We start from the raw sequence: 44,267 nt of genomic DNA, 5'->3' as shown, positions 1-44,267 counted from the left end.
GCCCGGTTACATTTCGAACCCGGAAGCTAAGCCTTACAGCGCCGATGGTACTGCAGGGGGGACCCTGTGGGAGAGTAGGACGCCGCCGAACAATCTTTGGAAAGGACCCCTGGTCCCCAGCGTTCAGCTGGGGACCAGGGGTCCTTTCGTTTTTCCAGGGCGCGCCGGGTACCCGGCTGCGCGAGAATGACTTGCGGTACCGAAGACAGGAGTCACCCATGTCCACCAACTCTCCCGACGACCGACCGGAGCGCGACCAGCGCCGACGGGACAGTGGTGACCGCGGTGACCGCAGGGATCAGCGCGGGGACCGTGGCGGGTTCCGTCGAGACGACCGCCGGGGCGACGACCGTGGCGGACAGCGTGGTGGCTTCCGCCGCGACGACCGAGACCGCGGGCCGCGTCGGGACGATCGCGATCGTGGTGGCGACCGGGGTTTCCGTCGGGATGACCGGGGTGGTGACCGTCCGCCCTTCCGCCGCGACGACCGCGGAGAGCGTGGTGACCGTCCCGCCTTCCGTCGAGATGATCGCCGTGACGACCGCCGTGACGGCCGCCGCGACGATCGGCGCGACGACCGCGGTGGGCAGCGCGGTGGCTTCCGTCGGGACGACCGGCGGGACGACCGCCGTGATGACCGCCGCGACGGTCGTCGCGAGGACAACCGTGGTGGCGGGTACGGCCGTCGGGACGACCGGGACCGTGGTGGCGACCGGGGTTTCCGTCGGGATGACCGGGGTGGTGACCGTCCGTCCTTCCGCCGCGACGACCGCGGTGAGCGTGGGGACCGGGGCGACCGTCCCTCGTACCGTCGCGACGACCGCGGAGAGCGTGGTGACCGCGGTGACCGTCCCTCGTACCGCAGGGATGACCGGCGTGACGACCGCCGTGATGATCGTCCTGCCTTCCGGCGTGACGACCGGCGTGACGACCGTCCTGCCTTCCGGCGTGGCGACCGGCGTGACGACCGTCGGGACGACCGTGGCGGCTTCCGTCGGGACGACAACCGTGGTGAGCGCGGCGGATTCGGCCGGCGTGACGACCGGCGCGACGACGGCCGGGGTGGTGACCGCGGTGGGTTCCGCGGGCGCGACGACCGCGGAGGCCGTGGGCCCCGTCGTGACGACCGTGGAGGGCGGCCCGGCGGCTACCGGGGCCGTGACGACCGGCAGGGCGGCGGTGGCCGTTTCCGCGAGGAGCGCGACCGTGACCGGGACCGGGAGCCGATCAAGCGGCTGCCGATCCCCGAGGAGGTCACGGGCGACGAGATCGACAAGGACGTGCGGCAGGAGCTGCAGAGCCTGCCCAAGACGCTTGCGGAGGACGTCGCCAGGAACCTGGTGATGGTCGCGCGGCTGCTCGACGAGGACCCGGAGGCCGCGTACGGCTACTCCAGGGTCGCCCTGCGCCTGGCGTCCCGCGTCGCCGCCGTACGGGAGGCGGCAGGGTTCGCCGCGTACGCCAACCAGAAGTACGCCGAGGCGCTGGCGGAGTTCCGGGCCGCTCGGCGGATGACCGGCTCCGTCGAGCTGTGGCCGGTGATGGCCGACTGCGAGCGCGGGCTCGGCCGGCCGGAGAAGGCGCTGGACATGGCCGGCGCCCCCGAGGTGCACAAGCTGGACAAGGCCGGTCAGGTCGAGATGCGCCTGGTGGCGGCCGGTGCCCGGCGTGACATGGGGCAGCTGGACGCGGCCATCGTGACGCTGCAGAGCCCCGAGCTCGCCTCCAACTCCGTCCAGCCGTGGACCGCGCGGCTGCGGTACGCCTACGCCGACGCGCTGCTGGCCGCCGGCCGGGAGCAGGAGGCGCGGGAGTGGTTCGCGAAGGCCGTGGAGTCGGACCGGGACGGCAGCACGGACGCCTCCGACCGGCTTGCCGAGCTGGACGGCGTGGAGTTCATGGACGCCCTGGACGAGGGTGAGTCCGAGAGCGACGAGCAGAGCCCTTCCGCCGGGGACGGCGACAAGGATTGACGGCCTGATGGTCTGATGGTCTGACGCCTGAGGGCGAGTCGAGGGGGGGCGGGACCGGTTCACGGGCCCGCCCCCCCTCGGCGTGTCGCCAGGCCGTCTCAGGCGTCGAGTGGGCGCAGAACCAGGCCCGAGGCCGGTTTCGGGCCGAAGGACGTCGACTTGCGGGGCATCGTGACGCCCTGCCGGGCCAGTTCGCGGACGACCTCCTCGCGGACCGGGTGCATCAGCACTGCCGTACCGCCGTCGCGCTCGGCCTTCTCGACGGTGGCCGCCGTGTCGTGGATGTAGGAGATGTGGGACGCCGAGTCGTCCGGAACGTGCCAGATATGGGCGAGGAGCGTGGCGTGCAGGACGGTGGCGTCCAGCGTGCGCCAGGCCTCGGGCCGGTCGGTGGGGACCGTGCGGGCCAGCAGCCCGGGCTCGGGCAGGTCGACGAGGTGGAAGGCGCCGTCGCCGGCGAGGAGGAAGGCGTTGCCCGTGTCGGCCGCCTTCGCCAGGGTTTCCAGTGACTCGTCCAGGGACGCGCCGAGTCGGCGGACGCGGAAGTGTCCGGCGAGGGCCGCCACGGCTGCGTGCACCGGGACGCCGTGCAGCAGCCGGTGGATGGCGCGGACGCGGAGCGGGTAGCGGGCCGTGTCGACCAGGAGGACCAGGCCGTGGTCCCACGGGCTGGGCGAAGGGTGCTCCGCGCGGAGGGTGCGGTAGGTGGCCCAGCGGTGGTGGCCGTCGGCGATGAGGGCCTGGTGCCGGGACAGCTCGGCCCGGACGCGGGCCACGGTGTCCGGGTCGGTGACCGACCACAGACGGTGGCAGAAGCCGTCCTCCGTGGTCGTGGAGAGAAGCGGCGGCTGCTCGGCCGTGCGTTCCACGAGGGCGGTGGTGACCGGCGTCCCGTCGTCGCCCCGGTAGGTCAGCAGCAGGGGCTCGAGATTCGCCCGGGTGGCCCGCATGAGTGCCGCGCGGTCGGCGACGACGTGCGGCATGACGTCCTCGTGCGGCAGGACCACCCGCTCGGCGGGGTCCGACACGCGCAGGGCGCCGATGATGCCGCGCTGCAGCATCCCTTCGCGGTCGCGTTGTTCGTAGACGTACAGACCCGGTTCGGGGTCGGTGGTCAGGACGCCCTCCGCCGTCCAGCGCCGCAGTGTGCGGGCGGCCTGCTCGTTGCGCGCCTCGGGTGTGGCGGCCTGGGGCAGGATCAGCCGGACGATGTTGTGCGGGTCGGCGGACTCGAGGTGGAGCAGGCCGTCGGGGCGGACCACGACGTCGTACGGAGGGGAGGTCACGGCGGCCAGGCTGCCGACCCGGTCGGGGTCGTAGCGGAGGCCTCGGAACGGGGTGAGTTCCAGGCCCCGGCGCGCCGTTGCTTCCGGGTGACCTGCAGAGTTCATCCCGGCATCGTACGTGTGTCAGTGCCATGGGGGATGATCGGGGGAAAGGCGACGAACGAGGAGCGATGCGCAATGAGCCGGAGCGTCAGGACGAGGCCCGCGGGCAGTGGCCCGGACCTGAGTGAGGCGTACGACACGGCGCTGCTCGACCTGGACGGCGTGGTGTACGCCGGGGGGAACGCGATCGCTCACGCCGTCGAGTCCCTCGCCGCGGCCCGCGACGGCGGGATGCGCCTGGCCTACGTCACCAACAACGCGCTCCGGACCCCCGGCGCGGTGGCCGCGCACCTGACCGAGCTGGGCATACCGACGGGGGCCGAGGACGTCATCACGTCGGCGCAGGCGGTGGCCCGGCTGATCGCCGAGCAGTTGGCGCCGGGGGCGCGGGTGCTGGTGATCGGCGGTGAAGGGCTGCGCGTGGCGCTGCGGGAGCGGGGTCTCGAGCCCGTGGAGTCGGCCGAGGACGATCCGGCGGCCGTGGTGCAGGGGTTCGGCGGGCCGGAGCTGCCGTGGGGGCGGTTCGCCGAGGCCTGCTACGCGATCGCGCGGGGCGTGCCGTGGTACGCCTCCAACACCGACCTGACCATCCCGGGCGCTCGCGGGATCGCCCCGGGCAACGGCGCGGCGGTGGAGGTCGTGCGGATCGCGACCGGCGCCGAGCCGCAGGTCGCGGGCAAGCCCTTGCCCCCCATGCACCGGGAGACGATCCTGCGGACCGGCGCCCGGCGCCCGTTGGTGGTGGGCGACCGGCTGGACACCGACATCGAGGGGGCGTTCAACGGGGAGGTCGACTCGCTGCTCGTCCTGACCGGTGTGACCGACGGGGCGCAGTTGCTGGCAGCGCCGCCGCAGCACCGGCCGACGTACGTCGACGCCGATCTGCGCGGGCTGCTCACCGGACAGCCGGAGGTCACCGGTGACGCGGAGGGAGGCTTCCGCTGCGGAGGCTGGACGGCGACGGCCGGCGGGGAGCGGCTGGAGCTGGACGGCGACGGCGCGGCGCCGGACGGGCTGCGCGTCCTGTGCGCGGCGGCCTGGACGGCGGGCGGAGAGCAGGGGTGCGGGCTGGACTCGGGGAAGGCGCTGGCACGATTGGGGTTGTGAGACGGCGTACGGGGAAGGCGCCTGTCGGCCCCCGTTCATGCCGTTCACCGGCCCGGGCGTCCCGGGGCGGGCCGGGCCCGCGGCCCCGGGGCGGCTCGGGGATCGTGATCGATTGGCAGGGTAGGCTAACCTAACTGCGTGTTGGTCGACAGTCCCCCCGAACAGCGCGCGGAGACCGCTCCCGCGCCGCCCTCCAAGCGCCGTGTCCTGCGTGCCGCGGGGCTGCCCGTCGCCGTGGCGGTCCTGGTGTCCATCGTGTTGGCGAGTATCGCGATCGGTGCGAAGGACCTGTCCCTGGCGGAGGTCTGGCACGGCCTCTTCCACGACTCGGGCACCTACGGCGACGTCGTGGTCGGCGAGCGGCTGTCGCGCACCGTCCTCGGTCTGCTGGCCGGCGCCGCCCTCGGCCTCGCGGGAGCCGTGCTGCAGGCGTTGACCCGCAATCCGCTGGCCGATCCCGGACTGCTCGGCATCAACGCGGGCGCCTCGGCGGCCGTGGTCACGGGCATCACCTTCTTCGGCGTCACCTCGCTGACCGGGTACGTCTGGTTCGCCTTCGCCGGTGCGGCGGGGGTCGGCGCGCTGGTCTGGTTCCTGGGCGGCAGCCGGGGGGCCACGCCGGTGCGGCTCGTACTGGCCGGCACCGCGATCAGCGCCGCCCTCTTCGGCTACCTCCAGGCCGTGATGATCATGGACGACGCGGCGCTGGGCAGGATGCGCTTCTGGACGGTCGGTTCGCTCGCCTCGGCGACGACCGGGACCATCAAGGAAGTGCTGCCCTTCTTCGTGGTGGGCACGGTCCTCGCCCTCGCGCTCGCCCGGCCGCTCAACGCCATGGAGATGGGCGACGACACCGCCAAGGCCCTCGGCGCCAACCTGAACCGCACCCGGGCGCTGTCCATGCTCGCCGCGACCGTGCTGTGCGGGGCCGCGACCGCCGCCTGCGGGCCGATCGTCTTCGTCGGGCTGATGATCCCGCACATCGTCCGCTCCTTCACCGGACCCGACATGCGCTGGATCCTGCCGTACGCGGCGATCCTGTCCCCGGTGCTGCTGCTCGGCGCGGACGTCCTCGGCCGGATCGTCGCACGGCCCTCGGAACTCCAGGTCGGCATCGTCACCGCCGTCCTCGGCGGGCCGGTCTTCATCTTTCTCGTACGACGGCGGAGGACGGCCCAGCTGTGAAGACCGCGAAGAACGAGAAGACGGCGAAGAACGAGAAGACGGCGAAGACCGTGAAGAGCAACCGTGCCGTCCGCACCCCGGGCGGGCTGTCCCTCCGCCTCGACGTGCGGGCCGTGGTCGTCGTCGCGCTGCTGCTGCTCCTCGCGCTCGCCGCGAGCGTGCTGCTGATCGGCACCGGCGACTTCGACATACCGGCCGCCGACGTGCTGAAGACCCTGGTCGGCCAGGGCAACGCCGGGCAGGAGTTCATCGTCAACGAGCTGCGGCTGCCGCGGGTCCTGGTCGGACTGCTGGTCGGCGCGGCGCTCGGCGTCGGCGGCGCGCTCTTCCAGGCCATCTCCCGCAACCCGCTCGGCAGTCCGGACGTCCTGGGCCTCGGGCAGGGGGCGACGGCCGGTGCGCTCATCATGATCGTCCTGTTCTCCGGCAGTTCGGCCCAGGTCACCGTCGGTGCGCTCGTCGGCGGCCTGGTGACCGGTCTCGCCATCTATCTGCTCGCCTGGAAGCGGGGTGTGCACGGATACCGGCTGGTCCTGGTCGGTATCGGCGTGTCCGCGATCGTCACGGCGGTCAACGGCTACCTGATGACCCGGGCCGACATCGTCGACGCCTCGCGCGCCGTCGTCTGGATGACCGGTTCCCTCAACGGCCGCGACTGGGACCAGGTCTGGCCCCTGCTGGCGCTGTGCGCCGTGCTCGTGCCGCTCGTGCTCACCAACGGACGGGCGCTGCGGATGATGGAGATGGGCGACGACGTCTCGTACGCCCTCGGGGTACGCGTCGAGCGGGTGCGGGCGCTGCTGATGGTGGCCGCCGTACTGCTCACCGCCGCGGCCGCCGCCGCCGCGGGACCCGTCGGCTTCGTGGCGCTCACCGCGCCGCAGCTCGCCCGGCGCCTGACCCGCTCGCCCGGCCCCAACCTGCTTCCGTCCCTGTGCATGGGCGCCGCCCTGCTGGTCGGCGCCGACTGGATCTCGCAGCGGGTCTTCGGCGCCGAGCAACTGCCCGTGGGCGTCGTCACCGGCGTGCTCGGCGGCGTCTACCTGCTGTGGCTGCTGGTCACCGAGCGCAAGGCGGGCCGGATATGAGCACCGGCACCGGTCACCGCAGCGGGCCGAACAACCGAAGGAGCAACAGCAACGTGAACCGTCTGACCGCCGAGAACGTCACCCTCGCCTACGACCAGCGGGTCATCGCGGAGAAGCTGTCGGTGGAGATACCCGACAACTCCTTCACCGTGATCGTCGGCCCGAACGCGTGCGGCAAGTCCACCCTGCTGCGCGCCCTGTCACGGATGCTCAAGCCGAGCCAGGGCCGGGTGCTGCTCGACGGGTCGGTCATCCAGTCGATGCCCGCCAAGCAGGTCGCCCGGACCCTCGGCCTGCTGCCGCAGTCGTCCATCGCGCCCGACGGCATCACCGTCGGCGACCTCGTCGGCCGCGGCCGCTACCCCCACCAGGGGATCCTGCGCCAGTGGTCGACCGAGGACGAGCGGGTCGTCCAGGAGTCGATGGCCCAGACCGGCATCTCGGAGCTGGCCGACCGCTACGTCGACGAACTCTCCGGCGGACAGCGCCAGCGTGTGTGGATCGCCATGGCGCTCGCCCAGCAGACCCCGTTGCTGCTCCTCGACGAGCCGACGACGTACCTGGACATCCAGCACCAGATCGACGTCCTCGACCTGTGCGCGGAACTCCACGAGGAGCAGGGCCGCACCCTCGTCGCCGTGCTGCACGACCTCAACCACGCCGCCCGCTACGCCACCCACCTCATCGCCCTGCGCGACGGGCAGATCATCGCCGAGGGCGCGCCGAAGGACATCGTCACCGCCGACCTGGTCGAGCGGGTCTTCGGGCTGCGCTGCCAGGTCATCGACGATCCCGAGACGGGTACGCCGCTGGTGGTGCCGGCCGCTCGCAAGGGGCGCACCAAGCTGGAGAAGGCAGTCGCTACAGGAGCTTCCTGAGCCGGAACAGGTCGCGCAGGCCCGCCTCCAGCTTCACCCGGCCCGATCCCCAGGCCCTGGCGAAGTTCAGTTCGCCCGCCACCAGGGCCACCAGGTCGTCGCCGGTCATCGCCAGCCTGATCTCGGCCCGCTCGCGCGGCGGTCCCTCCAGGGTCTCGCGCACGTCGATGTGGCCGTCCGCCATGCGTCCGGCGAAGGTGACGTCCAGGTCGGTGATGTGGCAGCTCACCGAGCGGTCCAGCTCCGTGGCCGACCGCACGTCCCCTTCGGCGCCCCGCATGCTGTCCGAGAGCTTGTCGAGTGCGGCACGGCACTCCTCAGTCGTCGCCATCGGGACCGACCGTACCCCAGCGCCACGCGGTAGCGTCGGGGCATGAGCGACGCAGTACCGGAGCCGGAGTCGGAGCCCGGGGCGGACACCGGCCCCGGGGACGAGCCGGCCGCCCCCGCACCGCTGGACGTCCCGCGCGACCCCACGGGGAACGCCGAGGTCGACGCCCGGCTGGCGCGGCTGGCCGACGCCGACCACCTCGCCACCGACGGCCACGTCGAGGTGTACGAGGATGTACACCGGGGGCTGCGCGACGCGCTCACCGCGCTCGACGCCCGCCCGGGACCCCAGGGACCACCGGTGCCCCCGTCGCCGCCATCACCGTACGACCGCAGGAGCTGAACCGAACGTGGCAGGAGTCGCACGCCGCCGTCTCGACGCGGAGCTGGTGCGCCGCAAGCTGGCGCGCTCGCGCGAGCACGCCAGCCAGCTGATCGCCGCCGGGCGGGTCACCGTCGGCAAGACCGTCGCGACCAAACCCGCCACGCAGGTCGAGACCGCCGCCGCGATCGTCGTGACCGACGACGACAACGACCCCGACTACGTCTCGCGCGGCGGCCACAAGCTGGCCGGGGCCCTCGCCGCCTTCGTGCCGCAGGGCCTCGTCGTCGAGGGGCGGCGGGCCCTGGACGCGGGCGCCTCCACCGGCGGCTTCACCGACGTACTGCTGCGGGCGGGCGCCGCGCACGTCGTCGCCGTGGACGTCGGGTACGGACAACTCGCGTGGAGTCTCCGGCAGGATGAACGCGTCACCGTCAAGGACCGTACGAACGTACGCGAGTTGACGCCGGAGGCGATCGATGGGGAGCCCGTGGACCTTGTCGTGGGGGATCTGTCCTTCATCCCGCTCGGACTGGTGCTGCCGGCCCTGGTGCGGTGCACCCGGCCGGGCGCCGACCTGGTGATGATGGTGAAGCCGCAGTTCGAGGTGGGGAAGGAGCGGCTGGGCAGCGGGGGAGTGGTACGCAGCGCGCAGTTGCGGGCCGAGGCCGTGCGGGGAGTCGCGCGGAAGGCCTGGGAGCTGGGGCTCGGGGTGAAGGGGGTCACCGCCAGTCCGCTGCCGGGTCCCTCCGGGAACGTCGAGTACTTTCTGTGGCTGCGGGCCGGGGCCGGTGAACTGGACCCGGCCGACGTTGACCGTGCAGTGGCGGAGGGGCCGCGTTGACACAGAACCGAGCGCGTACTGTTTTCCTGCTCGCCCACACCGGGCGCCCCGCTGCCGTCCGCAGCGCGGAGCTGGTGGTCAAGGGGCTGCTGCGGGCCGGGATCGGCGTACGGGTCCTGGAGGCCGAGGCGCGCGACCTGCCGCTGCCGGGTGAGGTGGAGCTGGTCGGCGAGGCCACCCCGCAGTGCCTGGACGGGTGCGAGCTGCTGATCGTGCTGGGCGGCGACGGCACGCTGCTGCGCGGCGCCGAGTTCGCCCGCGCCTCGGGCGTGCCGATGCTCGGCGTCAACCTCGGCCGGGTCGGCTTCCTCGCGGAGGCCGAGCGGGACGACCTCGACAAGGTCGTCGACCGGGTGGTGAACCGGGCCTACGAGGTCGAGGAGCGGATGACCGTCGACGTCGTCGTGCACCGCAACGGCGACATCGTGCACACCGACTGGGCGCTGAACGAGGCCGCCGTGCAGAAGGCGGGCGCCGAGAAGCTGCTGGAAGTCGTGCTGGAGATCGACGGCCGGCCGGTGACCGGGTTCGGCTGCGACGGCATCGTGCTGTCCACGCCGACCGGGTCGACGGCGTACGCCTTCTCGGCCGGGGGGCCTGTGGTGTGGCCCGAGGTGGAGGCGCTGCTGATGGTGCCGATCAGCGCCCACGCGCTGTTCGCGAAGCCGCTGGTGACCTCGCCGGACTCGGTGCTCGCGGTGGAGGTGCTGCCGCATGTCCCGCCGGGGGTGTTGTGGTGCGACGGGCGGCGGACGGTGGAGCTGCCGCCGGGGGCGCGGGTGGAGGTGCGGCGGGGGGCGGTGCCGGTGCGGTTGGCTCGGTTGCACCATGCGTCGTTCACGGACCGGTTGGTCGCGAAGTTCGCGTTGCCGGTGTCCGGATGGCGCGGGGCGCCGCACTAGCGGACTCGATGGGGTGGTCGGGTGCGTCGCGGGCTGCGGGTGGGTTGTGGCTGGTCGCGCCCCGCGGCGCAGCCGCTATTGACACAGTCCCGCGCCCCTGGCGGCATGCGCTTGCCCGGCGTGACAAGGGCGGCCTGTGTGCGCTCCCTGCCCTCGACCTCGTATGGTCGTGTCCGTGCTTGAGGAGATGCGGATACGGTCGCTCGGAGTCATCGATGACGCCGTGGTCGAGCTGTCGCCCGGGTTCACCGCTGTCACCGGTGAGACGGGTGCCGGCAAGACCATGGTGGTCACCAGCCTGGGGCTGCTCCTGGGCGGGCGCGCCGACGCGGCGCTCGTGCGGATCGGGGCGAAGAACGCGGTCGTCGAGGGGCGCATCGCCGTGCCCGGCGACGCCGCGGCCGCCGTCCGGGCCGAGGAGGCCGGGGCCGAGCTGGACGACGGGGCGCTGCTGATCAGCCGTACCGTGTCCGCCGAGGGAAGATCGCGCGCGCACCTGGGCGGGCGGTCGGTGCCGGTGGGGATGCTCGCCGAGCTGGCCGACGAGCTGGTCGCCGTGCACGGGCAGACCGACCAGCAGGGGCTGCTGAAGCTGAACCGGCAGCGCCAGGCCCTGGACCGGTACGCGGGCGACGCGGTCGCCGGGCCGCTCGCCAAGTACGCGGAGGCCTACCGCCGGCTGCGGGCCGTCGCCCGTGAGCTGGAGGAGATCACCACGCGCGCGCGTGAGCGCGCCCAGGAGGCCGATCTGCTGCGCTACGGCCTCGACGAGATCGCCGCGGTCGAGCCGCGCGCCGGTGAGGACGTGGAGCTGGCGGAGGAGGCGGAGCGGCTGGGACACGCCGAGGCGCTCGCGTCGGCCGCCACGGTCGCCCACGCCGCCCTGGCGGGCAACCCGGAGGATCCCGAGGGCGTGGACGGCGCCACGCTCGTCGCGGGCGCGCAGCGGGCCCTGGACGCCGTACGGTCCCACGACCCGGCGCTGGCCGCGCTCGCCGAGCGGATCGGCGAGGTCGGCATCCTGCTGCGCGACGTGGCCGGGGAACTCGCCGGGTACGCCGACGACCTGGACGCCGACCCGCTGCGGCTGGCGGCGGTCGAGGAGCGCCGGGCCGCGCTGACCGCGCTGACGCGGAAGTACGGCGAGGACATCGCGGCCGTGCTGAGCTGGGCCGAGCAGAGCGCCGCGCGGCTGACCGAGCTGGACGGCGACGACGAGCGGATCGGCGAGCTGACCGCCGAGCGGGACGCGCTGCGGGCGGAACTGGGCGGACTCGCCCAGGCGCTGACCGACGCGCGGAGCGAGGCCGCCGAGCGGTTCGCCGCCGCGGTGACCGCCGAGCTGGCGTCGCTCGCCATGCCCCACGCGCGCGTGTCCTTCGCGATCCGGCAGACCGAGGACCCGGAGGGCGTCGAGATCGGCGGGCGTACGGTCGCGTACGGGCCGTCGGGCGCGGACGAGGTGGAGCTGCTGCTGGCCCCGCACCCCGGCGCGCCGCCGCGGCCGATCGCCAAGGGCGCGTCCGGCGGTGAGCTGTCGCGCGTGATGCTGGCCGTGGAGGTCGTCTTCGCGGGCACCGATCCCGTGCCGACCTACCTGTTCGACGAGGTCGACGCCGGGGTCGGCGGCAAGGCGGCGGTGGAGATCGGGCGGCGGCTGGCGCGGCTGGCCAGGAGCGCGCAGGTCGTGGTCGTCACGCACCTGCCGCAGGTGGCCGCGTTCGCCGACCGGCAGCTGCTGGTGGAGAAGACGAACGACGGCTCGGTGACCCGCTCCGGCGTGAAGGTCCTGGAGGGCGAGGAACGCGTCCGGGAACTCTCCCGGATGCTCGCCGGCCAGGAGGACTCGGAGACGGCCCGCGCCCACGCGGAGGAACTGCTGGAGACGGCCCGGGCCGACCGGTAGGCACTCCGGGCACTCCGGGCACTCCGGGCGGCCCTGGCCGCCCTGGCCGCCCGGGTCGGGACTCCGGGGGCCGGGCGGGCGTACTTCGGCGGTCTCCCGGACGTACGCCCCGGGTGGCCGGTGCGACGGCGTGACGTTCACTCGTACGGGTGAGATGGTTCTGTGTCGTTGTCCCGCCGGTCGTCCGGTCGTGGCGGTCGTCGTTCCCGGAACACCCGTGCGGCCTGGCATCCTTGACGGAGCGGCGCACGGGAAACCGCCCGGCGCACCCCGTCCGCACCATCCTTCTGTACGTTCTTCGTGACCGTCCCCACGTCTTTCGTGACCGTCTCCCGCCGAACCAGGAGCCCCGGCCAGGTGACCCCCGTGAGCAGCCACTCACCGCACGGCCAGTCGCCGCTGCGCACCGTGCAGGTGCTGGGCGGCGGCAACGCCGGCAGCAGCGCGCACGTGCGCTCACTGGCCGCGGGGCTCGTCGCACGGGGCGTGAAGGTGACGGTGTGCGCCCCCTCGGATGCGGAGTGCACCTACGACTTCACCGGCGCCGGGGCCGACCACGTGCACGTGCCGCGCAGCAGCGATCCCGTCTCGGTGGCCGCGCTGCGGACGGTGTGCGCCGAAGCCGACCTGGTGCACGCGCACGGGCTGCACGCCTCCTTCCGGGCCGCCCTGGCCCTCGGCGGACGGCGCGTGCGCACTCCGCTCGTCGTCACCTGGCACGACCGGGCGCACGCCGAGGGAGCCCGCGGCCAGCTGCTGCGCGTGCTGGAGCGGCGGGTCATGAAGGCCGCCACCGTCGTGCTCGGCGCCACCTCGGAACTGGTCGACGGTGCGCGCCGGACGGGCGCCCGGGACGCCCGCCTCGGCCCCGTCGCCCTCCCCGCCCGGTCGGGCCCGCCGGCCGGACCCGACGACCCCGACCTGCTGCGCCCCAAGGTCCGGGCCGAACTCGGCGCCATCGACCGGCCGTTGCTGGTGGCGGTCGGATCGCTGGAGCGGCACCGCGGGTACGACGTGCTGCTCGACGCCGCCCGCGTGTGGCGCCGCCTCGACCCGGCGCCGCTGGTCGTGGTCGCCGGGGAGGGGCCGCTGCGCGGCGAGTTGCAGGGCCGGATCGAGGGCGAGGGGCTGCCGGTGGTGCTCGTCGGCAGCCGCGCCGACGTGCCCGACCTGCTGGCGGCGGCCGACCTCGCGCTGCTGCCGAGCCGCCGGGAGCCGGGGCGTTCGGTCCTCGCCCAGGAAGCGCTCCACGCGCGCGTGCCACTCGTCGCCGGTGCCGTCGGCGGCATCCCCGAGCTGGTCGGCGACGCCGCCGAACTCGTCCCGCCCAGGGACGCGGAGGCCCTCGCCGACGCCGTGGTCGGCCTGCTCGCCGACCCCGCGCGGCAGGACGAACTCCGCGAGCGGGGCGCGCGGCAGGCGGCCACGTGGCCGACCGAGGACGAGACCGTCGCCCAGGTGCTGAGCATCTACGACGAGTTGACGCAGCCCACGCCGTTGCTCTAGGCACCCGCCCCGGCCCTGGCTCCGTCGCCTACGGCACGTGCCGGCGGGCGCGCAGGGCCAGGCTCAACGCCAGTACGGTCTGCGGATCGTCGAGGTCCGTGCCCAGCAACTCCCCGATCCTGGCGAGCCGGTTGTAGAGGGTCTGCCGGTTGAGGTGGAGTTCGCGGGCCGTCTCCGCCTTGCGGCCGGCATGGGCCAAGTACGTCTGGAGGGTGGGCAGCAGGGGCGGCCTGGAGCGGTCGTCGTGGTCCCGCAGCGGGCCGATCGCGCGGTCCACGAACGCCGCGAGGTCCGGATGGTCGCGCAGCCGCCACAGCAGCAGGTCGATGTCCAGGCGCCGCGCGTCGTACCAGGGCCGGTCGGTCAGGCCCTGCGCCGCGGTCGCCGTCTCCGCCGCGTGCCTCAGGCCCGCCGAGGCCGCCGCCCAGCCGCCGGACACCCCGACGACCACGACGGGGGGCTGCGCCCCGGGACGCTGTATCCCGGCCCGCTCCACACCCGCCCGCAGCGCCGCCGCGACCCGGTCGGCGACCGCGGCCCGCTCCGACTCCGAGCGCAGCCCCAGCAGCAGCGGGACCCGGCCCTCCACCGGCCGTACGCCCAGCAGGACCGGCACCCCCACCGCCGCCAGCTCCTCGGCGACCGCGCGGGCCAGCACCGCCCAGCCGCCGCCCGCCGGGGACAGGGCGTCGCCGAGGCGCATCACCACCGGGAGCAGCGGACCGGCGCCCGGCTTGAAGCCGAGGACGCGGGCCTGCGCGGGGGCGTCCTCGGCGGCGATCCGCCCCTCGGCGAGGTCGGTGAGGAAGCCGCCCCGCCCGCGCGCCGCCAGCTCCTCCTCCTGCCGCGCCTGCATCAGCACCACGGCGAGGATGCCCGCCGCCCGCTCCGCCGCCATCCGGTGCACCGGCGCGGGCGAGGACCGTACCGGCAGCAGGACGAGCCGGGCGCGCACCGACCCGGCGCCGGGTCCGCCGCCGGGCACGTCCACGAGGACCGAGCCCGCCGGGGGCGGCGCGTCCTTGTGCGGGTCCCGCAGCCCCTCCCAGACCTGGAGGGGGTCGGCCCCCTCGGGCCCGGCGCCGGCGGCGTACAGCAGGCGGCCGTCGGTGGTCTCCAGGAAGACGGGGTTGCCGGCGAAGTCGGCCAGGATGGCGAGGACCTGGGGCACTCCGCCGCCGCCCAGCAGCGCCTCGGTGCAGCGGCGGTGCACCTCCTCGGCCCGCTGGAGCAGCGCGTAGTGGCCGTTGACGATCTCGGTGTGGATCTCCTCGGTGACCGCCACGAACGGCACCTCGCGGTGCAGCTGCACCAGCGGCAGCCCGGCCGCGCGGGCGGTGTCGACCAGCGCCGCGGGCAGCCGGGTGAAGCGCGGGCCCAGCTCCACGACGAGCGCCGCGATGCCGCGCTCGGCCAGCGTGCGCACGAACGCCCGCTGCTCGGCGGGACGGGTGCCGAGGCCGTACCCCGTGGTCAGCAGCAGTTCGCCGCCCTTGAGCAGCGAGGCGATGTTGGGCACCTCACCCGCGTGCACCCAGCGCACCGTGCGCTGCATGCGGTCGGCGCCCGCGAGGATCTCCGGCAGACCGCTGCGCAGCCCGGGCAGCTCCAGGGCCCGGCGCACGGTGATCCCGGCGCCCTGCGTGTCGAATCCGCTGTTCGTGCCGCTGTCCATGGGCCGGACGCTACCCGGCGCGACCCGCCCGGGGGAGATCCGCCCGGCCTTCGGCGGATCGGCGGGCGCCCGGTGGGTAGGGCACCCGGCATGGACATCACCGTCGTGGCCGCCGCACGTGAGGACACCAGCCCCCTCGACGAGCCCTTGCGGGTGGCGCAGCAGGCAGACCGGCTGGGATACCGCGAGGTGTGGCTGGGGGAGGGGCCGACCTGGGACGCGTTCGTGCTCGCCGTGGCCGTCGGAGCGGGCACGCGGCGGATCGCGCTCACCGCCGGGCCGGTCGCCGTGTCGGTGCGCGACCCGCACGGCATCGCGCGGGGCGCCGCCTCGGTGGCCGCGGTCACCGGCCGCCCGGTCGGCGTGGCGCTGGGCACGTCGAGCAAGCGGGTGGTCGAGGGCGTGCACGGCCGGGCCCGGGAACGTCCGGCGGCCGCACTGGAGGCGACCGCCGCGGCACTGCGGGAGCTGCTCCACGGTGCGCCGGGCGAGCCCGTCGTGCCCGGCAGCGCCTTCCCGCGCCGCCACCGGCCGCCGGGCGGTCCGCTCACCGTGGCGGCCTTCGGCGACCGCGCGATCTCCGTCGCAGCCCGGTACGCCGACCGCATGCTCCTCGACGTGGTCTCGCCCGAGCAGGTCCGCGCCCTGCGCGCCAAGCTGCTCGCCGCGGCCGACGCGGCCGGGCGGACCCCGCCGGCGCTGGCCGCCTGGGTGCCCGCCGCCGTCGACCCCGACCCCGCCTCCCTCACCCAGGTCATGCGCAGCGTCGTGGGCTATCTCACGGTGCCGGGCTACCGCGAGATGTTCGAGGAGGCCGGCTTCGGCGAGGCGGTCGCGCTGGCCCGCACGGGAGCCGACGCGGACACCCTGCTGCGGGCGCTGCCGGAAGAGGCGGCGGCCACCGTGGGCCTGATCGGCGGCCCGGACACCGTACGGGCCCGGATGGACGCCTACGCCGAGGCGGGCCTGGACGAGATGGCCCTGGTACCGGCGACGGCGGGCGACCCGGGCGGCGAACGGACCCTGACGGCACTGGCCCCCTGAACGGACCGCGGCCACCTGCCACCGGCAGCACCGGGAACCCGGCAGCACCGGGCCCCCGGCACCGGGCCCCCGGCACCGGGCCCCCGGCACCGGACCCCCGGCAGCGCGGGGCCGGTGCCCGGTCAGCCGCCGTAGGCGCCGCTCGCCGTCAGCCGGAGGGCCGTGTCGATCAGCGGCACGTGGCTGAAGGCCTGCGGGAAGTTGCCGACCTGGCGCTGCAGGCGGGGGTCCCACTCCTCGGCGAGGAGGCCGAGGTCGTTGCGCAGGGAGAGCAGCTTCTCGAAGAGCTTGCGCGCCTCGTCCACCCGGCCGATCATCGCGAGGTCGTCGGCCATCCAGAACGAGCAGGCCAGGAAGGCGCCCTCGTCGCCCGGCAGACCGTCGACGCCCTCCTCCTCGCCGTCCGTCGGATAGCGCAGGATGAAGCCGTCCGAGGTGGACAGCTCACGCTGGATGGCCTCGATGGTGCCGATGACCCGCTTGTCGTCCGGCGGCAGGAAGCCCATCTGCGGGATCAGCAGCAGGGAGGCGTCCAGCGCCTGGGAGCCGTAGGACTGCGTGAAGGTGTTGCGTTCCTTGTCGTAGCCCTTCTCGCACACGTCCCGGTGGATGTCGTCGCGCAGCTGCTTCCAGCGCTCCAGCGGGCCGTCCGCGTCGCCGGACTCGATCAGCTTGATGGTGCGGTCCACGGCGACCCAGGCCATCACCTTGGAGTGCACGAAGTGGCGGCGCGGGCCGCGCACCTCCCAGATGCCCTCATCCGGCTCGTTCCAGTGGTCCTCCAGGTAGCGGATCAGCTTGAGCTGGAGCACCGAGGCGTAGTCGTTGCGGGCCAGGCCCGTCATGTGGCCCAGGTGCAGGGCCTCGGTCACCTCGCCGTAGACGTCCAGCTGGAGCTGGTGGGCCGCGCCGTTGCCGACCCGGACCGGGGTCGAGTTCTCGTAGCCCGGCAGCCAGTCCAGCTCCGCCTCGCCCAGCTCCCGCTCGCCGGCGATGCCGTACATGATCTGCAGGTTCTCCGGGTCGCCGGCGACCGCGCGCAGCAGCCACTCGCGCCAGGCGCGGGCCTCCTCGCGGTAGCCGGTGCGCAGCAGCGAGGACAGGGTGATCGCCGCGTCGCGCAGCCAGGTGTAGCGGTAGTCCCAGTTGCGGACGCCGCCGATGTCCTCCGGCAGGGAGGTGGTGGGCGCGGCGACGATGCCGCCGGTGGGGGCGTACGTCAGGGCCTTCAGCGTGATCAGGGAGCGGACCACCGCCTCCCGGTAGGGGCCGTGGTACGTGCAGTGCTCGACCCAGTCCCGCCAGAAGTCCTCCGTGGCCACCAGCGACTGCTCGGGCTCCGGCAGCGCCGGCGGCTCCTTGTGCGAGGGCTCCCACGAGATGGTGAACGCGATCCGGTCGCCCGGCGCCACCGTGAAGTCCGCGTACGTGGTCAGCGCCTTGCCGTAGGTCTCCGCCTCCGTGTCGAACCACACGGAGTCCGGGCCCGCGACGGCCACCGTGCGGCCCTCGTGCTTGTGCACCCAGGGGACCACCCGGCCGTAGCTGAACCGCATCCGCAGCTCCGAGCGCATCGGCACCCGGCCGGAGACGCCCTCCACGATCCGGATCAGCTGCGGCGCGCCGTCGCGCGGCGGCATGAAATCGGTCACTCTGACGGTGCCGCGCGGGGTGTCCCACTCGGATTCCAGGATCAGTGAGTCGCCGCGGTAGGTCCGCCGGGCCGAGGTGGGCGGTTCGGCGCCGGGGGCGTACGCGGGTCCCATCCGCCAGAAGCCGTGCTCTCCGGTGCCGAGCAGGCCGGCGAAGATGGCATGCGAGTCGAAGCGGGGCAGGCACAGCCAGTCGACTGTGCCGTCCCGGCAGACCAGCGCAGCGGTCTGCATGTCTCCGATGAGTGCGTAGTCTTCGATGCGCCCGGCCACGTGCAACTCCAGTCGAACGGCCACGTCACCCCGCAGTGGGGGCGGTCGCTAGTGCGGTCAGCGGTCAAGGGTGGGGTCAGGGGTGTGGGTCAGGAATGTGTGTCGGGGACGGGTGTCCCGCGTGCCATGCCTCGTTGAGTCATGAAGCAAAGCAGCCGTCCGGCCGTGCGGCCAAACGTGGTGCCCCGAACGACAATTGTTGCTCAACGAACTGACGAGCTCTCGTTGTTCCGGTGCTGACGGGCGAGGGGTGGTGCCGTGTCGCCGGGCGGGCTCGGCAGCGAACGTCCGAGCAGGATACGACGCACGTAGATGATCTGTGTGCCGCTCCGGGCAACCCGGGTCCGCCGAACGAGTGACCGGCGTGTGAGGAAACGGTGACCTTCCCACCTGCGTGTCCGGACGTGCGCGGAGGGTGGCCGGACGACGTCGCCCCGAGGCGCTGATACGCTGGTAGCCCGTGGACCGGTGGGAGAAAAACCCCGGAACCGCAGCGACGGCGCCGCCGACGACACCCGGGACGACCGGGGCGGAGGACGAACGCACCGCACCCCAGACCGCGACCACGGGAGCCCCCTCTTGGCCATGCCGCCCGCCGCATTTCGATCCGGCACAGCTTCGACGACCAAGCACATCTTCGTCACCGGGGGTGTCGCCTCCTCGCTGGGCAAGGGGCTCACCGCCTCCAGCCTCGGCATGCTGCTCAAGGCCCGGGGCCTGCGCGTCGTGATGCAGAAGCTCGACCCGTACCTGAACGTCGACCCCGGCACGATGAACCCCTTCCAGCACGGTGAGGTGTTCGTCACCAACGACGGAGCCGAGACCGACCTGGACATCGGCCACTACGAGCGCTTCCTCGACCGCGACCTCGACGGCTCGGCCAACGTCACCACCGGCCAGGTGTACTCCACGGTGATCGCCAAGGAGCGGCGCGGCGAGTACCTGGGCGACACCGTGCAGGTCATCCCGCACATCACCAACGAGATCAAGCACCGCATCCGCCGCATGGCGACGGACGAGGTCGACGTCGTGATCACCGAGGTCGGCGGCACCGTCGGCGACATCGAGTCGCTGCCGTTCCTGGAGACCGTCCGCCAGGTCCGGCACGAGGTCGGCCGCGACAACGTGTTCGTCGTGCACATCTCGCTCCTGCCCTACATCGGCCCGTCGGGCGAGCTGAAGACCAAGCCCACCCAGCACAGCGTCGCCGCCCTGCGCAACATCGGCATCCAGCCGGACGCGATCGTCCTGCGCTGCGACCGCGAGGTCCCGACCGCGATCAAGCGCAAGATCTCCCTGATGTGCGACGTCGACGAGGCGGCCGTGGTGGCCTGCCCCGACGCCCGCTCCATCTACGACATTCCGAAGGTCATCCACACCGAGGGCCTGGACGCCTACGTCGTCCGCAAGCTGGACCTGCCGTTCCGCGACGTGGACTGGACGACCTGGGACGACCTGCTCGACCGGGTCCACAAGCCCGACCACGAGATCGTCATGGCCCTGGTCGGCAAGTACATCGACCTGCCCGACGCCTACCTCTCGGTCACCGAGGCGCTGCGCGCGGGCGGCTTCGCCAACCGGGCGCGGGTGAAGATCAAGTGGGTCACGTCCGACGACTGCAAGACCCCGGCGGGTGCCGGGGCGCAGCTCGGCGACGTCGACGCGATCTGCATCCCGGGCGGCTTCGGCGAGCGCGGTGTGACCGGCAAGGTGGGCGCGATCCAGTACGCCCGTGAGAACGGGATCCCGCTGCTCGGCCTCTGCCTCGGCCTGCAGTGCATCGTCGTCGAGGCCGCGCGCAACCTGGCCGGCGTCGCGGACGCCAACTCCACCGAGTTCGACCCCGCCACCGCCCACCCGGTCGTCTCCACCATGGCCGAGCAGCTGGACATCGTGGCCGGCGAGGGCGACATGGGCGGCACCATGCGGCTCGGCATGTACCCGGCGAAGCTGGCCGAGGGCTCCATCGTGCGCGAGGTCTACGACGGCAAGGAGTACGTCGAGGAGCGGCACCGCCACCGCTACGAGGTGAACAACGCCTACCGCGCGGAGCTGGAGAAGAAGGCCGGCATCGTCTTCTCGGGCACCTCCCCGGACGGCAAGCTCGTCGAGTACGTCGAGTACCCGCGCGACGTCCACCCCTACCTGGTCGCCACGCAGGCGCACCCGGAGCTGCGCTCGCGCCCGACCCGGCCGCACCCGCTCTTCGCCGGGCTGGTCAAGGCCGCGGTCGAGCGGAAGACGTCGAAGTAACACACCAGTTGTACGGTGGCCGGGGCGCGCGCACTCAGGTGGCGCGGGCCCCGGCTTTCGCGTACCTCTGGAAGGACAGGTCACCGATGACGGGCAGCACGATCAAGGACACCCCGGAGGAGTGGGAGATCCGGGGCAGCCAGACCCCCTTCCGGGGCAAGAAGACCTCGGTCCGCACGGACGACGTGGTCATGCCCGACGGCTCCGTGGCCTCCCGCGACTATCAGGTCCACCCCGGCTCGGTGGCCGTCCTCGCCCTGGACGGGGAGGGGCGGGTGCTGGTCATCCGGCAGTACCGGCACCCGGTGCGCGAGAAGCTGTGGGAGATCCCGGCCGGCCTGCTCGACGTCCCCGGCGAGAACCCGCTGCACGCCGCCCAGCGCGAGCTGTACGAGGAGGCGCACGTCAAGGCTGAGGACTGGCGGGTGCTGACCGACGTCTACACCACCCCCGGCGGCTGCGACGAGGCGGTACGGATCTTCCTCGCCCGGGACCTGTCCGAGGCCGCCGGGGAGCGCTTCGAGGTCGAGGACGAAGAGGCCGACATGGAGCTGGCGCGGGTGCCCGTCGCCGACCTGGTCCGGGGGGTGCTCGCGGGGGAGCTGCACAACAACTGCCTGGTCGTGGGTGTGCTCGCGCTGGTCGCGGCGGAGCGGGGCGACGGGCTCGACGCGCTCCGGCCGGCCCTGGCGCCGTGGCCGGCCCGCCCCTTCGAGGCCTGAGGACGGCCTTGGAGCCCCCACTGGTGTGACCATCGGCTGATCCGATCGGGGGATGTGCCCGCCGCGCTCCACCGGGAACGTCGCAGAGCGTGAACTAGGCTCTCAAACGCCCGAACCGGGCTTCCGGCGGGCACCGGCGTGCGGTGGGATCGGGAGTGTGGCCCGTGACGGATCAGGCGGTGGACACGGACGGCGTACGACTGTCCCAGGACCCTGCTGCGGAGAGCGGATTCCTGGGCCGCACCCGGGAGCTGAAGGAGCTGCGCGCCGACATCGAGCGCGCCGGCCTCGACACCCTCTCCGGCCGCAAGGCCCCTCGCGCGCGCGTGCTGCTCATCGCGGGCCGTCCCGGCTCGGGCCGCACCGCGCTCGCCGAGGAGCTGGCCGCGCGGGTCGCGCACGACTACCCCGACGGCGTGCTGCGGGCCCGGCTGAGCGAGCCGGACGGCACCCGCGTCCCCGTCGAACGCCTCGCCCGGGAGCTGCTCACCGCACTGGAGCGCACCGCGCCGCCCGGGGCCGACGAGGACGACCTCACCGAGGCCCTGCGCACCGCGCTCGGCGACCGCAGGGTGCTGCTGCTCCTCGACGCCGTCGCCGACGCCGAGCAGGTCGACGCGCTGCTGCCGGACACCCCGGACTGCCTGGCCGTCGCCGTGGCCGAGGGCCCGCTGACCGGCATCGCGGACGTCCGCCCGTGCACGCTGGGCGGCCTGGACACCAAGTCGGCCGTGGAACTGCTCTCCCGCCACACCGGCTCGGTCCGCATCACCGTCGACCCCCGGGCCGCCGAACAGCTGGTCGAGCTGTGCCAGGCCCAGCCCGCCGCGCTGACCCTGGCCGGCGGCTGGCTCGCGGCCCGGCCCCAGGCGGCCGTCGCGGACCTCGCCAAGCACGTGCACGCGGAGAGCGACGAGTCGGGCGCGCTCGGCCGTGTCTTCGGCCTCGTCTACGCCTCCCTGCCCAGTACCGCCGCCCGCATGCTGAGGCTGCTCTCCCTCGCCCCGGCGGGCCTGGTCGACCCGCACACCGCCTCCGCGCTCGCCGGCTGCTCGGTGAGCGGCGCCCGCACCACCCTGGACGACTTCGTCGCCCACGGCCTGCTGCGCGCCGTCGACTCGGCGCTGCCCGAGTACGAGGTCCCCGGGTGCCTGCACGGCCGGCTCGGCGCCCTGGCCCGCAGGCACGACCGGCCCGCCGAGCTGCAGCTGGCCCGCGCCCGCATGCTGGAGCGGACGGTGCGGCTGCTCCAGTCCTGCCGGGCGGTCACCGAGACCGACAGCCCGCAGGCCCGCGAAAAGCTCCTCGCCACGCCGCGCGACCTGCGCTTTCCGCACCCGAGGGCCGCCGCCGACTGGCTGCGCGCCCGGCGCCCCGCCCTGCTGGCGGCGGCCCGTCTCGCGGTCGCCGACGGCGAGCTGGACACCCTCGCCCGCAGACTCATGTCCCAGTTGGTGCGGGCCATGGTCGCCCACTTCGGCACCCGGGCCGCGGCCCCCGACCTGTACGGGATCCACCGGCTCGTCCTCGACGTGGCCGAGCGCCGCGAACTGCCCCGGGAGAAGGCGGCGGCCCTGCTCAACCTGGCCGACCTGGACGCCCGCACCGGCCGTACCGCCGAGGCGCTGGTGCGCTACCGGGCCGCGCTGGACGCCGGGCGGGAGGCGAACGACCCGTACGCGACCGGCCGTGCGATGGAATCCGTGGGCGGTGCCCACCTGGAGCTGGGGGACTACGACCGGGCCGCCGACTGGTTCGGCCGGGCCCTGGCCGAGCGCCTCGCCCGGGACGAGCGCGCCGACGCCGCCCGGGTCTACGGCCGGCTCGCCACCGCCCACACCTACGCCGGACGCTACGGCGAGGCGGTGCGGGCCTGGCGCGCGGCGGTGGCCGGACACCGCAAGGCCGGCGACGTGGCCGCGCACGCGCGGGCGCTGTCCGAGCTGGCCCGGGTCCAGGAGTACGCCGGGCGGCCCGAGGAGTCGCTGCGCACCTGCCAGGAGGCCGTCGACTGGGCCCGCCGGGCCGAGGACGTACGGCTCCAGGCCGCGCTGCACCTGCGGCTCGCCGACACGCTCGACCGGCTCGGCGACCCCACCGCGGCGGGCCTGGAGCGGAGCGCGGCCGAACGGATGTTGAGGGAAGATCCCCCGGACGCCTGCGAAATCCGCAGCGCAGTGTCTGAAGATTAGTGCTTTGAAAGGCTAGACAGACGGAACACCTTCATTAGACTGGCTCTGCCGCACATTCTCCCGCGGTCTCTCCCGGTGTGCCCGCGCTTGAGCGGGTATGCCTTGTAATAGCCCATCCTCTGAGCCAAGGACCGTGATCCACGTGAAGGTCGGCATCCCCCGCGAGGTCAAGAACAACGAGTTCCGGGTGGCCATCACCCCCGCCGGCGTGCACGAGCTGGTGCGCCACGGTCACCAGGTCGTCGTCGAGCGCAACGCCGGCGTCGGCTCCTCGATCCCCGACGAGGAGTACGTCACGGCCGGTGCGCGGATCCTCGACACCGCCGACGAGGTCTGGGCCACCGCGGACCTGCTCCTGAAGGTCAAGGAGCCGATCGCGGAGGAGTACCACCGCCTGCGCAAGGACCAGACGCTCTTCACCTACCTGCACCTGGCCGCCTCCAAGGAGTGCACGGACGCGCTCATCGAGTCCGGCACCACCGCCATCGCCTACGAGACGGTCGAGCTGCCCAGCCGCGCGCTGCCGCTGCTCGCCCCGATGTCCGAGGTCGCGGGCCGCCTCGCCCCCCAGGTCGGCGCCTACCACCTGATGGCCGCCAACGGCGGCCGCGGTGTGCTGCCGGGCGGTGTCCCCGGGGTGCTCGCGGGCCGCGCCGTCGTCATCGGCGGCGGCGTCTCCGGCTGGAACGCGGCGCAGATCGCCATCGGCCTGGGCTTCCACGTCACCCTGCTCGACAAGGACATCACCAAGCTCAGGGAAGCCGACAAGATCTTCGGCACGAAGATCCAGACCGTCGTCTCCAACGCCTTCGAGCTGGAGAAGGCCTGCCTGGAGGCCGACCTCGTGATCGGCGCCGTGCTGATCCCGGGCGCCAAGGCCCCGAAGCTGGTCACCAACGAGCTGGTGTCCCGGATGAAGCCCGGAAGTGTCCTTGTCGACATCGCGATCGACCAGGGCGGCTGCTTCCAGGACTCCCACCCGACCACCCACGCCGAGCCGACCTTCCCGGTCCACAACTCGGTCTTCTACTGCGTCGCCAACATGCCCGGCGCGGTGCCCAACACCTCCACCTACGCGCTCACCAACGCCACGCTGCCGTACATCGTGGAGCTGGCCGACCGCGGCTGGGCCGAGGCGCTGCGCCGCGACCCCGCGCTGGCCAAGGGTCTCAACACCCATGACGGCAAGGTCGTTTACCGGGAGGTCGCCGAGGCGCACGGGCTGGAGCACGTGGAGCTGGCCTCGCTGCTCGCCTAAGTCGTCAAGCGGTAAAGGCGATACGTCAACAGACGCCGTCAACGCCACACACCCGGCCGGACCTTGCCCGACAAGGTCCGGCCGGGTGTGTGTATGGTCACTTTGCGATTCTCGGTCAACTCGCCTCGAACGTAACGCTTCAACCGATTCGCGCACCGGTGAAACCTGCTGTGCGACGGCCGTACGCCCTTGACAGAGGGATGTTTCATTGCCGACACATCGGGCCGGGTCCGGCGGATTGTGTTGCTGCGGACGGCCGACACGCCATAGAGTCGCCGAACGTCGGCATGGTGCCACGCTGACCTGTCTAGAAGTTCCCTGGTCACCAAGGAGGTAAGACGACTTGTGAATGAGTCGACATTTACTCCCGGGGGTGGTCAACCAGGAACGCCGACACGGACCCATGGTCCCGGGCGTCTCGAGGCTGTCGGCTCCGTAGCTGTACGCACCTCCGCAGCCGACCACCACAGTCCGCAGGCAACTCGGACAGCACACATGAGTATGGATGGCCAACACGTGAACGCCATGGCCGGCGACGGAAGTGGCGCGCCCCGCAACCACTTCGCCGACTACGACGAACTGCCCGAGGGGCACTTCTACGACCCGGACGCGGAGTACGAGCCGGATCCCGAGTACGCCGCCACGCTCGCGCCCGACGCGGCCCGACAGCGCCGTGAGCGCATCGGTCCGACCGGACGCCCGCTGCCGTACTTCCCGATCCCGGGCCCGCTGACCGACCACGGCCCCGCCAAGATCATCGCGATGTGCAACCAGAAGGGCGGCGTGGGCAAGACCACGTCGACCATCAACCTGGGTGCCGCGCTCGCCGAGTACGGGCGCCGGGTGCTGCTCGTCGACTTCGACCCGCAGGGCGCGCTGTCGGTCGGACTCGGCGTCAACCCGATGGAGCTCGACCTCACCGTCTACAACCTGCTCATGGAGCGGGGCATGGCGGCCGACGAGGTGCTGCTGAAGACCGCGGTCCCCAACATGGACCTGCTGCCCAGCAACATCGACCTGTCGGCGGCCGAGGTGCAGCTGGTGAGCGAGGTAGCGCGCGAGTCCACCCTGCAGCGGGCGCTGAAGCCGCTGATGGACGACTACGACTACATCGTGATCGACTGCCAGCCCTCGCTCGGCCTGCTCACGGTCAACGCGCTGACCGCCGCGCACAAGGTGATCGTGCCGCTGGAGTGCGAGTTCTTCGCGCTGCGCGGTGTGGCGCTGCTGACCGAGACGATCGAGAAGGTCCAGGAGCGGCTCAACCCCGACCTGGAGCTCGACGGCATCCTCGCCACGATGTACGACTCGCGCACCGTGCACAGCCGTGAGGTGCTCGCGCGGGTCGTCGAGGCGTTCGACGACCACGTCTACCACACGGTCATCGGGCGCACGGTCCGCTTCCCGGAGACCACGGTCGCCGGAGAGCCGATCACCACGTACGCGTCCAACTCCGTCGGTGCCGCCGCCTACCGCCAGCTCGCCAGGGAGGTGCTCGCCCGGTGTCACGCCGAGTGAGTCTGCCGGGGGCCGACGAACTCTTCCGTACGACAGGGGGAACGGCGCTCCAGGCGTCCACCCCGCGGCGACCGGCGGGCGGCGAGGCCCGGGTGCCGGCCCCGGCGGGGGAGAGCGACCAGACCGCCGCCGAGGACGCACCTCAGTCGGTGCCCGCGCAGGGCGGTGACGGCGAGGGCGCGGAGCACGCCGCGGCGGACGCGGAACCGGGCTCGGCGGGCGAGTCGCGCACCCGGGGCACGGAGCGCTCCGCACGCGGTCCCGGGCCGGGTACGGGCGCGCAGGAAGGTTCTGCCGCCGACCGGCCGCGCAAGCGGGGACGATCGCCCTCGCGCCGTCCCAGCGGGCGTGAGCGCCACGACGAGAAGATCACCGTGTACGTCTCCGCAGAGGAGCTGATGGACCTGGAGCACGCCCGCCTGGTGCTTCGGGGCGAGCACGGCCTGGCCGTCGACCGCGGCCGCATCGTCCGCGAGGCGGTCGCCGTGGTCCTGGCCGACCTGGAGACCCGCGGGGACGCCAGCATCCTCGTACGACGGCTGCGCGGGCGGTAGCGGTAGCCTGCGGGGGCCATGACCTCGAACGACGCCCCCCGCCCCGACCGCGGCCCGCGCCCCGGCCGCCGGCGTGCGTTGGGCAGGGGCCCGGGGGAGTCGGCGACTCCGCCGCTTCCGGAGCAGACGCCCCCCGGCGCCACCCCGTCCGGGTCCACCGGAGCGGGCACCGCCGAGCAGGAACTCCGGGCGGCGGCGGTGCCGGACTCGGACGAGCGGGCCGGCGGGGCTTCGGACATCGGGAGGCGCGGGGCACCTGAAGCGGAACCGGATGCTTCGGGGCCCGGGGCGCGCTCGGTGGCGGAGCCGGCGGACGCGGACGCGGGGACACCGGCAGCGATCGCGCGGGTCTCGGCCGAAGGCGGCCGGGAGCCTACCGCGGAGCCCGGAGACCCGGCCCGGGTCCGGGCGGCGGCGGTGCCGGGCACGGACGAGCGGGCCGGCGGGGCTTCGGGCACCGGGAGGCGCGGGGCATCTGAAGCGGAACCGGATGCTTCGGGGCCCGGGGTGCGCTCGGTGGCGGAGCCGGCGGACGTGGGGGCACCGGCAGCGATCGCGCGGGTCTCGGCCGCAGGCGGCCGACAGGCCGCCGTACGGGCGGGCGGCCCGCCTGACACCGCCTCCGCCATGGAGCCGCCCCCCGGCCCGGCGGATCCACCGCGAGCCGGCGGCGAGGCGGCGTCCGGGGAGCACGTTGGAGGGGACTCCGGCCGGCACGGCGCCACGTCGTCCCGGGAGCCTTCGGACGGCACCTCCGACGACACCGGCGACGGTGTCTTCAAGGTGCGGCTCGCCAACTTCGAGGGGCCGTTCGACCTGCTCCTCCAGTTGATCTCCAAGCACAAGATGGACGTCACCGAGGTCGCGCTGTCGAAGGTGACCGACGAGTTCATGGCGCACATCCGGGCGATGGGGCCGGACTGGGACCTCGACCAGACCACCGAGTTCCTGGTGGTCGCGGCCACGCTGCTCGACCTCAAGGCGGCCCGGCTGCTGCCCGCCGCCGAGGTCGAGGACGAGGCCGACCTGGCCCTGCTGGAGGCCCGCGACCTGCTCTTCGCCCGCCTGCTCCAGTACCGCGCGTACAAGCAGATCGCGGAGATCTTCAACGACCGACTCGCGGCCGAGGCCCGCCGCTACCCCCGTACCGTCGGCCTGGAGCCCCACCACGCCGAGCTGCTGCCCGAGGTCGTCATCAGCATCGGCCCCGAGGGCTTCGCCAAGCTCGCCGTGAAGGCCATGCAGCCGAAGCCCAAGCCGCAGGTGTACGTCGAGCACATCCACGCGCCCCTGGTCAGCGTGCAGGAACAGGCCGGGATCGTCGTCGCCCGCCTGAGGGAGCTGGGCGAGGCCGGCTTCCACGTGCTGGTCCAGGACACGCAGGACACGCTGACCGTCGTCGCCCGCTTCCTGGCCCTGCTGGAGCTGTACCGGGAGAAGGCCGTCGAGCTGGACCAGGAGACCGCGCTCGGCGACCTCCTGGTCCGCTGGACGGGCGGGGACGGGGAGACGCAGCCGTCGGTGACCGACGAGTTCGACCGGCCGCCCGAGGTGCCGAAGGAGGAGCGGAAGGCGTGAGTGAGCAGACCACGGAGGCCGAGGAGGCCGAGGGCGGGCCGGACGGGGTCGCGGCCCTCGACCTCAAGCCCGCCCTGGAGGCCGTCCTCATGGTCGTCGACGAGCCCGCGACCGAGGAGCAGCTGGCGAAGATACTGCAACGGCCCCGGCGGCGGATCGCGGACGCCCTGCGCGAGCTGGCCGACGAATACGCCGTCCAGGGCCGCGGCTTCGAGCTGCGTCTGATCGCGGGCGGCTGGCGCTTCTACAGCCGCCCCGAGTACGCCGCGGCCGTCGAGGGCTTCGTCCTGGACGGCCAGCACGCCCGGCTCACCCAGGCCGCCCTGGAGACCCTGGCCGTGGTCGCCTACCGCCAGCCGGTCAGCCGCGGCCGCGTCTCCGCGGTGCGCGGCGTGAACTGCGACGGCGTGATGCGCACCCTCCTGCAGCGGGGTCTGGTCGAGGAGGCGGGCACGGAACCCGAAACAGGTGCGATCCTGTACGTGACGACGAACTACTTCCTGGAGCGGATGGGCCTGCGCGGCCTGGACGAGCTCCCCGAGCTCGCGCCCTTCCTCCCGGAGGCGGAGGCGATCGAGGCCGACACGCTGGAAGGGGTCCCGTCGTTCGATCCGGACGCCCCGGATACCGGGGACGCAGACGACAAGACGGAATTTTGATGCGAAGCAGCAGCGGCAGGAACAGCAGCGGAAACAACGGCGGGAGCCGTGGTGGCAACAGCGGCGGCCGCGGCGGGAGTGGCGGTGGCCGAGGCAACCACCGCGGCGCCGGCAACAACCGCGACGACAAGCAGGGCGGCCGTCCCAAGAAGCCGCGCCCGGAGGAGCGGCGCTACGACGTGGGCCCCGGCGCCACCCAGGACGGCCCCAAGTCGGGCCGCGGCCCCTCGGCCCGCGGCGGCGCCAAGGGCGGCCCGAAGCGGCCCCAGCAGCGCGGCCGCAGCGCGCCCGCCACGTCCCGCGAGTACGAGACGCGGGCCGAGGAGCGCAACCGGGAGCGTTACGCGGGCAAGAAGGACGTCAAGCTGCCCAAGACCTTTCCGGGCGCCGAGCAGGAGGGCGAGCGGCTGCAGAAGGTCCTCGCGCGCGCGGGCTACGGCTCCCGGCGCGCCTGCGAGGAGCTGATCGAGCAGGCCAGGGTCGAGATCAACGGCGAGATCGTGCTGGAGCAGGGCCGCCGCGTCGACCCGGAGAAGGACGAGGTCAAGGTCGACGGCCTGACCGTCGCCACGCAGTCGTACCAGTTCTTCTCGCTCAACAAGCCCGCCGGTGTCGTCTCCACCATGGAGGACCCGGAGGGCCGCCAGTGCCTCGGCGACTACGTCACCAACCGTGAGACCCGCCTCTTCCACGTGGGCCGGCTCGACACCGAGACCGAGGGTGTCATCCTGCTCACCAACCACGGCGAGCTGGCCCACCGCCTGACCCACCCCCGGTACGGCGTGAAGAAGACCTACCTCGCGCACATCGTGGGCCCGATCCCGCGCGACCTCGGCAAGCGCCTCAAGGACGGCATCCAGCTGGAGGACGGGTACGCGCGCGCGGACCACTTCCGGGTCGTCGAGCAGACCGGCAAGAACTACCTGGTCGAGGTCACCCTGCACGAGGGCCGCAAGCACATCGTCCGCCGGATGCTGGCGGAGGCGGGCTTCCCCGTCGACAAGCTGGTGCGCACCGCCTTCGGCCCGATCACCCTGGGCGACCAGAAGTCGGGCTGGCTGCGTCGTCTGTCCAACACGGAGGTCGGGATGCTGATGCAGGAGGTCGAGCTCTAAAGAGCGCTCCTGAAGGGCTCCAAGGGTTGTTCCGAGCACCTACCCGCTTTATAGTCGTAGTGACTATTAAGGGGGTGGGTGCTCGTGCACGATTACGACAAGCACGCCTACGAGCCGTTCGCCGTCACCGTCGACCTCGCCGTCCTCACGCTCCGCGCGGGCGCGCTGCACGCGCTGCTCGTCGAGCGGGGACAGGAGCCGTACGCGGGCCGCTGGGCGCTGCCCGGGGGCTTCCTGCTGCCCGAGGAGTCGGCGGAGGAGGCGGCACGGCGCGAGCTGGCCGAGGAGACCGGACTGGCGGACGTGACCGGGCTGCACCTGGAGCAGCTGCGGACCTACAGCGAACCCGGCCGCGACCCCCGCATGCGGGTCGTGTCCGTGGCCTTCGCCGCGCTGCTCCCGGACCCTCCCGAGCCGCACGGCGGCGGTGACGCGGCCGAGGCCCGCTGGGTGCCGTACGACGAGGCCCAGGGCCTCGCCTTCGACCACGACCGGATCCTGGCCGACGCCCGGGACCGGGTCGGCGCCAAGCTGGAGTACACCTGCCTGGCCACCGCCTTCTGCCCGGCCGAGTTCACCCTCGGCGAGCTGCGGCAGGTCTACGAGACGGTGTGGGGCACGGCCCTGGACCGGCCCAACTTCCGCCGCAAGGCTCTCGCCACCCCCGGCTTCGTCGAGCCCGTCCCGGGCGCCGCCCGCCTGACCGGGGGCCGCGGCAAACCCGCCGCCGTGTACCGCGCGGGCCCGGCCACCACCCTGCACCCGCCGCTGCTCCGCACCCCTCGGGAAGGACGCCCCGCATGACCACCACCGGCACCAAGCGCGCCGCCACCGGAGCGCTCACCGGCCTCGCCCTCGGCGACGCGCTGGGCTTCCCCACCGAGTTCAACGACGTCCCCGCGATCCTCGCCAAATGCGGGCCCTGGCGGGAGATGGCACTGCCCAGGCCCGCGATCGTCACCGACGACACCCAGATGACACTGGCGCTGGGCAAGGGGCTGCGGACGGCCATGGACCGGGGGCTGCTCGGACCCAAGCGCATGGAACGGCCGGTGCGCGAGGAGTTCGTCGACTGGTACCAGTCGCCGGAGAACAACCGCGCGCCGGGCAACACCTGCCTCAAGGCCTGCAACCTCCTCAAGGCCCCGGACCGCCCCTGGCAGGACGCCAGCCAGATCCACTCCAAGGGCTGCGGCGCCAACATGCGCGTCGCGCCGGTGGGGCTCGTCCCCGGCCTGAGCGACGAACAGCGCGCGGGCGCCGCCCAGTTGCAGTCCGCGCTCACCCACGGCCACCCCACCGCGCTCGCCGCCTCCGACCTCACCGCGCACGCCGTACGGCTGCTCGCCGAGGGCGCCGAGCCGACCGGTCTGGTCGGGCTGCTGCGCTCGTACGCCTACGACAACCGCACCCGCTACCACGAGCGCTGGCTCGGCGACCTGTGGAGCCGCGCCCAGGACCCGACGCCCGAGCACTTCATCGCGCGCGGCTGGGACGAGTGCCTGGCGATACTCGACCGGCTCCAGGAGGCGGTGCGCACCGTCTCGCCGGAGACCGACCCGTGCCTGGCCGTCGGCGAGGGCTGGGTCGCCGAGGAGGCCATGGCGGCCGGGCTGCTCTGCTTCCTGCTCTTCGTCGACGAGCCACTCACCGCCCTGCGCCGCGGCGCGTGCACCTCCGGCGACTCCGACTCCATCGCCTGCCTCGCGGGCGCCTTCGCGGGCGCGCACCTGGGAGCCGACGCCTGGCCGGCCGACTGGGCGGACCGCATCGAGTACCGGGGCGACCTGCTGGCCCTCGGAGCGCTCTGGGACGCTTGACCGCATGATCGACGCCCTCGACATCGACCTGGCCCCGGTGGTGGCCGAACAGCCGTACCCTCTGCTGTTCGCCACCGTCTCCGGCGCCCACCTCTACGGCTTCCCCTCCCGCGACTCCGACGTCGACCTGCGCGGCGTGCACCTGCTGCCCGCCGCCGACCTGGTCGGGCTGCGCGAGCCGGAGGAGACCAGGTCGCGGATGTGGGACCGGGACGGCGTCGAGATGGACCTGGTCACGCACGACCTGCGCAAGTTCGTACGCCTGATGCTGCGCCGCAACGGCTACGTGCTGGAGCAGCTGCTGTCGCCGCTGGTCGTGCACACCACCGAGGCGCAGCGGGAACTGGCCGGACACGCCCCAGGGGTCCTCACCGCCCACCACGCCCACCACTACCGGGGATTCGCGCAGACTCAGTGGCGCCTGTTCGAGAAGACCGGTGAGCTGAAGCCCCTCCTGTACACCTTCCGGGTGCTGCTCACCGGCGTTCACCTGATGCGCACCGGCGAGGTGCAGCCCCATCTGCCGACCCTGGTCGAGGAGGTCGACGCCGCCCCGGTGTACCTGCCCGAGCTGGTCGCCGCCAAGGCCGAGCGGGAGCACGGCGACGCGGGCGTCGACCACGCGCGCGTGCGGGCCGACGTGGAGCGGCTGCACGGCGTGCTGGACGAGGCGCAGGGCGCGTCAGTCCTCCCCGACGCCCCGACCGCGTACGACGCCCTGCACGACTTGGTCGTACGGACCCGGCTGGAGCGCTGAGGCGCGGCGGGTGCGGACCAGGAAGTCCTCCACGCGGCGCCGGTCCGGCTCCCCGGGCAGCGGGCTGCGCGCGGCGGCCTCCTCGCCCTCCCGCGCCAGACGTGTCATCCGCGCCTCCACCTCGGGCCAGGGCACCTCGCCGCGCTTCACGGCGAGCAGGGACTCCCGCGCCTCGCCGACGTCGATCGTCAGGACGCCCGTGCGCAGCAGGTCGCGGGCGGACGTCAGCAGCCGCAGCAGGTGCATCGCGTGCTTCCAGCGCGGGGCGCCGTGGGTGCGCACGTCGGCGTCCAGCTTGCGGCGCTGGCCGTGCGCGTACCGGGTGAACGTCTCGTAGGCCCGGCGGGAGAGGAACGCCTCGCGCAGGGCGAGCAGTTCGCGGCCCGTGTCGTCCACCGACTCCACGAGCGGGGAGTGCAGGCACTCCAGGATGTTCGGGTTCGCGCGCAGGGCCAGCTCGCAGAAGCGCTCCAGCTCCCAGCTGAACTGCTCCTCCCCGGGGCCCTCCACGTGCGTCGGCGGCTTCTCGAAGCGCCAGAACAGGGCGGTCGGCGCGAGGAAGACGCCCCGGCGGTCCGTGTCGCTGCCCTCCGTCGCCAGACCGAAGGCGCGCGAACCCATGACACAGGCGTAGACCGTGTGGTCGCGGACCAGGGACGCGTGACTCTCGGGGGCTTCGGGGCGCATGGCGGGAGCGTACGCGGGCCGCTCACGCCAGGCGGACCGAATTTCCCTCCACCGTGATCCGCTTCCCGGGCAGCGGCTCCGTGGCCGGACCCCGCACCACCGAGCCGTCGGCGACGGCGAACCTGCTGCCGTGGCAGGCGCAGTCGATGGTGCCGTCCCGCACGTCCGACACGACGCAGCCCTGATGGGTGCAGACCGCCGAGAACGCCTTGAACTCGCCCTGCCGCGGCTGGGTCACCACGATCTTCTCGTCGGTGAGGATCTTGCCGCCGGCGACCGGGACGTCGCCCGTCCGCACCAGCTCCTGTCCCGGCGAGGCGCCCGAGGAGTCGCCGCCCCCGCCGCAGCCCACGCAGAGCGCCGCCGCGCCCGCGCCCGTGCAGAGGAGGACCGTGCGGCGGTCCGGGATCTGGGTCATGTCGCAACTCCGGGGGAGGGAGGTCGGGGCCGCCGTCAGCGTCTCAGGAGACGGGCGCCGCGGGCCGGTACGCGGCGGGCTGACTAGGCTGGACGGACCAAGAACCGGTACACACGTCGGCAACATCAGCAACGTCGGCCACATCAGCAAGGAGCATCGCCGTGGCGGTACGAGCGGTCCGGGGCGCCGTCCAACTGGAGCGGGACGAGGCGGGGCACATGGACGAGCAGGTCGCGGCCCTGCTGACCGCCCTCATGGAGCGCAACGGCCTGACGGCCGACGACCTGATCAGCCTGTGGTTCACCGCCACCCCCGACCTGCGCAGCGACTTCCCGGCCGCCGCGGCCCGCAGCCTCGGCATCACCGACGTGCCGCTGATCTGCGCCCAGGAGCTGGACGTCGAGGGCGCCATGCCCCGCGTCGTCCGGGTCCTCGCCCACATCGAGTCGGACCGGCCCCGCGCCGGGATCGCCCACGTCTACCTCGGCGCCGCCGCGGCCCTGCGCAAGGACATCGCCCAGTGAGAACCGCCCTCGTCATCGGCACCGGCCTCATCGGCACCTCCGCCGCCCTCGCCCTCACCGAACGCGGTGTCACCGTCCACCTCGCGGACCACGACCCCGAGCAGGCCCGCACCGCCGCGGCGCTCGGCGCCGGCACCGACGAGGCCCCGGACGGGCCGGTCGACCTCGCCGTCGTCGCCGCACCGCCCGCCCTGGTGGCCGACGTGCTCGCCGACGCCATGGCCCGCGGCGTCGCCCGCGGCTACATCGACGTGGCCAGCGTCAAGGGCGGCCCCCGGCGGGAGCTGGAGGCGCGCGGGCTCGACCTCTCGGCGTACATCGGCACCCACCCCATGTCCGGCCGGGAGAAGTCCGGCCCGCTGGCCGCCACCGCAGACCTCTTCGAGGGCCGCCCCTGGGTGCTGACCCCCACCCGGGACACCGACACCGAGGTGCTGAACCTCGCCCTGGAGCTGGTCTCGCACTGCCGCGCGGTGCCCGTCGTGATGGACGCGGACGCCCACGACCGCGCCGTGGCCCTCGTCTCCCACATGCCCCACCTGGTCTCCAGCATGGTCGCCGCGCGCCTGGAGCACGCGGAGGAGGCCGCCGTACGGCTGTGCGGACAGGGCATCCGCGACGTGACCCGGATCGCCGCCTCCGACCCCCGGATGTGGATCGACATCCTCTCCGCCAACCCCGGGCCGGTCGCCGACCTGCTCACCGACGTCGCCGCCGACCTGGAGGAGACGGTACGGGCCCTGCGTGCCCTGCAGTCCACCGACGAGGACAAGCGCCGCGCGGGCGGCACCGGCATCGCCGAGGTGCTGCGGCGCGGCAACGCCGGACAGGTCCGCGTCCCCGGCAAGCACGGGTCGGCCCCGCGGTCCTACGAGACGGTGGCCGTCCTCATCGACGACCAGCCCGGTCAGCTGGCCCGCATCTTCGCGGACGCGGGACGGGCCGGGGTCAACGTGGAGGACGTACGGATCGAGCACGCGACCGGGCAGCAGGCGGGTCTGGTGCAGCTGATGGTCGAGCCGAAGGCCGCCGCCGTCCTCACGGCGGCCCTGAAGGAGCGGGGCTGGGCGATTCGCCAGTGATCGCGGGGCGCCGGACGCCTGTCGGAGGGGCCTCCTGGGCCCGGTAACCTAGGGCCTGTCTGATGATTCCCGCCTGCCCGGCGACGCCTGGCACGCACGCTCGCCGCGTCGCCGAAACGCCCGCGTGGCTCCGCCACGAGGGCGCTCCGGCGCCTTGCGATCGCACGCACCAGACGCCGCCGGGCCCGCCCTCCGGGCGGACGACGGGAATCATCAGACAGGCCCTGTGCGGGACGCGCTCGCGTCCCGCACACCACCCACCGCACCGCACCAGGAAGGTGTCCCTCGTGGAAAACGGCGCCGCCCCGACCGCCCCGGCCGTGATTGTCGCCATCGACGGCCCCTCCGGCACGGGCAAGTCGAGCACGTCGAAGGCCGTGGCCGCCCAGCTCGGCCTCAGCTACCTGGACACCGGTGCGCAGTACCGGGCGATCACGTGGTGGATGGTCAGCAACGGCATCGACACCGACGACCCGCACGCCGTCGCCGCCGCGGCCGGCAAGCCCGAGATCGTCTCCGGCACCGACCCGGCCGCTCCGGCCATCACGGTCGACGGCGTGGACGTGGCCGGACCGATCCGCACCCAGGAGGTCACCTCCAAGGTCAGCGCCGTCAGCGCCGTACCGGAGATCCGCGCCCGGATCACCGAGCTGCAGCGCACCATCGCCGCCGCCGCGCCGCTCGGCATCGTCGTCGAAGGCCGCGACATCGGCACCACCGTGCTGCCGGACGCCGACCTGAAGATCTTCCTCACCGCCTCGGCGGAGGCCCGCGCCGCCCGCCGCAGCGGCGAGCTGAAGGGTGCCGACGTCCACGCCACCCGCGAGGCCCTGATCAAGCGGGACGCGGCCGACTCCAGCCGCAAGACCTCCCCGCTGGCCAAGGCCGGCGACGCGGTCGAGGTGGACACCACCGCCCTCACCCTGGCGCAGGTCATCGAGTGCGTCGTCACCCTCGTCGAGGAGAAGCGGGCCGGGAAGTGACCGCATCCTCCGCCGCGCCCGCCCCCTCCGAGAAGGGCGCCGAGGTCGGCCGGCGCATCGGCGTCGGCCTGATGTACGGACTGTGGAAGCCGCGCGTGCTCGGCGCCTGGAGGGTGCCCGCCACCGGCCCGGTGATCTACGCCGTCAACCACGCGCACAACATCGACGGCCCGATGGTCATGGGCGTGGCACCCCGGCCGACGCACTTCCTGATCAAGAAGGAGGCGTTCGTCGGCCCGCTCGGACGCTTCCTGACCGGCATCGGCCAGCTGAAGGTGGACCGCCACTCCGCCGACCGCGCGGCCATAGGGCAGGCGCTCGGCGTGCTCGCCGACGGCGGTGTCCTCGGCATCTTCCCGGAGGGCACCCGGGGCGAGGGCGACTTCGCCTCGCTGCGCGCGGGGCTGGCCTACTTCGCGGTGCGCGGCGGCGCGCCGATCGTCCCGGTCGCGGTGCTGGGAAGCACGGACCGTCCCGGACGGTTGATAAAGGCGCTGCCCCCGCTGCGCTCGCGCGTGGACGTCGTCTTCGGCGACCCCTTCGACGCGGGCGACGGCAGCGGGCGGCGCACCCGCAAGGCCCTGGACGAGGCCACCGAACGCATCCAGAAGCAGCTCACCGCGCACCTGGAAAACGCCAGGCGCCTCACCGGGCGCTGAGTGACACTTGAGTAGTGGATCACCCGGTACAGGGGTGTTCCACCGATCACCACGATGAACGAGGTACGGACTTCATGAACGACCACATCCACCCCGAGGGCTCGGGCGGGGAGCACGACCACGGGGCGCTCGGCGACGCCGAGTACGCGCAGTTCATGGAGCTGGCCGCCGAAGAGGGCTTCGACATCGAGGAGGTCGAGGGCGCGATCGAGGAGGCCGGGCACGGCCCGCTGCCGGTCCTCGCCGTCGTCGGCCGCCCCAATGTCGGCAAGTCGACCCTGGTGAACCGCATCATCGGCCGCCGCGAGGCCGTCGTCGAGGACAAGCCGGGCGTCACCCGCGACCGCGTCACCTACGAGGCCGAGTGGGCCGGGCGCCGCTTCAAGGTCGTCGACACCGGCGGCTGGGAGCAGGACGTCCTCGGCATCGACGCCTCCGTGGCCGCGCAGGCCGAGTACGCCATCGAGGCCGCCGACGCGGTCGTCTTCGTCGTGGACGCCAAGGTGGGCGCCACCGACACCGACGAGGCGGTCGTCCGGCTGCTGCGCAAGGCCGGAAAGCCCGTCGTGCTGTGCGCCAACAAGGTCGACGGCCCCAGCGGCGAGGCCGACGCCTCCTACCTGTGGTCGCTGGGCCTCGGCGAGCCGCACCCGGTCTCCGCGCTGCACGGCCGCGGCACCGGCGACATGCTCGACAAGGTCCTGGAGGCCCTGCCCGAGGCCCCGGCCCAGACCTTCGGCACCGCGGTCGGCGGGCCGCGCCGCATCGCCCTGATCGGCCGCCCCAACGTCGGCAAGTCCTCACTGCTGAACAAGGTGGCCGGCGAGGAGCGCGTCGTCGTCAACGAACTCGCCGGCACCACCCGCGACCCGGTCGACGAGCTGATCGAGCTGGGCGGCGTCACCTGGAAGTTCGTCGACACGGCGGGCATCCGCAAGCGCGTCCACCTCCAGCAGGGCGCCGACTACTACGCCTCGCTGCGCACCGCCGCCGCCGTCGAGAAGGCGGAGGTCGCCGTCATCCTCGTCGACGCCTCCGAGTCGATCTCGGTCCAGGACCAGCGGATCGTCACCATGGCCGTCGAGGCGGGCCGCGCGATCGTCGTCGCCTACAACAAGTGGGACACCCTCGACGAGGAGCGCCGCTACTACCTGGAGCGGGAGATCGAGACGGAGCTGGGCCAGGTGGCGTGGGCGCCGCGGGTCAACGTCTCGGCGCAGACCGGCCGGCACATGGAGAAGCTGGTCCCCGCGATCGAGACCGCCCTGGCCGGCTGGGAGACCCGCGTCCCGACGGGCCGGCTCAACGCCTTCCTCGGCGAGCTGGTCGCCGCCCACCCGCACCCGGTGCGGGGCGGCAAGCAGCCGCGGATCCTCTTCGGCACCCAGGCGGGCACCAAGCCCCCGCGGTTCGTGCTCTTCGCCTCCGGCTTCATCGAGGCGGGCTACCGGCGCTTCATCGAACGCCGGCTGCGCGAGGAGTTCGGCTTCGAGGGGACGCCGATCCATATCTCGGTGCGGGTGCGCGAGAAGCGCGGCGCGAAGAAGAAGTAGCACCTGCGACTGAGGGAGAGGGCACCCGGCCGGGCGCCCTCTCCCTCAGTCGTACGGCAGTGGTCCGGTGGTCAGCTGCCGGACCGCGGGGCCGGTGGCAGCGCCGCCGGGACGTGGTGCGTGCCACCGACGCGCTGCCACACCGACTGCTGGCCGACGCGGGCGCTCTGGGCCCCCGCGCTGTAGGCGCTGTAGCCGCCTCTGCCGCGCGGGATGCTCCTGAAGGCCGTGAATCCCAGCTCCTCCTCACCGCTGCGATCGCCCGGCAGCGATCGGAAGGACCTGACGTACTCGGCGTAGAGCGCGTCGTAGATCGGCGTGGCCGAGGGGCCGCCGTGGCGGTGGAAGGCGTCGTATGCGTACACGTATGTCCAAACGACCCCGCGCAGGAAGGGATGCGGCCCAGGTGACGGCCGTCCGGCAGCCGACCGGACGGGCTCAGGTCCCGGCCAGCGGCAGCGCGGCCGCGACCAGCTGTCCGTTCGCCGCCGCCTTGTCCAGCGCGTCCCGCAGCAGGTCCTCGCGCGGCTGCCGGCCGATCGACCCGACGGGGGCGGCGAACATCAGCACCTGCTGGTGCTTGTTGGCCGCCGTACGCCAGCCCTCGGTGACCTGGAGCGGCTGGTGCGCCTGCCACCAGGCCACCGGCCGGCCGCCGTTCGTCCCGGGCTGGAGCACCGCGTGCAGCCGGCCCATCGCGAGCAGGACCGACCAGCCGTGCAGCACGGCCGGCGTGGACGCCAGCTCGGTGACCGGCATGAAGCCCTGCTCGATCAGCAGCGGCAGGAAGTCGTCACCGGCGCCGGACGTGCCGGGCCGCGCGATGGGAGCGGTCGGCTCCACCACGAGGGCCGGGTGCAGCTCCCCGGCGATCAGGATCAGCCCGCTGGTCACCCCGAGCACCGCCTGCTCGGGCGAGGCCTTCTCGGGGGCCGCGGGAGCGGGCTCGGAGCGGGCCTGGTCGGCGCTGATGGACCGCACCGCCCCCTGGAGCTGCTCTTCGGTGACCTTGACGACCTGCGAGGGCAGGCAGCCCGCGTGGGCGAACGCGAGCACGGCGGTCTCGTCCCCGATGAAGAGGACGGTGCTGGTGCGCTCCTGCTCACAGTCGCCCGGGGTGCGGCAGGACGTGCAGTCGTAGCTGCCCGGGGCGGACTCCCCGGCCAGCAGGCGGTCGGCTTCTTCGTCGCCGATCTCGGCGCGTACGTCGTCGCTGACGTCGAGCATGCGCGGCACGGGTGGCTCCCTCGGGATGCGGTGCGTGGCCGGACCGGGTGGCTCCCGGGCCGTGGTCCGGGCGGGTCCCCGGCTCATGCAAGGACAACGGGGGATCAGTGGCGGGAGTCACGCCCCATGGCCGACGGAATCGAACCAGGCGGCGCTCGCGATCGCCCGAGGGCCGCGAGCGCCGCCGCGCGCCCAAGTGGGGTGTGACAGACCGGGGTTGGGCTGCTGGAACGGGTCGGGCCGTCCGGTCCACGAGTCGACAAATCAGGAAATCAGCGAATGAACTGGGTGACCGAAAAGGAGTGCTGGCGGGCGCCCGCCCCCGTCGTGACCACATCGCAATCGGACACGGACAACCAGAAGGCAGGGTTCCGGGTCTAACCGGACGACGAGAAGCCCATGGGAGGATCCGCACCGCATGACGCCGCCGCCCCCGCCGGCCGCCCCGCTGCGCGCCGACTGCATCGGCGACTCCGCGGGCGGTCTGACCTTCGACGTCGCCGCGCGCGGAAACGCCGGAGCGCCCCTGCTCGTCCTGCGCCGCCGCGCCGCCGACGCCCTCGACGCCCCCGACGGGGCGGGAGAGACGGTCAGCCTGCCGCTGGCCCCGGCGGCGGCGGGCCGGCTGCGCGCCGCGCTGCCCAGCAGCGTGTCCCTGCCCGAGGGCCGCTGGGACGCCTACGCCCTCCTCTCCGGCGGCGAGCCGCGGCGCCTGGTGCCCGGCGTCACCGACCTGCGCTCCCTCGCCGAGCGCACCCCCAGCGGGCTGCTGGGGCACGTCGCCGTCCGCATCCCGTACGCCACCCGGCAGGGCAACCTCACGGTCCGCAGCTGGCTGCGCGCGCCGCACGCGGAGGCGGTGGAGCTGCGCCTCGCGAGCGGCGGCCTGACCGTACGCGGGCGGGTGTACGGAACCCAGCTCGTGCCCGGGGCGGACGCCGAGCTGCGCGCCCGGCCCGGCGGCGGAGCGGGCGGCGAGGACGGCGGCGGCATACGCCGGGTGCACGTCACGTCCGAGCGGACGGAGTTCGCCTTCACCGTGCCCTACGAGGGCCTGGCGCCCGGCGTCTGGGACCTGTGGCTGCGCCCCGCCGGAGCCGCCGGTCCGGTGGTGCGCCTCGCGCGGCTGCTGGACGACGTCGCGGACAAGAACCCGGTCACCTTTCCCCGCGCACGCGTGCGGACGCCCCGGGGTCCCGTGGAGGCCGGGCCCTGCTACACCCGGGACAACGACCTGTCGCTCACCGTCAGCCCGCTGGACGCCGACGCCTGACCGGGTGTCCGATGTTCGATTCGTGTAAGCGATCCGCGGGCCGTTCCGCAAGGGCGTACGTGTGTGTTCGGAAGTGTCCGGGTACGGAATGCGGGGCCCCGGCGAGGGTGCCCCGAAGTCTTTTGCGCCGGCGCCCGCCGCGCTTTGTCCGAGCGGCTGCCGCGGGACGCAGAAATAGCTCTCGACCGCTTGTGGAACGCAGGTAAAAACATCCGTCCGTGTGAACGGGTTCCAGTAAAACGCGCCTCATGATCTTGTGACAGAAATGTGACCGTAGGTACGTCCGTGGCCCGTGTTACCGGCCTGGGCTTCCCCGCTCCGGGGGCAGGGCATAGCGTGGCGGCATGGCACCGATTCCGACACCTCCCGCCGAGCCCCAGGACAGTCCGGACACCTACGTCGGCCTCGATTCCGACGCGGCCGAACGGCTGGCGCGGGAGCGGGGCTGGTCGACGGTGCGATCCCTGGCGCCGGGCACGGTCATCACGATGGAGTACCGGGTGGGCCGTCTCAACTTCGAGGTGAAGGACGGCCGGGTGTCCCGGGCCTGGAAGGGCTAGGACCCAGGGCGGCCCTGGGGCCGGTCAGCCGCCCGACAGGGGCCGTGCGGTGGGGGTTGTGTTGCGTGTGTGCCGGTCGGTGTGCGGCGGGCGGCGGCTGCCGGCCGGGGTCACCGGCGTACGGTCCGAGCGGGCCGTGTGCGGGCCCGGCGCCAGGTGTGCCGGAGCCCGGGCGGTGCGGGGCGCGGCGACCGGCTCGCGGGCCGGTGCCCCGGGCCGGCTGCCGGAGCCGGGCGGGGTGACGGGTACGGGCGGGCCGAGCGGCCGCTTCGTGGTGCTCCGGCGGTCGCGACGGGCGTACCAGCGGTCGCGCAGTCCGAGGATCCACGCCTCCGCGCGGGTGATCAGCGGCTCGAACCAGGGAAGCGCCAGCAGGATCAGCAGGCCCGCCACCCAGCCCAGGAGCACGTCGCTGAGCCAGTGCGTGCCGAGGTAGACGGTGGACATGCCCACCCCGAGCGAGGTGACCGCGGAGACCGCGGACAGCCAGCGCCGGGTCCGGTGCGTCGAGGCCAGGTAGGCGAGGATGCCCCAGGTGACGACGGCGTTCGCGGTGTGACCGCTCGGAAATATATCGCCGCCGAGCCACATCTCGTTGGCGCCGATCGTGGTCGCGTAGTGCGGTCCCAGTCGCCCCATGCCGTACTTGGCGGCGCCGACCGTGACGTTCAGCAGGAGCAGGGAGACGCCCAGCGCCAGCAGCGGACGCAGGGTGTGCTGCCGCCAGGAGCGCCAGCCGAGCCAGGCCGCGACCATCACCGCGGTGGGGCCGCGCTGGCCGAGCACCACGTAGTAGTCGACGAACGCGTGGATCTCCGGCCACTGCTGGTAGGGCCGGAAGAACATGACCTGCCAGTCGAGCCGGACCAGCCACGAGGTGATCACTACGGCCCACACGATCGCGATGTAGAACGCGAGGGTCCCGGCGAACAGCGCGATCCTGTGCCGGGACATCTCCGGCACATCCAGGAGCGCCGGTCGTTCCGGCTCCCGGTCCAGTCTCGCGAACACCCGGTCCAGACGGGTGGGCTTCCGTTCGGTACGCACCCAATCGACGTTACAGCGAGTGAGGAGTGATCCCGGCCGAATCAACGGGTTTGTGATGACGATGTGATGTGGGATTCCTCTCAGGCGGTGCCCTATTTCCGGGTAATCCGCAATCCCGTCCGGCCGTGGACTTCAATTCCTTTGATCTGTCCGGCCGGCGGTTTATCGTGCTTATGAATTCGTTCACCGAATGCTGGTGCGGAATTGTCCCGGCGGTCACCGGGCGTACCCGCTGGCCGGGCCGGGCGGGCCGGTCAGGGCGGGCCGGAGCCGTTCAGCCAGAACGCCCCGTACACCGCCGCCGCCACCGCGACACCGCACACCACCGGCGCCGACCTGGTGGTGCGCAGCCGGGCCAGGCCCACGGCCAGGGGGAACAGCAGCGGGAACGTGGGCAGCAGCAGCCGGGGCTTCGAACCGAAGTAGCTCGACGCGCACAGGGCGAGCACGGTGACGAGCCCCGCGTAGACCAGCAGCGGGAGCGGCTGGCGCTGCCGTACGCACACCACGTACAGCCAGACCAGGAGCGCGACCCCGACGATCAGCCCGACGCCCGCCAGGGCCGCCGGGAACGACGTGAACTTGGCGGCGACGAACCGGGCGAAGGCCGCGCCGCCGTCGAAACCGTTGCGCCAGCCGGCCTGCACGTCGAGATAGCCGAGCGGACCCTTGCCGGTGCGGTGGCCGACCCACAGGACGTAACCTGCCGCGCCCAGGGGCGCGAGCAGCATGCCGAGCACGCACCGCGCGCCCGGAGCGCCGCCCCCGTCGCCCGCGCCCCCCTTGCCGCCCTCGCTCCGGCTTCGCGCGAACGCGGTGATCGCGGCCGCCCACACCGCCGCCGTCACGGCGAGCCCCACCGGGCGGGTCAGGCCGGCCAGCGCGGCCAGTGTCCCGGCCGTCACCCAGCGCCCGGTCAGCACCGCGTACAGCGACCAGGCGGCCAGCGCCGTGAACAGGGACTCGCTGTAGGCCATCGACTGCACGACACCGACCGGCAGCACGGCCCACAGCAGCACCGCGCACACGCCGACGCGGCGGTCGTGGACGTGCTCCGCCACCGCGAAGATCCCCCAGGCCGCGGCGAGCGAGGCGAGCAGGGAGACGACGAACCCGGCGTCGGCGTACGACAGGGGCGTCACCGCCGCGCCGAGCCGCTCCAGCCAGGGCAGCAGCGGGAAGAACGCCAGGTTGGAGTGCACGTCGCCATTGGGCAGCCGCACCTCGTAGCCGTACCCCAGCTCGGCGACCCTCGTGTACCAGAGGGAGTCCCAGCGGGCCGTCAGCAGCGTGTACGCGCTCTTGTCGCGCGCGGCACTCCACAGGGCCAGGGCGAGCAGGCCCAGCGCGCGCACGGCCGCGTAGCCGAGGAGCGCCGGGGCGGCCCGGCGCAGGGCACAGGACGGACCCGGGGCGCCCCGGCGGGCCGCGCCGCGCGTTTCAAGATCGGTCACGGGCCCGATTATCCGTCGGCCGCGGGGGCGGGCGTCCCGCCGGGGCGGGCGGCACGGTGACCGCAGTGGCGCATGCCACACGGGTGACGCGGGATGTGTGAGACCCGACACGTGTGCGGTGCCCGGTCTCGCGTACTCTGGCGAGTCACTCGCGTTCCGTTGCACGGCCCGGAGCCCCCCGCTCCTCTCCGGCCGAGCCGCCGGGGAGTCCCCACCCCGCGGCCCGCCGGACGCGAGGGAACATCTTGGAGGTACGTACATGTCCGGGACGACCACGGCTGCCGCCACGCCACGCCGTCGG

42 protein-coding genes and 1 rRNA gene (1 of these 43 cut by a window edge) are annotated in these 44,267 nt (G+C 73.3%); 33 read left to right on the top strand and 10 right to left on the bottom strand.

Features of this window, described 5'->3' with window-relative positions:
- The 3 genes from rrf to ACFV9J_RS17220 form a co-directional block, all read left to right on the top strand.
- Positions 1 to 91, top strand: a 5S ribosomal RNA gene (gene rrf, locus ACFV9J_RS17230); the annotation flags it as partial.
- Positions 92 to 186: 95 nt separating this feature from the next.
- On the top strand, positions 187 to 1,344 hold the full coding sequence (locus ACFV9J_RS17225) for a hypothetical protein (protein ID WP_385354978.1): 1,158 nt from the start codon (positions 187 to 189) through the stop codon (positions 1,342 to 1,344).
- Positions 1,236 to 1,973, top strand: coding sequence for a hypothetical protein (locus ACFV9J_RS17220; protein ID WP_385354976.1), 738 nt, complete (start codon positions 1,236 to 1,238; stop codon positions 1,971 to 1,973). The genes ACFV9J_RS17225 and ACFV9J_RS17220 overlap by 109 nt, the downstream gene beginning before the upstream one ends.
- A 98-nt stretch (positions 1,974 to 2,071) precedes the next feature.
- Here ACFV9J_RS17220 and ACFV9J_RS17215 read toward each other — a convergent pair whose 3' ends face one another.
- A complete protein-coding gene (locus ACFV9J_RS17215; protein WP_385354940.1) occupies positions 2,072 to 3,364 on the bottom strand; it encodes a DUF1015 domain-containing protein in 1,293 nt (430 codons plus the stop codon).
- A 72-nt stretch (positions 3,365 to 3,436) separates the two neighbouring features.
- On the opposite strand from ACFV9J_RS17215, the gene ACFV9J_RS17210 reads away from it, so the two are divergent.
- The 4 genes from ACFV9J_RS17210 to ACFV9J_RS17195 all read left to right on the top strand — a co-directional run bounded on the left by ACFV9J_RS17210 (position 3,437) and on the right by ACFV9J_RS17195 (position 7,619).
- Positions 3,437 to 4,468, top strand: coding sequence for an HAD hydrolase-like protein (locus ACFV9J_RS17210; protein ID WP_385354938.1), 1,032 nt, complete (start codon positions 3,437 to 3,439; stop codon positions 4,466 to 4,468).
- 138 nt (positions 4,469 to 4,606) lie between these two features.
- On the top strand, positions 4,607 to 5,653 hold the full coding sequence (locus ACFV9J_RS17205; RefSeq protein WP_385354936.1) for a FecCD family ABC transporter permease: 1,047 nt from the start codon (positions 4,607 to 4,609) through the stop codon (positions 5,651 to 5,653).
- Positions 5,654 to 5,703: 50 nt separating this feature from the next.
- Positions 5,704 to 6,741: a FecCD family ABC transporter permease gene (locus tag ACFV9J_RS17200; RefSeq protein WP_385354974.1), complete on the top strand. Its 1,038-nt coding sequence runs from the start codon at positions 5,704 to 5,706 to the stop codon at positions 6,739 to 6,741.
- Positions 6,738 to 7,619 carry an ABC transporter ATP-binding protein gene (locus ACFV9J_RS17195; protein WP_385354934.1) on the top strand — a complete coding sequence of 294 codons (882 nt, stop codon included), beginning with the start codon at positions 6,738 to 6,740 and terminating at the stop codon, positions 7,617 to 7,619. The genes ACFV9J_RS17200 and ACFV9J_RS17195 overlap by 4 nt, the downstream gene beginning before the upstream one ends.
- Here ACFV9J_RS17195 and ACFV9J_RS17190 read toward each other — a convergent pair.
- Entirely contained in the window at positions 7,603 to 7,950 is a 348-nt protein-coding gene (locus tag ACFV9J_RS17190; protein WP_385354932.1) for a sterol-binding protein, read from the bottom strand. The two genes, ACFV9J_RS17195 and ACFV9J_RS17190, sit on opposite strands and share 17 nt — an antisense overlap.
- Positions 7,951 to 7,992: 42 nt before the next feature.
- Here ACFV9J_RS17190 and ACFV9J_RS17185 point away from each other — a divergent pair, with 42 nt between their 5' ends.
- The 5 genes from ACFV9J_RS17185 to ACFV9J_RS17165 all read left to right on the top strand — a co-directional run bounded on the left by ACFV9J_RS17185 (position 7,993) and on the right by ACFV9J_RS17165 (position 13,429).
- Positions 7,993 to 8,292: a hypothetical protein gene (locus ACFV9J_RS17185; RefSeq protein WP_385354930.1), complete on the top strand. Its 300-nt coding sequence runs from the start codon at positions 7,993 to 7,995 to the stop codon at positions 8,290 to 8,292.
- A 7-nt stretch (positions 8,293 to 8,299) separates the two neighbouring features.
- Positions 8,300 to 9,115, top strand: coding sequence for a hemolysin (locus ACFV9J_RS17180; RefSeq protein ID WP_385354928.1), 816 nt, complete (start codon positions 8,300 to 8,302; stop codon positions 9,113 to 9,115).
- Entirely contained in the window at positions 9,112 to 10,017 is a 906-nt protein-coding gene (locus ACFV9J_RS17175; protein WP_385354926.1) for an NAD kinase, read from the top strand. Before ACFV9J_RS17180 ends, ACFV9J_RS17175 begins: the two co-directional genes overlap by 4 nt.
- Positions 10,018 to 10,180: 163 nt before the next feature.
- Positions 10,181 to 11,923, top strand: coding sequence for a DNA repair protein RecN (recN, locus tag ACFV9J_RS17170; protein ID WP_385354924.1), 1,743 nt, complete (start codon positions 10,181 to 10,183; stop codon positions 11,921 to 11,923).
- Positions 11,924 to 12,280: 357 nt separating this feature from the next.
- Positions 12,281 to 13,429: a glycosyltransferase family 4 protein gene (locus ACFV9J_RS17165; protein WP_385354922.1), complete on the top strand. Its 1,149-nt coding sequence runs from the start codon at positions 12,281 to 12,283 to the stop codon at positions 13,427 to 13,429.
- 28 nt (positions 13,430 to 13,457) lie between these two features.
- On the opposite strand, the gene ACFV9J_RS17160 is transcribed toward ACFV9J_RS17165, so the two are convergent.
- On the bottom strand, positions 13,458 to 15,104 hold the full coding sequence (locus ACFV9J_RS17160; protein ID WP_385354920.1) for a PucR family transcriptional regulator: 1,647 nt from the start codon (positions 15,102 to 15,104) through the stop codon (positions 13,458 to 13,460).
- 90 nt (positions 15,105 to 15,194) lie between these two features.
- On the opposite strand from ACFV9J_RS17160, the gene ACFV9J_RS17155 reads away from it, so the two are divergent.
- The gene (locus ACFV9J_RS17155; RefSeq protein WP_385354918.1) at positions 15,195 to 16,148 is read left to right on the top strand and encodes an LLM class F420-dependent oxidoreductase; all 954 of its coding nucleotides are present in this window, start codon (positions 15,195 to 15,197) and stop codon (positions 16,146 to 16,148) included.
- A 122-nt stretch (positions 16,149 to 16,270) separates the two neighbouring features.
- Here ACFV9J_RS17155 and ACFV9J_RS17150 read toward each other — a convergent pair whose 3' ends face one another.
- Positions 16,271 to 18,073 (bottom strand): glycoside hydrolase family 15 protein, encoded by a 1,803-nt coding sequence (locus tag ACFV9J_RS17150; protein ID WP_385354972.1) that lies wholly within the window; start codon positions 18,071 to 18,073, stop codon positions 16,271 to 16,273.
- 585 nt (positions 18,074 to 18,658) lie between these two features.
- Here ACFV9J_RS17150 and ACFV9J_RS17145 point away from each other — a divergent pair.
- The 12 genes from ACFV9J_RS17145 (at position 18,659) to ACFV9J_RS17090 (ending at position 32,499) form a co-directional block, all read left to right on the top strand.
- Positions 18,659 to 20,326: a CTP synthase gene (locus ACFV9J_RS17145; protein WP_385354970.1), complete on the top strand. Its 1,668-nt coding sequence runs from the start codon at positions 18,659 to 18,661 to the stop codon at positions 20,324 to 20,326.
- Positions 20,327 to 20,412: 86 nt separating this feature from the next.
- Positions 20,413 to 21,048: an NUDIX hydrolase gene (locus ACFV9J_RS17140; protein WP_109033544.1), complete on the top strand. Its 636-nt coding sequence runs from the start codon at positions 20,413 to 20,415 to the stop codon at positions 21,046 to 21,048.
- A 164-nt stretch (positions 21,049 to 21,212) separates the two neighbouring features.
- A complete protein-coding gene (locus tag ACFV9J_RS17135) occupies positions 21,213 to 23,240 on the top strand; it encodes a tetratricopeptide repeat protein (RefSeq protein WP_385354916.1) in 2,028 nt (675 codons plus the stop codon).
- A 133-nt stretch (positions 23,241 to 23,373) separates the two neighbouring features.
- Entirely contained in the window at positions 23,374 to 24,498 is a 1,125-nt protein-coding gene (ald, locus tag ACFV9J_RS17130) for an alanine dehydrogenase (protein ID WP_385354914.1), read from the top strand.
- Positions 24,499 to 24,993: 495 nt separating this feature from the next.
- Entirely contained in the window at positions 24,994 to 26,016 is a 1,023-nt protein-coding gene (locus tag ACFV9J_RS17125; protein WP_003977053.1) for a ParA family protein, read from the top strand.
- Positions 26,001 to 26,570 (top strand): hypothetical protein, encoded by a 570-nt coding sequence (locus ACFV9J_RS17120; RefSeq protein ID WP_385354911.1) that lies wholly within the window; start codon positions 26,001 to 26,003, stop codon positions 26,568 to 26,570. Before ACFV9J_RS17125 ends, ACFV9J_RS17120 begins: the two co-directional genes overlap by 16 nt.
- 507 nt (positions 26,571 to 27,077) lie before the next feature.
- Positions 27,078 to 28,148, top strand: a complete 1,071-nt coding sequence (locus ACFV9J_RS17115) for a segregation and condensation protein A (protein ID WP_385354909.1) — start codon at positions 27,078 to 27,080, stop codon at positions 28,146 to 28,148.
- A gap of 89 nt (positions 28,149 to 28,237) precedes the next feature.
- On the top strand, positions 28,238 to 28,807 hold the full coding sequence (gene scpB / locus ACFV9J_RS17110; RefSeq protein ID WP_385354968.1) for an SMC-Scp complex subunit ScpB: 570 nt from the start codon (positions 28,238 to 28,240) through the stop codon (positions 28,805 to 28,807).
- On the top strand, positions 28,807 to 29,922 hold the full coding sequence (locus ACFV9J_RS17105; RefSeq protein WP_385354907.1) for a pseudouridine synthase: 1,116 nt from the start codon (positions 28,807 to 28,809) through the stop codon (positions 29,920 to 29,922). Before scpB ends, ACFV9J_RS17105 begins: the two co-directional genes overlap by 1 nt.
- Before the next feature lie 84 nt (positions 29,923 to 30,006).
- Positions 30,007 to 30,726 (top strand): NUDIX domain-containing protein, encoded by a 720-nt coding sequence (locus ACFV9J_RS17100; RefSeq protein WP_385354966.1) that lies wholly within the window; start codon positions 30,007 to 30,009, stop codon positions 30,724 to 30,726.
- A complete protein-coding gene (locus ACFV9J_RS17095; protein ID WP_385354905.1) occupies positions 30,723 to 31,742 on the top strand; it encodes an ADP-ribosylglycohydrolase family protein in 1,020 nt (339 codons plus the stop codon). Before ACFV9J_RS17100 ends, ACFV9J_RS17095 begins: the two co-directional genes overlap by 4 nt.
- A gap of 4 nt (positions 31,743 to 31,746) precedes the next feature.
- Positions 31,747 to 32,499 carry a DNA polymerase beta superfamily protein gene (locus tag ACFV9J_RS17090; protein WP_385354903.1) on the top strand — a complete coding sequence of 251 codons (753 nt, stop codon included), beginning with the start codon at positions 31,747 to 31,749 and terminating at the stop codon, positions 32,497 to 32,499.
- On the opposite strand, the gene ACFV9J_RS17085 is transcribed toward ACFV9J_RS17090, so the two are convergent.
- Together ACFV9J_RS17085 and ACFV9J_RS17080 are read right to left on the bottom strand one after the other, a co-directional pair.
- On the bottom strand, positions 32,425 to 33,186 hold the full coding sequence (locus ACFV9J_RS17085) for a DNA polymerase beta superfamily protein (protein ID WP_385354901.1): 762 nt from the start codon (positions 33,184 to 33,186) through the stop codon (positions 32,425 to 32,427). The genes ACFV9J_RS17090 and ACFV9J_RS17085 overlap by 75 nt on opposite strands.
- A gap of 22 nt (positions 33,187 to 33,208) precedes the next feature.
- Positions 33,209 to 33,604 carry a Rieske (2Fe-2S) protein gene (locus ACFV9J_RS17080; protein ID WP_385354899.1) on the bottom strand — a complete coding sequence of 132 codons (396 nt, stop codon included), beginning with the start codon at positions 33,602 to 33,604 and terminating at the stop codon, positions 33,209 to 33,211.
- Positions 33,605 to 33,765: 161 nt separating this feature from the next.
- Between ACFV9J_RS17080 and aroH the strand changes: the two genes are divergently transcribed.
- From aroH to der, 5 genes are all read left to right on the top strand, one after another.
- Positions 33,766 to 34,128: a chorismate mutase gene (gene aroH, locus ACFV9J_RS17075; RefSeq protein WP_385354897.1), complete on the top strand. Its 363-nt coding sequence runs from the start codon at positions 33,766 to 33,768 to the stop codon at positions 34,126 to 34,128.
- Positions 34,125 to 35,210 carry a prephenate dehydrogenase gene (locus ACFV9J_RS17070; protein ID WP_385354895.1) on the top strand — a complete coding sequence of 362 codons (1,086 nt, stop codon included), beginning with the start codon at positions 34,125 to 34,127 and terminating at the stop codon, positions 35,208 to 35,210. Before aroH ends, ACFV9J_RS17070 begins: the two co-directional genes overlap by 4 nt.
- Positions 35,211 to 35,497: 287 nt before the next feature.
- Positions 35,498 to 36,193, top strand: a complete 696-nt coding sequence (gene cmk, locus ACFV9J_RS17065; protein WP_385354893.1) for a (d)CMP kinase — start codon at positions 35,498 to 35,500, stop codon at positions 36,191 to 36,193.
- A complete protein-coding gene (locus tag ACFV9J_RS17060) occupies positions 36,190 to 36,852 on the top strand; it encodes a lysophospholipid acyltransferase family protein (protein ID WP_356865533.1) in 663 nt (220 codons plus the stop codon). Before cmk ends, ACFV9J_RS17060 begins: the two co-directional genes overlap by 4 nt.
- A 74-nt stretch (positions 36,853 to 36,926) precedes the next feature.
- A complete protein-coding gene (gene der / locus ACFV9J_RS17055; RefSeq protein ID WP_385354891.1) occupies positions 36,927 to 38,405 on the top strand; it encodes a ribosome biogenesis GTPase Der in 1,479 nt (492 codons plus the stop codon).
- 71 nt (positions 38,406 to 38,476) lie between these two features.
- Here the strand turns inward: der and ACFV9J_RS17050 are convergent, their stop codons facing one another.
- A complete protein-coding gene (locus tag ACFV9J_RS17050; RefSeq protein WP_030868139.1) occupies positions 38,477 to 38,770 on the bottom strand; it encodes a hypothetical protein in 294 nt (97 codons plus the stop codon).
- Positions 38,771 to 38,843: 73 nt separating this feature from the next.
- Positions 38,844 to 39,641 carry a hypothetical protein gene (locus ACFV9J_RS17045; RefSeq protein ID WP_385354888.1) on the bottom strand — a complete coding sequence of 266 codons (798 nt, stop codon included), beginning with the start codon at positions 39,639 to 39,641 and terminating at the stop codon, positions 38,844 to 38,846.
- 409 nt (positions 39,642 to 40,050) lie between these two features.
- Between ACFV9J_RS17045 and ACFV9J_RS17040 the strand changes: the two genes are divergently transcribed.
- Together ACFV9J_RS17040 and ACFV9J_RS17035 are read left to right on the top strand one after the other, a co-directional pair.
- Positions 40,051 to 40,905 carry a hypothetical protein gene (locus tag ACFV9J_RS17040; RefSeq protein ID WP_385354886.1) on the top strand — a complete coding sequence of 285 codons (855 nt, stop codon included), beginning with the start codon at positions 40,051 to 40,053 and terminating at the stop codon, positions 40,903 to 40,905.
- 344 nt (positions 40,906 to 41,249) lie between these two features.
- On the top strand, positions 41,250 to 41,465 hold the full coding sequence (locus tag ACFV9J_RS17035) for an I78 family peptidase inhibitor (protein WP_003977071.1): 216 nt from the start codon (positions 41,250 to 41,252) through the stop codon (positions 41,463 to 41,465).
- Positions 41,466 to 41,489: 24 nt separating this feature from the next.
- Here the strand turns inward: ACFV9J_RS17035 and ACFV9J_RS17030 are convergent, their stop codons facing one another.
- Together ACFV9J_RS17030 and ACFV9J_RS17025 are read right to left on the bottom strand one after the other, a co-directional pair.
- Positions 41,490 to 42,512 (bottom strand): phosphatase PAP2 family protein, encoded by a 1,023-nt coding sequence (locus tag ACFV9J_RS17030; RefSeq protein ID WP_385354883.1) that lies wholly within the window; start codon positions 42,510 to 42,512, stop codon positions 41,490 to 41,492.
- A gap of 254 nt (positions 42,513 to 42,766) precedes the next feature.
- Positions 42,767 to 43,966, bottom strand: a complete 1,200-nt coding sequence (locus ACFV9J_RS17025; RefSeq protein WP_385354881.1) for a mannosyltransferase family protein — start codon at positions 43,964 to 43,966, stop codon at positions 42,767 to 42,769.
- Positions 43,967 to 44,225: 259 nt separating this feature from the next.
- Between ACFV9J_RS17025 and ACFV9J_RS17020 the strand changes: the two genes are divergently transcribed.
- Positions 44,226 to 44,267: the beginning of an MFS transporter gene (locus ACFV9J_RS17020; RefSeq protein WP_385354879.1), read on the top strand. The gene runs 1,563 nt beyond the window's last position; 42 of the gene's 1,605 nt are visible here — the first part of the coding sequence; its start codon is at positions 44,226 to 44,228; its stop codon lies beyond the right edge, outside the window.

The organism is Streptomyces sp. NPDC059906, from assembly GCF_042730645.1.
Taxonomy (GTDB): domain Bacteria; phylum Actinomycetota; class Actinomycetes; order Streptomycetales; family Streptomycetaceae; genus Streptomyces; species Streptomyces rubrogriseus.
Note: the sequence above shows the minus strand (reverse complement) of the source record. Positions and strands in the feature narration are given on the sequence as shown.

Coding starts and splice junctions, on each gene's coding strand:
- ACFV9J_RS17035 (WP_003977071.1), top strand. CDS start 41,250: ATGGCACCGATTCCGACACCTCCCGCCGAGCCCCAGGACAGTCCGGAC.
- ACFV9J_RS17190 (WP_385354932.1), bottom strand. CDS start 7,950: ATGGCGACGACTGAGGAGTGCCGTGCCGCACTCGACAAGCTCTCGGAC.
- ACFV9J_RS17090 (WP_385354903.1), top strand. CDS start 31,747: ATGATCGACGCCCTCGACATCGACCTGGCCCCGGTGGTGGCCGAACAG.
- scpB (WP_385354968.1), top strand. CDS start 28,238: ATGGTCGTCGACGAGCCCGCGACCGAGGAGCAGCTGGCGAAGATACTG.
- ACFV9J_RS17195 (WP_385354934.1), top strand. CDS start 6,738: ATGAGCACCGGCACCGGTCACCGCAGCGGGCCGAACAACCGAAGGAGC.
- ACFV9J_RS17225 (WP_385354978.1), top strand. CDS start 187: ATGACTTGCGGTACCGAAGACAGGAGTCACCCATGTCCACCAACTCTC.
- der (WP_385354891.1), top strand. CDS start 36,927: ATGAACGACCACATCCACCCCGAGGGCTCGGGCGGGGAGCACGACCAC.
- ACFV9J_RS17080 (WP_385354899.1), bottom strand. CDS start 33,604: ATGACCCAGATCCCGGACCGCCGCACGGTCCTCCTCTGCACGGGCGCG.
- ACFV9J_RS17145 (WP_385354970.1), top strand. CDS start 18,659: ATGCCGCCCGCCGCATTTCGATCCGGCACAGCTTCGACGACCAAGCAC.
- ACFV9J_RS17185 (WP_385354930.1), top strand. CDS start 7,993: ATGAGCGACGCAGTACCGGAGCCGGAGTCGGAGCCCGGGGCGGACACC.
- ACFV9J_RS17095 (WP_385354905.1), top strand. CDS start 30,723: ATGACCACCACCGGCACCAAGCGCGCCGCCACCGGAGCGCTCACCGGC.
- ACFV9J_RS17160 (WP_385354920.1), bottom strand. CDS start 15,104: ATGGACAGCGGCACGAACAGCGGATTCGACACGCAGGGCGCCGGGATC.
- ACFV9J_RS17210 (WP_385354938.1), top strand. CDS start 3,437: ATGAGCCGGAGCGTCAGGACGAGGCCCGCGGGCAGTGGCCCGGACCTG.
- ACFV9J_RS17215 (WP_385354940.1), bottom strand. CDS start 3,364: ATGAACTCTGCAGGTCACCCGGAAGCAACGGCGCGCCGGGGCCTGGAA.
- ACFV9J_RS17155 (WP_385354918.1), top strand. CDS start 15,195: ATGGACATCACCGTCGTGGCCGCCGCACGTGAGGACACCAGCCCCCTC.
- ACFV9J_RS17140 (WP_109033544.1), top strand. CDS start 20,413: ATGACGGGCAGCACGATCAAGGACACCCCGGAGGAGTGGGAGATCCGG.
- ACFV9J_RS17085 (WP_385354901.1), bottom strand. CDS start 33,186: ATGCGCCCCGAAGCCCCCGAGAGTCACGCGTCCCTGGTCCGCGACCAC.
- recN (WP_385354924.1), top strand. CDS start 10,181: ATGGTCGTGTCCGTGCTTGAGGAGATGCGGATACGGTCGCTCGGAGTC.
- ACFV9J_RS17105 (WP_385354907.1), top strand. CDS start 28,807: ATGCGAAGCAGCAGCGGCAGGAACAGCAGCGGAAACAACGGCGGGAGC.
- ACFV9J_RS17125 (WP_003977053.1), top strand. CDS start 24,994: ATGAGTATGGATGGCCAACACGTGAACGCCATGGCCGGCGACGGAAGT.
- ACFV9J_RS17040 (WP_385354886.1), top strand. CDS start 40,051: ATGACGCCGCCGCCCCCGCCGGCCGCCCCGCTGCGCGCCGACTGCATC.